Source organism: Streptomyces sp. ISL-100 (genome assembly GCF_018614615.1).
In the GTDB taxonomy this organism is placed as follows: Bacteria; Actinomycetota; Actinomycetes; order Streptomycetales; family Streptomycetaceae; genus Streptomyces.
In genome coordinates, this window is the sequence record NZ_JAGGOK010000103.1 from 1 (window position 1) to 44078 (window position 44078).

Sequence of the window (44078 nt, forward strand, 5' to 3'; positions counted from 1 at the left end):
GTGGGGTGGGGTGGGGTGGGGAAAGGCCCGCCGCAGGCGGCCTGCCGTTGCCGCGAGCGCGCGGCCGCCTCAGCTGACGACGGCCATCTCGCGTGCCGTCGTGTTGAGGCGGCGCCCGCCGTCCCCCGTGACGGTCACGATGTCCTCGATGCGTACCCCGAAGCGCCCGGGGAGGTAAATGCCGGGCTCGATGGAGAAGCACATGCCGGGTACCAGCGGCTGCTCCTCGCCCTCGATCATGTACGGCGGTTCGTGCGTGGTCACCCCGATGCCGTGCCCGGTGCGGTGGATGAACCGATCGCCGTACCCCGCCTCGGTGATGACCGCGCGCGCCACCCGGTCCACCTCCTGGCAGGCGATCCCCGGCCGCACCGCCTCGAACGCCGCCTGCTGCGCCTCCCGTACGACGTCGTGGACGCGCTGCTCCTCGGTGCTCGGGGCGCCGACGTGGACCGTACGGGAGGTGTCGGAGCCGTAACCGTGCTTGAGGCCGCCGAAGTCGAGCACGACCATGTCGCCCTCCTCGATGACGCGCTCACCGGCCTCGTGGTGCGGGTTGGCGCCGTTCGGGCCGCTGCCGACGACCGTGAAGTCCACCTGCTCGTGTCCGAACTGCGCGAGCAGATGGGCGAGTTCGGCGGCCACCTCGTTCTCGCGGAGACCGGAGAACCGGAGCTTGACAATCTCCTCGTACGTCGCGTCCGCGGCCGCCCCCGCCGCCTCCAGCCGCGCCAGCTCGGCGGCGTCCTTGACGGCCCGCAGCATGGGCAGGGCGGCCGTCAGCGATACGTACGAAGTGGCCGGCAGCGCCTGCTGGAGGCCGAGAAGGTGCATCGCCCAGGTGTTGTCGCTGACCGCGAAGCGGCCGTCAAAGTCGAGGAGCGGGGCGGTGACGGCGTACGGGTCCTTGCCGTCCGTCCAGTCGCGCAGGGTGAGTGCGGCGGCGCCGGGGGCCTGTTCGGCGTCCGGCGCCTCCAGGGTCGGCACGACGAGGACCGGGTCCTGTTCGACGGACAGGACGAGCAGCGTGAGCCGTTCGGTGGTGGCGGGCCGATAGCCGGTGAGGTGGACCAGGTCGGGTCCGGGCGCGACGAGTACGCCGTCCAGGCCGGCGTCGGCGGCCGACTGCGCGGCGCGGGCCATGCGGGCGCGGTAGTCGTCGGCGGTGAAGGGCGCGGGGGCGGGGGCGGATGCGGCGGACGCGGGCGCGGAGGACATGGCCTCATCCTGCCCGGCGCGCGGTGTCCTCGCCAGGCGATGGAGGGGTTGCGCCGTGGGCGAAAGTGACGACGAGGTCGGCGCGGTGCCGGCACCCCGCGACCAGCCGGGCGTTGGCCTCGTCCGACGCGTGGACGAAGCGCTCGGCGGCCGGGCGGGACTTGCCGAACCTCTCGTGCCGGTCGACGAGGCGGCGTACCCGCTCCTCCTGTTCGGCCTCCAGGAACCACGCCTCGTCGAGCAGGTCCCGAACCCGCGCCCAGGGGCCCGCGTCGAGGAGCAGGTAGTTCCCCTCGGTGACGACGAGCGGTACGTCCTGGGGGCCGGGTACGGCGATGCTGCCCGCCACGGGTTCCTCGATCATCCGGTCGAAGGCGGGCGCGTAGACGACGGTGTCCGGCGTCTCGGGGGAGCGCAGGCGCGCGAGGAGGGCGGCGTATCCGGCGGCGTCGAAGGTGTCCGGGGCGCCCTTCCTGCCCGTACGCCCGAGGCGCTCCAGCTCGGCTCCGGCGAGGTGGAAGCCGTCCATGGGGACGAGTACGGCGAGTCCGTCGAGGCGGTCGACGAGGTGCGCGGCAAGGGTGGACTTTCCGGCCCCGGGCGCGCCGGCGATACCGAGGATGCGGCGGCGGCCGGGGGCGATCAGGCGGCGGGCGCGGTCGACGAGGTGGCGCGGTTCCATGGGGCCATGGTGCCGCTCGGCGCGCGAATTCATCCCGTTCGGGAAGGGGCGGGGTGGGGAAGGAAGAAACCCATGCCGCACATCGCCCTCGTCACCCTCGTCGTCCGCGACTACGACGACGCCATCGCCTTCTACACCGGCGTCCTCGGCTTCGAGCCGGCCGAGGACACCGACCGGGGCGACGGCTCCCGCTGGGTCGTGGTCCGCCCGCCCGGGTCCACGGACGAAGGTGCGGGCCTGCTGCTGGCCCGCGCGAAGGACGACGCGCAGCTCGCGCGCGTGGGCGGGCAGACGGGCGGGCGTGTCGGCTTCTTCCTGCACACCGAGGATTTCGCGCGCGACCACGCCCGGATGACGGCGGCGGGCGTCCGCTTCCTGGAGGAGCCGCGCCATGAGCCGTACGGTTCGGTCGCCGTCTTCGAGGACCTGTACGGCAACCGCTGGGACCTGCTCCAGCCGGCCTGAGGGCACAGAGGGAGTACGCCGCCGTGCCGTCCCGCCTTGCCCCACACCATCGGAGTCACTCATGCATGACGACCGAAGCATCGTGGAACACCGCCTGCGCCGCGTCCTCACCGAGCGCATCAAGCCCGCCGTCCGCTCCCGGCCGCTGCCGATGACCATCGAGAAGTGGGAGGTCCCGGGCGAGCCGGTCCCGGTCGCAGAGGGCTTGTCCGCCGTGTACGAGCCGGCTGCGGCGGGGCAGGCATGGGGCCCGGCGTGGGGCACCACGTGGTTCAGGGTCACGGGGCGGGTGCCGGCCGAGTGGCGGGGCCGTACCGTCGAGGCCGTCCTCGACCTCGGCTTCGACCGGCAGATGCCGGGCTTCCAGTGCGAGGGCCTGGTCTACCGCCCCGACGGGGAGGCCGTGAAGGCCCTCAACCCGTTCAACGACTGGGTGCGGATCGGTGACCCGGCCGAGGGCGGCGAGGAGGTGCTGCTGTACGTCGAGGCCGCTTCCAATCCGGTGCTGGCGGGCCATACGCCGACGTACGAGGGCGACAGGCTGACCTCCTGCGCCGATCCGCTGTACCGCGTCCAGCGGATGGATTTGATGGTCTTCGAGGCCGAAGTGTGGGGGCTGGTCCAGGATCTGGAGGTGCTGGGCTCGCTGATGACCGAGCTGGCTGAGAGCGACGCGCGGCGTTGGGAGATCCTGCGGGCGGTCGAGCGTGCGCTGGACGCCGTCGACCTGGCCGACATCGCCAGTACGGCCGCCCGCGCCCGCGCGGAGCTGGCCGGGGCCCTCGCTTCCCCCGCGAACGCGTCCGCGCACCGCGTCAGCGCGGTCGGGCACGCGCACATCGACTCGGCGTGGTTGTGGCCGCTGCGCGAGACGGTGCGGAAGGTGGCTCGTACCTGCTCCAACGTGGTGGCACTGATGGACACCTGCCCCGACTTCGTCTTCGCGATGTCGCAGGCGCAACAGCTCGCCTGGATCAAGGAGCACCGGCCGGAGGTCTTCGCGAGGGTGAAGGAGAAGATCGCGAACGGGCAGTTCGTGCCGGTCGGCGGGATGTGGGTGGAGTCGGACACGAACATGGTGGGCGGGGAGGCGATGGCGCGTCAGTTCTTGTACGGGAAGAAGTTCTTCCTGGACGAATTCGGCATCGAAACGCATGAGGTCTGGCTGCCGGACTCCTTCGGCTACACGGCGGCGATGCCGCAGCTCGTCAAGCTGTCGGGCTCGAAGTGGTTCCTGACGCAGAAGATCTCGTGGAGCCAGTCCAACAAGTTCCCGCACCACACCTTCTGGTGGGAGGGCATCGACGGCACGCGCGTCTTCACCCACTTCCCGCCGGTCGACACGTACAACTCCGACCTCGGCGGCGCCCAGCTGGCGCACGCCGCCCGCAACTACCGGGAGAAGGGGCGGGCTTCGCGCTCCCTTGCCCCCTTCGGGTGGGGCGACGGCGGTGGAGGCCCCACGCGGGAGATGCTGGCGCGGGCTGAGCGCCTGCGGGATCTGGAGGGCTCTCCAACGGTGACGGTCGAAAAGCCGTCCGCCTTCTTCGCGAAGGCGGAGGCGGAGTATCCGGACGCGCCGGTGTGGGCGGGCGAGCTGTATCTGGAGCTGCACCGCGGTACGTACACCTCGCAGGCGAAGACCAAGCAGGGCAACCGGCACAGCGAGTCGCTGCTGCGGGAGGCGGAGCTCTGGGCGGCGACGGCGGCGGTGCGCGTGGCCGGCTACTCCTACCCGTACGAGGACCTGGAGCGGATCTGGAAGACGGTCCTGCTGCACCAGTTCCACGACATCCTGCCGGGCTCGTCGATCGCGTGGGTCCACCGGGAGGCGCGGGAGACGTACGCGCGGGTGCGGGCGGAGCTGGAGGCAATCACGGCGGCGGCGCAGGGGGCGCTGGCGGGCGAGGGTTCGGCGGAGGTGACTTTCAACGCGGCGCCGCACGCCCGCCGTTCGGTCCCGGCGGGCGGAGCGGCGGCGGCTCCGGCTTCTGCCGCCGGCCCCGTCACCGCCGTAACCGTCGGCACCGCCGTAACCGCCGTGAGCCACGAGTCCGGCGGCTACGAACTCGCCAACGGCCTGCTGCGGATCGTCGTCGACGGGCGCGGCCTGGTGATCTCGGCGTACGACGTTGGGGCGCGGCGGGAGGCGGTGGCGCCGGGCGGGGCCGCCAATCTCCTCCAGATCCATCCGGATTTCCCGAACATGTGGGACGCGTGGGACGTCGACGAGTTCTACCGCCACAACGTGACGGACCTGGTGGGCGTGGACAGCATCGCCCTGACCGAGTCGACGCGGGACCGGGCGGTGGTGACGGTCTCGCGCTCCTTCGGCGACGGCTCAACAGCCGTACAACGCCTCACCCTCCTCTCCGGTGCGAAGGTCCTGAACATCGAGACGGAGGTGGACTGGCACGAGACGGAGAAGTTTCTGAAGGTGGCCTTCCCGCTCGATGTGAAGGCGGACAGGTCGGCCGCCGAGACGCAGTTCGGTCATGTCTTCCGCGCCACGCACACCAACACATCGTGGGAGGCGGCGAAGTTCGAGATCTGCGCGCACCGCTGGATCCAGGTGGAGGAGCCGGGATGGGGTGCGGCGATCGTGAACGACTCGACGTACGGCCACGATGTGACACGCGCCGTACGGGAGGACGGCGGCCAGACCACCACCGTCCGCCTCTCCCTTCTCCGCGCCCCGCGCTACCCGGACCCCGCCACCGACCAGGGCACGCACCGCCTGCGTTTCGCGCTGGCGCCGGGCGCGACGGTCGTGGACGCGGTGCGCGAGGGGCACTGGATCAACCTTCCGGAGCGTACGGTCAGGGGCTCCGGCACCGCTGTCGAACCACTGCTCACGTCGGACGACGCCCGCGTCGTGGTGGAGGCGGTGAAGCTGGCGGAGGACCGCAGCGGCGATGTGATCGTGCGGCTGTACGAGGCGGCGGGCGGCCGAGCGTCGGCGACGCTCAGGACCGGCTTCCCGGTCACCTCGGCGATGGAGACGGACCTCCTGGAACGCCCCCTGGCCGACTCGCCGACGTACGAACTGACCCAGCAGGGCTCCTTGGACCTGGCCATGCGCCCCTTCCAGATTCTGACGCTTCGTCTGGCGCGGAGCTGAGAGCGTCGGCCGATGGAGTTCTGATCCCCGGATTGAGAGCCTGAAAAAAGGCCAGGTCCCGGACCACGCTCCGGCGTAGCATCCGGCCGCATGTCCTCTCCCGAACTGCACCACGACGCCGTCGTGGCCGACACCCACAACGACCTCCTCCTGGCGGTCACCGCCCGCCCGCCGCGCCGCTGGGCGGGCTTCTTCCTCGAGCAGTGGCTTCCGCAGCTGCGCGAGGGCGGGGTGAACCTCCAGGTACTGCCGGTCTTCATTGAGGACAACTTCCGCCCGGAAGGCGCCCTCCGCGAGACCCTGCGCATGATCGAGTGCGCGCACACGCTGGCCGAGGGCAACGCGGACGAGGTACGGCTGTGCCTGGACGGCGCCGACATCGACGCGGCGCTGGGGGCGGGGCAGGTCGCCCTGGTACTGGCCCTGGAGAGCGCCCCCGGCATAGACGCCAACGTAGAACTCCTGCCCACCCTCCACCGCCTGGGCGTACGTATCGCCTCCATAGCCCACTGGGGCCGTACGCCGCTGGCCGACGGCAGCGGCGAGGACGCCACCGGAAGCCGCCTCACCGCAGCCGGTGTCGAGGCCCTGGCCGAGATGGAACGTCTGGGCATCCTCTTCGACGTATCGCACCTGAGTGCCTCCGGCGTTGCCCACGTCCTTGAGCTGGCCACCCGCCCCGTCCTCGCCACCCACTCCTCGGCCCGCGCCCTGCGCGACCACCACCGCAACCTCACCGACGCCCAGATCCGGGGCATCGCCGCGACCGGCGGCACGGTGTGCGTGAACTTCCTCCCGGAGTTCCTGGCCGACGACCCGGCCGAGTGCACCCTGGACCGGCTGACCGACCACATCCTGCACATCACCGACGTCGCCGGCGCCGACCACGTGGGCCTGGGCCCGGACTTCATCCAGGAGGTGATCGGCGACATCACCCCACCCTGCTGCGAGCCCGACTACGGCTTCCCCTGGTCCCTCCCGGGCATCGAGGGACCCCGCGGCCTGCCCTTGCTCACGGAGGCACTGCTGTCCCGAGGTCTGCCGGAGGAAACCATCCGCAAGATCCTCGGCGACAACGTTCTCGCCCTCTTCCGCAAGGAACTGGGCCGCCCGCGGAACTTTCGTCCGTAACAGGACCACTGAAGGATCGTCGCCGGATCCGGTTGTGCCAGCTTGACGAACGCATCCCGTGCACGCCCCGGGTTCAGAAGGGTGGCTCCACGAGCAACCGGAGCCCTACTAGCGCTGAGCCTCGTCCAGTGCGCCCGTCAAGCGGCCCAGGAGTCCTTGAAGGCCGAGGATCTCCTCGATCGAAAGGCCTGTCGCGGCAAGAATCCTGCGCGGCACCGGCAGCGCCCGCTCACGCATCTCCGCCCCCGCTTCTGTCAGCTCGACCGTTACGGAGCGTTCGTCGGCGGCGCTGCGCTCGCGTCGCACCAGGCCGGCCGTCTCCAGCCGCTTGAGCAGCGGAGACAGCGTGCCGGAGTCGAGGCGCAGCTGCTCGCCGATCGCCTTGACGGGCTGCGGGCCGTGCTCCCAGAGGACGAGCATCGCCAGGTACTGGGGGTACGTGAGGCCGAGGTCCTTGAGCGCGTCGCGGTAGACGCCGCCGAAGGCGCGCGAGGCCGCGTGCAGCAAGAAGCAGACCTGGTGATCGAGGCGGAGCAGCTCCGCATCGGAGACTGCGGGGAGGACCGGGTCGGTGGTGGGGGCGGGCGTCATGGATCCAGGGTAACCCGTCGCACATCATTAGGTTGTGCGCAATTTAATGATGTGCAATCCTTGAGCCTCCCGCAGACGAACGAGGAGACCCCCATGAACGCGCTGTACACCGCTGTCGCCACCGCCAATGGCCGCGAGGGCCGCACCGTGAGCTCCGACGGTCAGATCGACCTCGCCCTCGCCATGCCCCCGGCCCTCGGCGGCAACGGTCAGGGCACCAACCCCGAGCAGCTCTTCGCCGCCGGGTACGCCGCTTGCTTCGCCAGCGCGATGGGCCAGGTCGCTCGCCAGATGAAGGTCGACACCAAGGACGTGTCAGTGACCGCAGAGGTCTCCATCGGCAAGGACAGCACGGGCTTCGGGCTCGCGGTCGTGATGCGCGTGGAGCTCCCGGACGCCTTGGCGGGCGAGACGGGCCGGAAGCTGGTCGAGGCGACCCACGCCTACTGCCCGTACTCGAAGGCCACCAGCGGCAACATCGAGGTCGAACTCGTCATCGAGTAGCACGGGGCACTGCCCAAAACCCGTGAAGGGCGCCCCCTCAGGGGCGCCCTTCACGATTCACACCGCCACGACATGCACATCTGGTGGCTCCAGCACTGCGAGGTACGACTTCAGGTCGTCCGGATCGCTGGTGAAGATCACCGCACTGCCGTGCCGGACCGCGGCCATCGCAACCCAGGCGTCCACCGCGCCAGGCCTCTTCTTCGGCGATAGTTTCGCCTCGCCGAGTGCCGCGCCGACGCGACGCCAGTCCACAACATCGAGACCCGTCGCGCAGGCGATGCACTCGGGACGGCCGGCGCTCGTTTCGCGCATCGAAGGCTCCGAGCTGCGGGCCTGCGGCACCGTGCAGTCCTTCAGCACGCCGGCCAGTGCGTGTACCAGTGCCGGACGGGGCCGCCAGACCTGGGCGAGGACCGGTCCGAGTACCAGTGCACGGTGCGGGCTCGCCTTCATTCCCTCATGCAGGCGAACCGCCTTGGCTTTGCGGTCAGCGAGCGCGATGAGCATCCCGGTGTCGTAAACAGGCACCCGTGCACTCACGCGACTCGCCCCGGGCGCGCACCGGAGCGGTCCGCGCCGTGGACCAGACCGAGAGCCTCTTCGACCTCGAGACGTTCCTGCTCCGTCAACTCTCCAGGTGCCACATCCGGTTCCGGGGACAGCCCAGCGGCTTCGGCCTCAGCCGCCGCGATCATCGCGTCCACCCCGGCAAACTGGTCCTCTATGGCGTCGGTCTCCGCCATCTGCCGCGTCGCGGCATGCACCAGGTACGCCGAGACGTCCATTCCGGCTCGCTCTGCGTGCTCCCTGATGCGCTCGGCCTGCTCCTGTCCAAGGCTGATACTGATCCTGGTTTTCGCCACACGGAAAGTGTATGACGCGTATTACGCCCTGCCTGGCTGAGCCCTCTTGTGGAATGGTCCGGCAGGCGTCCGGCGAACGGACACCCCCCGCCCGTGGAACGACGTGAGACCCTGAACACTCGGGCAGAGCCGTTGAGTTGTGTGCCGGAGGGGGTCGTTTTTCATGTTCGGGGCAGAGCTCTTGGCGCAGACCACCGCCGCCGCCGCGGGGACGATGGTGGCGCTGATGACCACGGACGCGTGGGCCTCCGCGCGCCGTCAGCTCGGGCGGGTCTTCGGGCGGCGGGGTGCTGAGGTCGAGGAGGAGCTGGAGCGTACGCGTCAGTTGATCGAGGCGACGCCCGCCGAGCGGCAAGCCGTTGTCTTACGTGAGCAGCAGGAGCAGTGGCACGCCCACCTGCGCGCGCTCCTCACCGAAGATCCCGCGCTGACCGCCCGGCTCGGTGCCTTCGTGGAGGAGTTCTCGGGGGTGTTACCGGCGCGGGCGGGACTGACCGTCGTGCACCAGACCTTCCATGCCACCGGACCAGGCGCCCATTTCGAGCTCGGGTCACCGTCCGGTGCGCCACGCTCGTCCTCCGGCACTCCGCCGCCCGGCGCCCTCACCATCGCCCCGCCCCTCGGGCGGCTCGACCGGCGGGTGCGTGGCCGTGAGCGGCTGCTCGACACGCTCAAGCAGCTGGTAGGCAAGCCCACTTCGGGCGTCCAGGTGCTGCACGGCATGGGCGGCAGCGGAAAGACCACCGTGGCGCTGGAAATCGCCGCGTATTCAGGGGCGCTCGGCGTCGACACGTGGTGGGTGACCGCGGCGGATCAGGCCTCGCTGAGCGCCGGCATGCGCGAGGTGGTCGCCGCCCTCGGTACGCCCGCGGACCTCATCGACCGCGCCTGGTCGGGGCGGTCCAGCGCCACCGACCTGTTGTGGCGACGGCTGTGCGACACGACGTACCCCTGGCTGCTGGTCGTCGACAACGCGGACGAGCCCGAATACCTCGCCCCGCACGGCCGCCTGTCCGAGGGCACCGGCTGGATCCGTCCGGCCGCCGAGCTGCCCGGCCTGGTCCTGCTCACCAGCCGCGACAGCAGCCCGGCGACCTGGGGCCCGTGGGCGACCCTGCACGCTGTGGACGCCCTGGACGAGACCGACGCCACCCACGTCCTGCGGGATCTCGCCGGCGACCGGGCGGGCCCGCGCGCGGACGCGCTGCTGCTGGCCCGCAGACTCGGCGGCCTGCCGCTGGCGCTGCGCATCGCGGGCGCGCACCTCGCCGCCGCCTCCGCCTTCCCGGCGTGGCCGGGGACGAGCGCCATCCGTACGTACGCCGAGTACCGGGCGGCGCTCGACGAGCGTTTCACCGAACTCCTCGACGAGGAACCTCCCGGCGGCCACGCCCCGCCCGCCGGAGCCGTGCCGGTGAGCCGCACCTGGGAGCTCTCCCTCGACCTGCTGGAGCGCCGCGGCATCACGCAGGCCCGCCCCTTGATGCGGCTGCTGTGCTGCCTGGGCGAGGCGCCCGTACCCCTCGTCGGCCTGCTCAACCCGGACCGGCTGGCGGCCTGCGGCCTCCTCCCCGGTGTCACGCCCCATCAGCTGTTCACCGCGCTGACCTCCCTTGCCGACTTCGGCCTGATCGCACTGCACACCCCGCGCACCGCCGCCGACGGCGAGGCCGCCTGCACCCTGCTCCTGCACCCGCTCGTACGCGACGCCGGTCGCCGCCAGCAGGGTCTGGCCGATCACCAGGAGGAGTACGCGCTGGCCGTCGCCGATCTGGTCGCCGCGGCCGCCGCCGACCTGAGCGTGGACGACCCCCGGGACTGGCCGCGCTGGCGGCTGCTGCTGCCGCACTGCGACGCCCCGCTGGCCCTGATCGGCGATCCGTACGCTGCCGATCCCGGGCTCGTCTCGACGGCGCTGCGCGCCGCGACGGCCGGGGCGCGCCACCTGATCAAGGTGGGCTGGCTCGACCGCGCAGAGGCGGTGCTCGACGCCTGCGAGCGCGTCGCCGTCGCCTGCGACGCCCTCGATCCGGACGCCCTGGACGTACGCTCAGCCGCGGCCCACCTGCTCCAGCTGCGCGGTCGTCTCGCGCCCGCCGAGGCTCTTCTGCGTACGATCCTCGACGACACCCGCGCCCTCTACGGCGACGGTGCCGGCGAGACCGCCGACGCCCGCCACGCGCTCGCCGTGCTCCTGGACGACCGCGGCCGCACCGCGGAGGCCGAGACGGAGTACCGCACGGTGTACGCCACGCGCCGCACCCTGCTGGGCGAAGGCGACCCGCAGACGCTCGCCGCCCGCAAGGGCGTGGCCCGCATGTCGCAGCAGCGCGGGCTGCTGGCGCAGGCGGAGGAGGAGTACCGACTGGTGCTCGCCGCGTACCGGGAGGCCCTCGGCGACCGTCACCCCGACACGCTGACGACCCGCCACGACGTGGCCAAGGTGCTGCATGAGCGCGGCATGTTCGGGCAGGCCGAGCAGGAGCTGAGGGAGACCCTGGAGCTGTGCCTGGAAGTGCTGGGTGCCGGGCATCCCAGCACGCTGGGGGTTCGCCACGACCTCGCGGACGTACTGCGTGACCGTGGCCTGCTCACAGAAGCGGAAGGAGAGTTCCGGGCGGTTCTGGGGGTGCTCCGCGAGCTGCACGGCGAGGACCACCCGGACACGGTGGCAGCTCGGTACGGACTGGCGACGGTATTACGCGATCGTGGCTGGCCCGGCGACGCGGAGCAGGAGTTCCTCGAGGTGTTCGAGGTCCGCCGCAGGCTGCTGGGCGACATGCACCCGCACACCCTGGTCGTACGCCACAACCTCGCCGACCTGCTCAAGGAGCGCGGCCGGCTGGAGGACGCGGAGGCGGAGTTCCGGGAGGTGTACGCCGCCCGCCGGACCCTCCTCGGCGAACAGCACCTGCTCACCCTGTCCGTACGTCATGGAGCCGCCCACGTCCTGCACCTGCGCGGCCGCACCGGACAAGCGGAAGACGAATACCGCGCCGTCCTCACCGACTGCACCAACACCCTCGGCGCCCGCCACCCCGGCACCCTCGCCGTCCGCCACAACCTCGCGCACCTCCTCAAGGAACAAGGCCGGCTCCTCCAGGCGGAGGCGGAGTTCCGGGAGGTGTACGAGGCACGGCGTACCGTTCTCGGCGAACAGCACCTGCTCACCCTGTCCGTACGCCACGGGGCCGCCCACGTCCTGCACCTGCGCGGCCGCACCGGACAAGCGGAAGACGAATACCGCGCCGTCCTCACCGACTCCACCAACACCCTCGGCGCCCGCCACCCCGGGACCCTCGATGTCCGCCACAACCTCGCCGGCCTCCTCAAGGACCAAGGCCGGCTCGCGGAGGCGCAGGAGGAGTTCGGGGCTGTCCACGAGACGTGTCAGGAGGTCTTCGGGGAACTCCATCCCCGCACGCGCGCGGCAGCGGACGCGCTGCTCGTAGTGGCCCGGTTGCGGGCAGGGGAAGACCCCTCAGGCTCCTGAGCGGACCGCTCCGGCGGGCTCGTACGGGAACTCCGACGGGATCTGCCGCAGGTCCCACAACGCCAGCGTCTTGTCGTCGTAGAAGTCGTCGGAATCCTCGTCGCTCAGCACCCGCAGCGGCTCCGGCAGGCCGAACGGGGCGAGCCGCAGATTGATGGGCCGCCACCAGCCGGTGAGTATGTCGGTGTTGGTGCGGGTCTGCGCGAAGGTCGTGGTCAGCAGGAATCGCGAACCGCTCTCCCTGAACCGGGTCAGCGCCTCGATCACATGCTGGTACGAGAAGTGCACCAGCGCGTCCCGGCACAGGATGAGATCGACCCGCGGCACCCGCTCGGCGGTGAAGTCGAGCAACTGGAAGCTACGCCCGGGCGCCTCGTGGCGCGCCGCGTTGTCCGCGATCAGTTCCTCGACGATGTCGCCGCCCGTGTAGCCGGCGCCGCCCAGGTCGACGTACTGCATCCAGTTGAAGTCCCCGCACGGCGCGTCGAGCACCGACCGGATCTCCAACTCCCTGACGAGGTCGCCCAGTTGGGTGATGACGCGCTTCATCCGCTGGACCTCGGACCCCGGCCCCGACCGCGTCTCGCCGGAACCCCAGCGGTTCGTGCGGTAGATGGCGGTGAACAGGTCGGGAAGGTCGGTCTCGTCATGCGCCTCCGCGACGTCGACGTGTCTGCGTTCCATCACGTCGTAGACAGGCTCCCCTGGATTACTGAGGTACCGCGGCCGCGGGGTCAATGACGTCCTCTTTTTCCGGGCTCAGGAGCTCAGGCCTCGTCGGGGGTCAGCCGCAGCGAGATCGAGTTGATGCAGTAGCGCTGGTCCGTCGGGGTCGGGTAACCCTCGCCCTCGAAGACGTGGCCCAGGTGCGAGCCGCACTTCGCGCAGCGGACCTCGGTGCGGGTCATGCCGTGCGAGGAGTCCGCGATCAGTTCGACCGCGTCCGTGTCCTTCGGGTCGTAGAACGACGGCCAGCCGCAGTGCGACTCGAACTTCGTGTCGGAGCGGAAGAGTTCCGCCCCGCAGGCACGGCAGGAGTAGACGCCGGTCGTCTTCGTGTCGGTGTACTCGCCGACGAAGGCGGGCTCCGTGCCGGCCTGGCGCAGGACGGCGTACTCGGCGGGGGTCAGCTCCGCGCGCCACTGCTCGTCGGGCTTCTCGACGTCGTACGACATGGTGGGCTCCCTCAGTTCGACAGGCGGGCCAGGATCTGCGGGCCGAGGTCCGTCACGTCGCCCGCGCCCATCGTGAGAACAAGATCGCCCTGCTTCGCCATTCCCGCGATGACGTCCGGGACCGTCGCCTTGTCCGCCACCGCCGTCACGTCGGCGCCGGCCCGGCGGGCCGCGTCGATGATCAGCGAGCTGGTGACGCCGGGGATCGGGTCCTCGCGGGCCGGGTAGATGTCGAGGACCACCGAGGCGTCCGCGAGGGCCAGGGCCTGGCCCATCTCGGTGGCCAGCTCCTGGGTGCGGGAGAAGAGGTGGGGCTGGAAGACGACCAGGAGGCGAGCGTCGGCCGCAGCGCCTCGCATCGCTTCCAGGTCGGCGGTCATCTCGGTGGGGTGGTGGGCGTACGAGTCGATGACCTGGACGCCGTTCACCTCGCCCTTGAGCTGGAGGCGGCGCTTGACGCCGGTGTACTTGCCGAGGGCCGAGGCGAGGTTGTGCGCCGGGATGCCGAGCGCCACGCCCGCCGCCAGGGCGGCTACCGCGTTGTGGGCGTAGTGGCTGCCGGGGACGGAGACCGTGAAGGTGAGGTAGCGGCCGTCGAGGACGACCGTGACCTCGCTGGTGAGGCCGCGCGGGGTGACCTTGTGGACGCGTACGTCCGCCGACGGGGAGTCGCCGTACGTGACGATCTTCAGGGTCGACAGGTCGCGGAGGCGGGACGTCAGTTCTACGGCGCCGGGCTGGTCCGCGGAGATGACGAGCGTGCCGCCGGGGACGACCTTGCCGACGAAGGTCTCGAAGGAGTCGTAGATCTCGTCCATCGAGGCGTAGTTCGCGTGGTGATCCAGCTCGACGTTGAGGACGATCGCGACCTCGGGGTCGTACTTCTGGAAGCTGCGGTCGCTCTCGTCCGCCTCGGCGACGAAGATGTCGCCGGCGCCGTGGCGGGCGTTCGTGCCGGGGCCCTCCAGGTCGCCACCGATGGCGTACGACGGGTCCAGGCCCAGCTCCGTCAGGGCGACGGCCAGCATCGATGTCGTCGTCGTCTTGCCGTGCGTGCCCGCGACGGCGATGGCCCGCAGGCCGCCCATCAGCGAGGCCAGCGCGTCGGAGCGGTGCACGACGGGGATGGCGAGCTCGGCGGCGCGGACCAGCTCCGGGTTGTCGGCGCGGATCGCGCTGGAGACGACGACGCAGGTCGAGTCGTCCGCCAGGTGCTCGGCGGCGTGGCCGATGTGGACCGTGGCGCCCAGCGCGCGCAGGGACTCGGCGGTGGCGGACTCGCGCGAGTCGCTGCCGGCGACCCGTGCGCCGCGCTGGGCGAGGATCTTCGCGATCCCCGACATTCCGGCGCCGCCGATGCCGATGAAGTGCGGTCGGTCCATGGCGGTGGGAAGGCCGGGTGCCATACGTGTGTCTCCCAAGGTGCGACGTGTGTGCGGTGCCCCAGTGTGAGCGGGTGCCCCAGTGTGAGCGGTGCCCCAGCCTATTCGTTGTGGGAGAAGAGCTTGAGCACCGGTACGCCGACCTTGTGACGGGCGCGCGAGGCCCAGTCCCGGTGGAAGAACTCCTCGACGTAGTGCGGCGCGGTCAGAACGATCACCTCGTCGGCGCCCGTCTCGGCGACGACCGCCTTGAGCAGGTCCAGCGGGTGCTCCTCAACGACCTGGCCCACGGCCTCGTTGCCCCGTGCTCGCAACGCCTCCAGGGTCGCCTCCAGGCCGCGCTGCGCGAGGGGCTTCGCCTTCTCGCCCCGGGGCGTCTCGGGCTCCCGGACGGCTTCGTCGACCCGGCCCAGCGCTACGTCGTCGATGGCGCGCAGGAGGACGTCCGCCTGGTCGCCGCGGGGCTGCATCAGGACGATGAAGGAGACCCCTTCGTCGCCGTGAAGGGTGCTGACGAACTCCACGTCGACGGACGACAGGGGCTTCTCGATCATCAATACGCTCGTGAACACGACGGGCGCCCTTCTCTTCTTCTTGGGCCGGCGCTTCCTGGTGGCGCCGCCGGCCCCCTGCGGAAACCATCCTTCCCCGTACCCGCACGGGGTCTGCCTGAGTAAGTGTGCCCAGCGAAAGCTAAGCGGAACGGCAAATTCCGCCGAGAGTCAGATCCGACGGTACTGGGTGAAAAGGAACCCGGCCTCCTCCAGTACGGACGCCAGTGCGAACCGTTCCGGTACCGCCACGCCCGGCCCGTCGGCGATCCGCTGGGCGCGGCCCGCCGTGAGCACGGGCGACACCGTGAGGCACAGCTCGTCCAGCACCCCGGCCGCGATGAACTGCGCCAGCAGCCGCGGCCCGCCCTCCGTCAGCAACCGGGTGAGCCCGCGCTCCGCCAGCGCCCGCACCGCGCGCGGCGGCTCCACCACGGCGCCGTCCCCGACGATCAGCACCTCGGCCCCGGCGTCCCGGGCGGCGCGGATCCCGTCGAGTGGAGCCGTGGCGCCGGTCAGTACGAGGGTCGGGACGAGGGGAGACGTAAAGAGCGGTAGGGAGAAGTCCAGGTTCAGGCCGGCGCTGACGACCGCGATGGCAGGCGCGGGGCCCTGCCCCGCCGCCGCTCTGCGCTCCGCGAATGCCTCGCGGGCGCGGGCCGGACGGTAACCCTCCAGGCGTACCGTTTCCGCACCGACGATCACCACGTCGGCGAGCCCTCGCAGCGTGCCGAAGATCCGCATGTCGGTGTCGGAGGAGATCGGCTGGGACCGGCCTTCGTGCTGGGCGGCCCCGTCGAGCGAGGAGACCATGTTGGCCCGCAGCCAGGCTCCCGACGGCCCGCGCTCCTTCGGATACGCGTAGGCGTCGGCCAGCTCGTCGAGCCCCCACTCGCCCTCGGCGGCGGAGAGTGTTTCATCGGTCACAGGGAACAGGCGTCGCATGCCGAGCAGTCTGGCACGGAGCCCAAGGGGGCGTCCGGCCGCTCTCCGCGGCGTCGCGGGGCTTGGCACGCCCATCTGCCAAACCCCGCTCCTTCTCCCACGGAGAGCGGCCGGACACCCCCTAGACTTGAGCCCCGTGTCGTCCTCCACCGCCGCTCATGGGTCCGCCCCCATAGCCGAAGCGGCCCCCCTGTCCCTGTGCGCACGCGAGCCGCACGTCCCCGCCGACCGCCTGGTCGCCGAGATGGTGCCGCCGCCGCGCTTCGACTCGGTGCGCTTCGATACGTACGTACCGGACCCGAACCAGCCCAGCCAGACCCAGGCGGTCCAGGTCCTGAGCAGCTTCGCGGCCGGTCTCGGCGGCGCCACGGCGATCGGCGGGGGCAAGCGGCGCTGGTTCGACTTCGGAAAGAAGCCCGCCGCGCCCGCCGCGCCCGCCGCGCCGCGCGGCGTCTACCTCGACGGCGGGTACGGCGTCGGCAAGACGCACCTCCTCGCCTCCCTCTGGCACGCCACCCCGGCGGCTCCCGAGCTCAAGGCCTTCGGCACCTTCGTGGAGCTGACCAACCTCGTCGGCGCCCTCGGCTTCCAGCAGACCGTGCGGACGCTGAGCGAGCACCGTCTGCTCTGCATCGACGAGTTCGAGCTCGACGACCCGGGCGACACGGTGCTGGTGTCGTCGCTGCTGCGCAGGCTCGTCGAGGCGGGCGTCGCGCTGGCCGCCACCTCCAACACCCTGCCCGGCAAGCTCGGCGAGGGCCGCTTCGCCGCTGTCGACTTCCTGCGCGAGATACAGGGCCTGTCGGCGCACTTCCGGCCGCTGCGCATCGACGGCGAGGACTACCGCCACCGCGGGCTGCCCGAGGCCCCTCCCCCGTACTCCGACGAGCAGGTCACCAAGGCGGCGTACGCGACCGAGGGCGCCAGCCTGGACGACTTCCCCGGCCTGCTCGACCACCTCGCCAAGGTCCACCCGAGCCGCTACGGAGCGCTCACGGGCGACATACGGGCCGTCTGCCTCACCGACGTGACTCCCGTGCCCGACCAGTCGACGGCGCTGCGGCTCGTCGTACTCGCCGACCGGCTGTACGACCGCGAGGTGCCGGTGCTGGCCTCCGGGCTGCCGTTCGACCGGCTGTTCAGTGAAGAGATGCTGAACGGCGGTTACCGGAAGAAGTACTTCCGGGCGATCTCCCGGCTGACCGCGCTGGCGCGGGACGCGAAGGGCCTGGTCGCCCAGTAAGTTTGGCCTGGATCTGGATCACCATCCGCGAGAAGGGCTTTCGATATGGCTGCAACGCGTCAGGCACACAGCGTCTGGGAAGGCGACCTGTTCAAGGGCACCGGCACCGTCACCCTCGATTCGTCCGGCATCGGCGAGCACCCCGTCTCCTGGCCGGCCCGGACCGAGGAGCCGAACGGCATGACCAGCCCCGAGGAGCTGATCGCCGCCGCCCAGTCCAGCTGCTACAACATGGCGTTCTCGAACGTGCTCGCGAAGGCCGGCACCCCGCCGACCCGCCTCAACACCAAGGCCGAGGTCACCTTCGTACCGGGCGAGGGCATCACCCGCGTCCACCTCACCGTGCAGGGCGAGGTGCCGGGCATGGACGAGGCCGCCTTCGTCAAGGCGGCCGAGGAAGGCAAGGCGAACTGCCCGGTCAGCCAGGCACTCGCGGGTACGACGATCACGCTGAGCGCGTCACTCGTCTGATTCGGGGCAGACGCGTCCGTAGGCGACGCGGTTGAGGCGTTGTGGCCCGCATGGTTCACGTGAGATCGCTTGCGTGCTACACACGTGCGGGTCACACGTTCCTGTCCGCCAGCAGGGAGTTACCTCATGACTGAAACAGGCCCCTCGTACGCATCGCGGCGCGAAGTCCTGGCCCGCGCGGGCGCCGTCGGCGTCGGTATCGCGTTCGCCGGATCGCTGTCGGAGATCTTCGCCGGCACCGCCGCCGCCCAGGGACTGGGCCGAAGCGGTTACGGACCGCTCGTGCCCGACCCGGCCGGCCTCCTGGACCTGCCGGAAGGTTTCCGCTACAAGGTCCTCTCCCGCGAGGGCAGGCCGCTGAGCTCGCGCGAGGGCAAGGTCCCCGGCAACCACGACGGCATGGCCGCCTTCAGAGGCCACCACGGCCGCGTCCACCTCGTCCGTAACCACGAGAACCGCCACAACGCCGAGCTCGGCGTCCCGACGGTCAAGGGCCTGACGTACGACCCGGCCGCCAAGGGCGGCTGTACGGCCATCACCGTGGACGGCCGCAACAACGTCCTCGGCGAGCGCGTCGCCATAGCCGGTACGGCCGTCAACTGCGCCGGCGGCCCCACCCCCTGGAACACCTGGCTCACCTGCGAGGAGAACGAGGACAAGGCCGGCACCAACGGCTACACCAAGGACCACGGCTTCATCTTCGAGGTCGACCCGGTCGACGGGCGCCGCACCGGCGCCGTCCCCCTCACCGCGATGGGCCGCTTCCAGCACGAGGCGATCGCCGTCGACCCCAGGAGCGGCATCGTCTACGAGACGGAGGACGCGTTCCAGCGGCCGTTCGGCCTCTTCTACCGCTTCCTGCCCGACAGGCCGCTGGGCGGCACCGGCTCGCTGCGCGCGGGCGGCGCCCTGGAGGCGATGCGCGTTCCGGGCGTACCCGACCTGTCGGCGGTCCAGGAGACCGGCGCCAGCTTCCGCGGCGTCGAGTGGGTGCCCGTACCGGACCCGCTGGCGAAGGAAACGCCGATCCGACTACAGGACTTCGGCAGCAAGGGCATCACGCATGCCCAGAAGCTGGAGGGCTGCTACTGGGGCGAGAGGGAGGTCTACTTCGTCTCCAGCTTCGCGCGCAGCGGCGAGGGCTCGGCGGCCGACCACTTCGGGCAGGTGTGGAAGTACGAGCCGGACAGGCGGCGCCTCACCCTGGTCGTGGTCTTCGGCCCGAGCACGGACATCCAGCTGCCCGGCGAGTCCCCGGACAACATCTGCCTGGCGCCCAGCGGCGGCCTGATGGTGTGCGAGGACGGCAACGGCGCGCAGCACGTGTACGGGCTGACCAGGCGCGGCGAGCTGTACGAGATGGCACGCAACCGGCAGAACATCGGCACGCCCGAGGAACCGGAGTGGGGCGAGTTCGCGGGCGTCACCTTCTCGCCCGACTTCGGGACGATGTACGTCAACTGCTACAGGCCGGGTACGACATTCGCCGTAACGGGCCCGTTCCACACCTGAGTTGAGCGAAAGCTGAGCACGAGGGGCGGGCCGTCCGGGCCCGCCCCGGTCGCGGTTTCCGGTGAGCCGTCGCAGGATCGAGGGAACTGACGGGACCGGCGAGGGGGGTGCGCAGTGGCCAGGAAGAAGCCCGCGAAGGAGCAGCCGAAGCCCGAGAGCCTCCGTGAGCTGCTGCGCGTCCCCGAGGGCGAGCGGGTTCTCCTTTCCTCGTACGACGCCGAGGGCGTCCCGGGCTTCCCCGAGGGCCCGCCGCCGCTGAAGGCCGCCGGGCTGGCGGCGACCGCCCTTATGGGGGAACGTCTCGCCGGTCTCCAGGAGCGCCTGTACGCGGCGAGTACGGCGGGCGACCGGCGGCGCCTGCTGCTCGTACTCCAGGGGATGGACACCAGCGGCAAGGGCGGCACCGTCAAGCATGTGATCGGCCTCTTCAATCCGTCCGGCTGCCGGATCAAGGCCTTCAAGGCGCCGACGGCCGAAGAACGGAAGCATTCCTTCCTCTGGCGGATCAAGAAGGCGCTGCCGCAGCCGGGCGAGATCGGCATCTTCGACCGGTCGCAGTACGAGGACGTGCTGATCGCGCGGGTGCGGGAGCTGGTGCCGCGCGACGAGATCGGCCGCCGCTACGGCCGGATCAACCGCTTCGAGAAGTCCCTCGCCGACGACGGCGTCACCGTCGTCAAGGTCTTCCTGCACATCAGCTACGAGGAGCAGCGCCGCCGCCTCCTCAGCCGGCTCGACAACCCGGACAAGCACTGGAAGTTCAACCCGGGCGACATCGACGAGCGCGCGCTGTGGCCCGCCTACCAGGAGGCGTACGAGCTGGCGCTGGAGCGCTGCTCGACGCGGGCCGCCCCGTGGTTCGTGGTCCCGGCCGACCGCAAGTGGTACCGGAACTGGGCCGTCAGCAAACTGCTGCTCGAACACCTGGAAGCGCTGGATCCGCAGTACCCGCGGGCGGACTTCGACGTGGAGGAGTGCCGCAGGCGGCTCCTGGGCGGCGACTCCTGACCCTTCGGCATCCGTTCGGCAGCGGTGCCCGCGTAGCAGACGGAAGTTGCGCGAATGATCGGATACTTTCCGTCAGTGATCACTTTTGTACGAAGATTTGCGACGGCGGCGGTTCTTGGCGCGGCTCTCGCGGGATGCGGTACTGGGGGCGACGCCGAGACCCACGGCTCGCTCGCCACCCCGCCACCCGCCTCCGCCGCTCCCTCCGCTTCCGCTTCCGCCTCCGGGCGTCCGGCTCCCGCCCCGTCGCAGCCCCGGACAGCGCGGCCCGAGCAGTCCGCGCCACCGACCCTCGCGGCGGGCCCCGGCGGCCTCACCCCCGTCTTCGAACGCGCCCCCGACACCCGTACCAAGGCCGTCGCGCTGACCTTCGACGCCGACATGACGGCGGACCAGGGCGCGCGGGCGGCACGCGGCGAGCACTTCGACAACCCCGCCCTGATCGCGTCCCTGCGCAGCCTGAAGGTCCCGGCGACGGTCTTCATGACGGGCCGCTGGGCCGAGGAGTACCCGGACCAGGCCCGCTCGATCGGGCGGGACCCGCTCTTCGAGATCGCCAACCACTCGTACAGCCACCACGCCTTCAAGTCCCCCTGCTACGGCCTGCCGACGGTCTCCGGCGAGCAGATGCGCACCGACGTGGAGCGCGCCTTCACCGCCTTCCGCAAGGCGGGGGCGCGGAACGTCGTCCCGTACTTCCGCTTTCCCGGCGGCTGTTACGACGACGAGGCCCTGCGCGCCCTGGCCCCGGCGAAGGTGACGGCGGTCCAGTGGGACGTGGTCAGCGGCGATGCCTTCGCGAACGACGGAAACGCCGTGGCCGAGCAGGTGCTGGCCGAAGTGCGGCCGGGCTCCCTGGTCGTCATGCACTGCACGCGCAGCGCGGCGCCCGTGACCGAGCAGGCGATCCGGCGGATCGTGCCGGAGCTGCGCGAGCGCGGCTACCGCTTCGTGAAGGTGTCGGACCTCATGAAGCGCTGAGGAAGCGGGTGGCCGGTACTTCGTACAGCGCCTCCATCCCGTCCCCCTCGTCCCACAGTTCGCCGGCCTCCGTGAAGCCGAAGCCGGCGATGGTGGCCAGGGACGCCACGTTGTCGGGCCGGATCGACGCCCGCACCGTGCTCACGCCCGGCGCGGCGGCGGCCCGGCGCAGGAGCTCGGTGAGGGTGGCCCTGGCGTATCCCCGGCGGCGGAAGGCCGGGTCGACGGCGTAACCGACCTCGACCATGCCCCGGTCGTCGGGCGGCCCGTGGAACCCGCCGTGCCCGACGACGGCGCCGCCGGGACCGCACACCGCGAGCCGGCCGCACCAGCTCGCCCGCGCGGGGTCGCCGGCCATCTGCCCGAGGCGGTAGCGCCACAGCCACAGCGCGCTGTCGGTCAGGAAGAAGTCGGTCAGGGGGACCCCGGCCCGGGCACCGGCGCGGGCCAGGTCCCGGTCCAGCAGGGCGGTCATGACCGCGCCGTCCAGCTCCACGAAGTTCAGTTCTGTCACGCTGCGGATGATCGTCCGGCGCGCGGGAGGCTGTCCACCGGGTTTCAGCCGGAGCAAGCCATGCGCTGCGCCTCCTGCCACTCGCAGACGGGGCAGTACACGATGCCCTTGACCGACTCCGGGTGCTCGGTCGGCTTGCGGCACAGCACACACTCGGCGTACAGCGGGCTCTTCTCATCCATGCGTACGACCCTACTCAGGCCCGGCCGGGCCTGAGTAGGGTCGCCTCGGGCATCCGGGTCAGCTGCTCGCCGGCTTCTCGGGCTTGAGCTCGCTCGGCCGGACGATGACGAAGCCGTCGCCCTGGAGCATCAGCTGGACCGCCTCGCCCGAGCCGCCGCGGATCATGGAGCCGACCGACTGGGAGCGGTGCAGCGAGGTGTTGAGCTGAGCGCTCCAGCCCACCACCGCGTCGGTGTCGACGTACACCGGCTGCTGCTGCGTCACGGGGATCACGATCGGGTTGCCCTCGCAGATCACGGCGAGCTTGCCGTAGCCCGTGAAGAGGCTGTTGAAGAGGCCGCCGCCGGTCATGCCGGCGCCCTTCACCGTCTTGATCTCGTACGAGAGGGTCGCGTCGAAGCACAGCACGTTGCGGCCGTTGACGGTGAGCGCGTCGCCCTGGTCTATGTCGACGATGAAGCAGTTCTGCGCCTCGTGGGCGAACCACGCCTCGCCCTGGCCGCGCACGGCCATCAGCGCCAGGCCCTCGCCGGTCACGGCGCGCTTGAGCATGCCGCCGATGCCCTGGCCCTTGCGTTCGAACTGGAGGTTGCCGCGGAAGGCGATCATCGAGCCCTGCCGCGCGTGCATCTCGCCATTGACGGCGTACTTCACCGACTTGGCGTTCTGGAGGGTCATCCCCGGGACAGTGGCCTGCTGCGCCATGTTCTCTGTGGCAAAAAGATCGCTCTTCATGCGGATCATCCTTACCCGGAGGCATACGCTCCGCCAAGATGCCAGGGGCTGAGATACCGGAGAACCTCGGCTGGCAGACTGGGCCGGGTGAGCACCGACGACATTCCAGGCACCCCCGACGGCCCCCCGGACAGTCCCCCCGACAGTCCCTTCCGGCACGAGCGGACGGCGCGCGACGAGGCCCCGCAGTTCGTGCTGCCCCTCGTCGTCCACATCGAGAAGGACGACCCGCCGGCCCGTACGGACGCCCTGGAGACCGCGGCCCGCGCGGTGCTGGTGATGCTCAGCGACGAGCGGTCGCTGGGCGACGGCGAGTGGGCCGAGACGATGCGGCTCTGGCAGGACGCGCGGATCCGCAAGGTGGTGCGGCGGGCGCGCGGCGCGGAGTGGCGCAAGGCATCGGCGCTGCCGGGGATCACCGTCACCGGTGATGCGGCCGAGGTGCGGGTCTTCCCGCCCGTACCCCTGGACGGCTGGCCCAAGGAGCTGGCGAAGCTCCAGGTCTCGGGTACGGACCTGGACGATCCGCGGCCGCCGGCCCCGGCCGTTCCCGAGGGCGCGGTGCTCTGGCTGAGTCCGGACCTCGACATGTCGGCGGGCAAGGCGATGGCGCAGGCGGGTCACGGGGCCCAACTGGCCTGGTGGGAGCTGTCGGAGGTGCAGCGGAAGGCGTGGCAGGCCGCCGGCTTCCCGCTTTTGGTACGTACGCCCGAGGCCGGTCGGTGGCGCGAACTCACCGCGAGCGGCCTGCCGATAGTGCGGGACGCGGGCTTCACCGAGATCGCGCCGGGCTCGTGCACCGTGGTCGCGGACCACCCGGCGCTGCGCTCCTGAACGTGATTTCTCCCGTGCGCCGTTGAACGCGTCGGCCGCACCGCACGTACCTATGAATACTTGCAAGTAGGTTCGACGGTGTAACGCATCGGCCCGGGAGACACTTTGTTGCGACGCATCAACGGAACAGCGCTCATCATCGCGGCACTTGTCGCCACCATCGGCGCGCTCGCCTTCCCCGTGTGGTCCTACGCGGACCGCTCGGGCACCGGCCAGGCCAACCTCAACGCGTCCACGGTCGCGACCCAGTGGGGCCCGTTGTCCGCCACCGACCGGGATCTGCTGGTGAAGGTGCGGCTGGCGGGCCTGTGGGAGCTGCCCGCCGGACAGCAGGCGATCGAACGCGCCCCCAGCGAGGCGATCAAGGAGGCCGGTGACCACCTGGTCGTCGGCCACGCGGACCTCGACAAGCGGGCCCGTACGGTGGCCGCACAGCTCAACGTACCGCTGCCGAATCAGCCCAACGAGCAGCAGCAGGGCTGGCTCAGGGAACTGTCGGCGGCGACCGGTCCCGAGTACGACCGCAAGTTCGCCAATCTGCTGCGCAACGCGCACGGCAAGGTCTTCGCCCTGATAGCCCAGGTGCGGCACACCACCCGCAACGCACTGATCCGGCAGTTGGCGAGCGACGCGAACCAGACCGTGCTCGACCACATCACCATGCTGGAGGCCACCGGGCTGGTCGACTTCGACGCCATCGCGAACGAGGCGGCGGGCGTGGCCACGGCGAGCCCCAGCGGGCCCCCTGCGCCCGACAACTCGGTCACGGTCCCGTCGCCGCCGCCCGCCGTACCTACCGGCGACCAGACCTTCACCTCGCGGCCGTCCGCGCAGCCGGAGGGCGAGATCGGCAGCCCGGCGGTCAACACGAATCGCCCGGAACCGTCGCCGTAACCTCAAATCAACCTCTGAACGTCCCCTCCTCTGGATTCGGCGCCGCCCGCCGGGGCCATTACCCCTGCACGAAGCAGAGGAGGGGGACTCATGGAGCGTCTTGGACGTCTCGGTACGGGGATCGGCTGGCGGCCGGAGACGGCCGACGCGGTGGAGGGGCTGCCCGGGATCCGAGCTGGTGGACCGTACCGGCGTCCGCCTCCTGATAGACGTGGCCAACCTCCACACCAACCACGTGAACCGGGGCGAGGACCCTTCGGCAGCCCTCGACGAGCTCCCGGTGGAGGCGATCGCGTACGTCCATGTGGCGGGCGGCGTCGAGAAGAACGGCGTGTGGCACGACACGCACGCCCACCCCGTGACCCGGCCCATACTCGACATCCTGACGGACCTCCGCTCCCGCACGGACCCCCCGGGCGTCCTGCTGGAACGCGACGACAACTTCCCCTCCACGGAAGCCCTGGCGGCCGAGCTCACCAAGATCCGCAAAGCCCTGACACCCCCGCCACCGCCTCGTCCCATCCCCACACCCGTCACACCCCCCGCCACTCCCCTGCACGGCGAAGCCCGCGCCGGGGCAAGGGCGAAACTCCCCGCCCACGGCGAAGCCCTCGCCACCGCGAGGCCGGATGCCCCCGCCGCTTCCCTGCGCGGCGAAGCTCGCGAGGGCGGGGGGCTGGGCCTCCGGGAAGGGGCGGGGTGGGGGGACAACTCGCCCGCCGAAGCCCCGGCGCGGCGCGAGCCGGGGCTCGCTGCCGGCCGCACTCGTGTCGCGCTCGCGCAGGCCTCGTTGCTTTCCGCGCTCGTCGCCGGGACCCCCATCCCCGCCGGCTTCGACTCCGCGCGTCTGCGCGTCCAGAGCCGTGCGCTCGCCGGGAAGCGGGCCGACGTCGTGGCCAAGGTCGCCCCGGAGCTCCGGGAGATCCTCGGGCCCTCCTACCGCGCCGCTTTCCTCGCGTACGCCAAGTCCCGCCCCATGGCCACGGGTTACCGCCGCGACGCGCTCGACTTCGCCGAGCATGTGCTGGCCACCGGCCGGCCCGAGGACGAGGCCGTCCGTAAGCAGCTGACCCACTGGTGGCAGGACCGCGCGGCCCCGCGTCCTCCCAGCCGTTCGACCCGATTCGTCCGTGCGGCGCGTGCCGCACTCGTCCGGAAGTGACGCGCCGATGACCATAACCGTCCTCGCACTGCTGATCACGCTCGCCGTGGTCGTGGCATCCATCGTCCTGACCCGGGGCGTCTCCGCCCTCCGCCGCGGCTCCGGCAGCGGCTCCTCCCAGGCCCACGACCTCATGGAGATCGCGTTCCTGAACGGCGGCCCCTCCAGGGCCGTGGACACCGCGCTCGCGACGATGTACTCCGACGGCCGCCTCGCGATCGGCGGACCCGGCGTCGTCTCGGCGCAGAGCACCGTCGCCCACGACCCGGTGGAGCGCAGCGTGTACGCCGAACTCGCCACCGCCCCCAACGGCGCGCTGCACACCCTGCGGCACGCCGTGATGCGCGGCGCGGCGGTTCAGGAGATCGGTGACCACCTCGCGTTCCGCGGCCTGATGGTGCCGCCGCAGGCCGGCCGCAAGTTGCGCACCGGCAGCACCGTCCTCCTGTTGGTCTGCGTCCTCGGGCTGCCCGCTTCCATCGCGGCGTCGGTGGCGGTGACCTTCGCGGGGCACTCCGCCGTCCCGTTCATCAGCATGGTGCTGCCCGCCATGATCCTCGGGATCGTGTGCGGCGCGGTCAACGCGAGCAGGGCGGCAGCCCGGGTCACCCCGGCGGGCCGGGCGGCAGCCGCGGCGTACGCCTTCTCGAACGCACACCATCCCGGCCCGGGCCATCTCGTCGCGGTGCACGGCCTGCGGGCGCTGCCCGACCCCGTACTCCAGGACCAGCTGCGCACGGCGGCGCGGCTGACACCGGGCCGCAATCTCACGACCTCCCGTACACCTTCGCCGGACAGCGGCAACAGCACCTCCACCTACGCGGCCGCCGCGATGGTCTGGTGCGCCGGCTCCGCCTCCGGCCATTCGAGCTGCGGCAGCAGCTCGGGCGACGCGGGCTCCGGGTCGGGCGGTTCGAGCTGCTCCGGCGGCTCCGGCGGCTCCGGCGGCTCCGGCGGGTCCGGCGGGTCGAGCTGCGGCGGCAGCAGCGGCGGTGGTGGTGGTGGTGGTGGTTCCAGTTGCAGTTCGAGCTCCGGCTCCAGTTGCAGCTCGGGCTCCAGCTGCGGCAGCAGCTCCTGACCGGTGCGCCCCCCGCACACCCCCGCACACCCCCGCCGAACGCCCCAACGTACCGAATCAAAACCGCAGTTGAGGTCCGAGCGACCTACTTCTCCCAACACCCGACAGGATCACGGAGAAGCGCACTAACGTGCGGTGCCGCACCAGGAGGGGCACCATGCGTTCCGTCACCGCCGGCACCGGCCTGGTCGTCGTCGCCCTGACGGCGACCCTCGCCGCGCTCATCCATCCGATCTGGTCGTACGCCGACCGCTCCGGCACTGGCCCGGACCAGCTGAACGCCGGTTCGGTCGCCACCCGGTGGGGCCCGCTCTCGGCCGCCGACCGCGATCTCGTCGTACGTGTAAGACTGGCCGGCCTCTGGGAGCTCCCCGCAGGCCGGCAGGCCCTGGAGCGGGCGCCCAGCCGCGCCGTCGAGGAGGCCGGCGCTCATCTCGTGGAGGGCCACACCTTCCTCGACGCGCGCGTACGCGAGGTCGCGGCCAAGCTGAACATGGAGCTGCCCAACCAGCCCACCGCCCAGCAGCGCGGCCGGCTCGACGAACTCACCGAGGCGAGCGGAACAGCGTACGAGACCAAATTCGCGAACATCCTGCGCGCCGCCCACGGCAAGGTCTTCGCCCGCATCGCCGAGGTGCGCCACACCACCCGCAACGCCCTCGTCCGAGGTCTCGCCGACGACGCCAATACGACGGTGCTCGACCACATCCGGATCCTGGAGGCGACCGGCCGCGTCGACTTCGACGCCCTCGCCGCCGACGCCGCGAGCACCGCGACCGCCAGCCCCACCGGGCCGCCGCCACCCGCGCCCCCGGACCGTACGACCCCGCCCCCGGCCTCCCCCGTGCTCCCGCCGGCGACCTTCCCGCTCCCGCCGCCGACCACCCGTCCCAAGGACGGGGGCACGGCCACTCATCGGGGTCATTGACCCCGACACGCCCACCGGTGCTTTACTTCGCCAACTCCCCCACCAAGTATCCCTTTTGTCATGCATCAGTACGAAGGGAACGCGATGAGAGCACTGGCGATGTACGGGACCCTGGCATCCCTCGGCTCCCTGGTCCTGACCGCCCTCGTCGCCGCCCCCGCGGGCAGCGCCGAACCCGCCGCATCCCCGGAGGCCCGCGGCACCGCGCTCGCCGCCCACCGCGCGGCCGCCGCCGGCATCACCTTCACCGTCTGCCCCAAGTCCGAGGGCCTGCCCGGACACGTCAAGTGCGGCACCGTCAAGGTCCCCCTCGACTACGCCGACCCCGGCGGCCGCCAGATCTCACTGACCGTCAGCCGCGGCCGGGCGACCGGAAAGCCCGCCGCACGGCAGGGCGCTCTCGTCTACAACCCCGGCGGCCCCGGCGCCTCCAGCATGTTCTTCCCGATGGCGGGCGTACTGCCCGAGTGGAAGCGGCTCGGCGCGGCGTACGACCTCGTCGGCTACGCCCCGCGCGGCGTCGGCCGCTCGGCCCGGCTGTCCTGCCAGAAGCCGGAGGAGTACGTCAAGGCGCCCAGCGAGGCCCCGACGCACCCTTCCTACGCGTACAAGCAGGAGCGGATCGCCCAGGCCCGGGCGTACGCCGACGGCTGTGCCCGGAAGGCGGGCAGCGCGCTGCGCCACTACACGTCGCTCAACAACGCCCGCGACCTGGACGTGCTGCGGGCGGCGCTCGGCGAGAAGAAGCTGACCTTCATGGGCGCCTCGTACGGCACCTACTTCGGCGCGCTGTACGCGACGCTCTTCCCCTCCCACGTACGCCGCATGGTCTTCGACTCGGCGGTCAATCCCGACCCCGAGCAGATCTGGTACCGCAACAACCTCGACCAGTCGCTCGCCTTCGAGGGGCGCTGGAGGGACTTCCGTACCTGGGTCGCCAAGCACGACAAGACGTACCACCTGGGCACCACGCCCGACGAGGTCCTCGCCAGCTACGAGAAGGTACGCGCCGGGCTCTCACGGAAGCCGGCGGGCGGCAAGGTGGGCCCCGGCCAGCTCCAGTCGGCGCTGCTCAGCGCCGGCTACTACGACGACTACTGGGCGATGCGCGCGACAGCGCTCTCGGAGTACCTGAAGGGCAACCCGAAGCCGCTCATCGACCAGGCCGCGCCGAAGCCCGAGGCGATGCGCGACGACGAGAACGGCAAGGCCGTCTACACCGCTATCGAGTGCAACGACGCGCCGTGGCCGACCGAGTGGTGGGTGTGGGACCGCGACAACAGCCTGCTCGCGGCGCGCGCGCCCTTCGAGACGTGGGACAACGCGTGGATGAACCTGCCGTGCGCGTACTGGAGCGCACCGCGCCAGCAGCCCCTGGACGTCGGTACGGAGCCGGGTGAGCTGCCCCCGACGCTGATCCTGGCCGCCGAGCGGGACGCGGCGACGCCGTACCCGGGCGCGCTGGAGCTGCAGCGGCGGCTGGCCGGCTCCGTGCTGGTGACGGAGCGGGACGCGGGGACGCACGGTATCGGCGGCGGCGGGAACAAATGCGTCAACGGCCACCTGGAGACGTATCTCCTGACCGGCCGGACGCCGGTGCGGCGCGCACAGTGCGCGCCGCACCGGGAGCCGAACCCGGTGTCGCTGGACAAGCGGGCAGTGGCAAAGGAGCCGGCGCCCGCCGTCTGATCTTCCGGGTCGGGGGTGGTGGGCCGCCGCTCAGGCGAGGCCCGCCACCAGGTCTGCGACCGACTTGCGCCGACCAGTGTAGAAAGGCACCTCTTCGCGTACGTACATGCGTGCCTCGGAGGCGCGCAGGTGACGCATCAGGTCGACGATGCGGTACAGCTCGTCGGCCTCGAAGGCCAGCAGCCACTCGTAGTCGCCGAGGGAGAACGACGCGACCGTGTTGGCGCGCACGTCCGGGTAGCCGCGCGCCATCTTGCCGTGGTCGGCGAGCATGCGGCGACGGTCCTCGTCGGGCAGCAGGTACCAGTCGTACGACCGTACGAAGGGGTACACCGAGACGTAGTCGCGCGGCGTCTCGTCGGCCAGGAAGGCCGGGATGTGCGACTTGTTGAACTCGGCGGGGCGGTGCAGCGCCATGTTCGACCAGACCGGCTCCAGGGCGCGGCCCAGCTTGGTGCGGCGGAAGAGGTTGTACGCCTCCTGGAGCTGGTCCGCGGTCTCCGCGTGCCACCAGATCATGACGTCGGCGTCGGCGCGCAGCCCCGACACGTCGTACGTGCCGCGCACGGTGACGTCCTTGGCGGCGAGCTGGTCGAACAGCTCCTGCACCTCGTCCGCGAAGCCGGCGCGGTCCTCGGGGAGCACATCGCGCAGCTTGAAGACAGACCACAGGGTGTAGCGGATGACGTCGTTGAGGTCCTTGGCCTTCTTGCCGGCGTTGGGGCCTCGGGGGGATGTCACAGTCTCCGGAGCATCAGTCATGTCCCTATTCTCCCGCGCCGTGATCCGTGCCCCGCGCCGGGTCCGGGGTGAGCATGATCTCGTCGGCGGCGCGCTGTCCGCTCGCGACGCACGCGGGGATGCCGACACCGTCGTACGCCGCCCCGCAGACCCGCAGTCCGGGCAGCTTGGCGACCTCGCCGCGCACGCGCGCGACCCGGTCGGGGTGGCCGACGGGGTACTGCGGCAGGCCGCCGATCCAGCGGGTGACCTCGGTGGCCACGGGCCGGGCGGTGAGGCCGGTGGCCGCACCGAGATCCCGCAGGGACACCTCCACCAGCTCGTCGTCCTCGCGGTGCAGGTGCTCTTCTTCGCCGTAACGCCCGATGGAGGTACGCAGCAGGAAAAGATCCGGAGCGGCGGCGTCCACCCACCCCCACTTGCGCGTCGAGAAGGTCGACGCCTTGATGGTGCGCCCGTCCACCGGCGGCACGAGGAACCCCGACCCCTCCGGCAGCCCCTCCGCGTCCCGGCGCCGGAAGGCCATGGTGACCAGCGCCATCGACGCGTACTCGACGGCGCCCAGCTCGGCGGCCGCGGCGGGCGACTCGGCGGCGAGCAGCGCCGAGGCGGCCCAGGCGGGGGCCGCGAGGACGACGGACTCGGCCTCGATCACCCGCTCGTCGGTACGCACCCGCCAGCCGTCGGCGCCGCGCGTCAGGCCGAGCACCGGGGTGCGGAGCAGGACCTCACCGCCCTGGGCGCGCACGGCGTCGGCGACGGCGTCGGGCAGGGTGCCGATGCCCCCCTCGATCCCCATGAAGACAGGCCCGGTCTGCTGCTTCTCGGCCGCCCGCCGCTGAATCTCCCGTACGCCGTCGAGGAGCGAGTCGTACGTCCGAGCCGCCTCGAAGAGCTGCGGTACGGCGGCCCGCATCGACGTCCGGTACACATCACCGGCGTACACGCCGCCCAGCAGCGGTTCCACCAGCCGGTCGACGACCTCGCGGCCGAGACGGGCCGCGACGTACTCGCCGATCGCGATGTCGTCACCGACCTCGGTGCGCGCCAGCTCGTGGTCCTGCCGCATGCGCGCGAGGCCGTCGGCGGAGAGGACGCCGCCGAGCACCGCCGGGTCGCTGGGTACGCCCATCACGTGGCCCTTGGGCATCGGCGTGAGCGCGCCCCGGTTCCACAGCGACGCGGTGGCGGTGGCGGGCGGCTGGAGCCGGTCGCCGAGCCCCACCTCGCGCGCCAGGGCGACCGCCTCGGGCCGCCGGGCGAGCATCGATTCGGCGCCCAGATCGACGGGCGCGCCCGCGATCTCGCCCGCCAGGAGCTTGCCGCCGAGCCGGTCGGTCGCTTCCAGCAGGGTGACGCGCGCGCCGGCGCCGACGAGCCGGTGCGCGGCGGCGAGTCCGGAGATGCCGCCGCCGATGACAACGACATGACCCGTACGAGATTCCACGTTCATGGGGTCCACTCTCTCAAACCCGGAACGAGTCCTGACCGTGACCGCTTCGGGACCGGAAAACGGCAACCCTCTCCCCCGCCCCGCACGTCGAACCGGCAACACCCACCACGACGTTCGGGGGAGCCGACATGCGTGCAGCACGTAAGTCCGGGCACCGTTCCACCAAGGCCCTCGCGGCCGCTCTGCTCACCGCGTCGCTCGCGATCGGCGGATGCGGCGCGAACGACACCGGGGCCACCAGCGACAGCGCCCAGGGCGCGGCGGCCGACTCCAAGGGCGGAGCGCAGGAGAAGAGGGCGCCCGGCAGCGTCGCCGACGCGGATTCGGGGAGCGGGGCACAGAAACCCGCCGATTCGGCCGGGGCGAAGAAGCCACCGGTCAGCAAGACCCACGTCATCCGTACCGCGACGCTCAGCGTCGAGGTCGACAACGCCACGAAGGCGCTCGCCACGGCCCGTACGGTGGCCGAGAACGCCGGGGGCATCGTCGGGAACGAGACCACCGAGCTGATCGACGACAGCCACGTCTACTCCCGCATCGTGCTGCGCGTCCCGCAGGAGGAGTACGACGCCGTGCTGAAGGAGCTCGCCGGCACCGGCAAGCTCCTCAACCGCAAGGCCGACGCCAAGGACGTCACCGACCAGGTGGTGGACGTCGACAGCCGCATCAAGTCGCAGCGGACCAGCGTCGCGCGGGTCCGGGACATGATGGACCGGGCCACCGAGATCAGCGATGTGGTCATGCTGGAAGGCGAGCTGAGCACCCGTCAGACCGAGCTGGAGGCGCTCCTCGCGCAGCAGGCGTCGCTGAAGGACCGTACGACCATGGCGACCATCACCCTCGAACTCTCCGAGCCCGAGGCGAAGGAGAGCGCCAAGGAGGACGACGATCCCGGTTTCCTGGACGCGCTCGGGGGCGGCTGGGACGCGTTCGTCACCACGCTGAAGTGGGTCGCGATGGCGCTCGGCGCGGTGGCCCCGTTCGCCGCCGCGATCGCGCTGCTGTACGTGCTGTGGCGGCTGCTGCGCGGCCGTCTGCCGCAGCGCCCGGCACCGGCGCTCGCGGCGCCGGTCGTCCCGCATCCCGCGGAGCGGCCGGAGGAAGCGAAGTAACCCTGCCTCCTTCCCGACCGTCGCGGACGTAGCGTGTCTTCCGGTTGTACGGATGTGCGGATGTACGGGCTGAGAGGACACGCCATGGCAGCGGCGGAACGACTGGTGGTCATCGGCGGCGATGCGGCGGGCATGTCCGCCGCATCGCAGGCCCGCAGGCTGAAGGGCCCGGACGAGCTGGAGATCGTCGCCTTCGAGCGCAGTCACTTCACGTCGTACTCGGCCTGCGGCATCCCGTACTGGGTCGGCGGAGCCGTCCCCCAGCGGGACGAACTCATCGCCCGTACGCCCGAGGAGCACCTCGCGCGCGACATCGGCCTGCGGATCCGCACCGAGGTCACCGAGATCGACGTGGCGGGCGGCCGGGTCCGCGCCCGCGACCTCGAATCGGGCGCCGAGTCGTGGACCGGCTTCGACAAACTGGTCGTGGCGACCGGCGCCCGGCCGGTACGCCCGGCGCTGCCGGGGATGGACGCGCCGGGGGTGCACGGCGTACAGACCCTCGACGACGGCCAGGCGCTCATCGACACGCTGGAGCGGACGAAGAGGCGGCGGGCGGTCGTCGTCGGGGCGGGTTACATCGGCGTGGAGATGGCGGAGGCGCTGGTCGGTCGCGGGTACGAGGTGACCGTCCTGAACCGGGGCGAGCAGCCGATGGCGACCCTCGACCCGGACATGGGGCGCCTGGTCCACGAGGCGATGAACGGCATGGGCATCAGGACCGTCTCCGGGGCCGAGGTGACCAAGATCCTCACGGGCGAGGACGGCCGCGTGACGGCGGTGGCCACGGACGAGGACACCTATCCGGCGGACGTGGTCGTCCTCGGCATCGGCGTCGAACCGGAGACGACTCTCGCGCGGGACGCGGGCCTGCCGGTCGGGTCGTACGGCGGCCTGGTCACCGACCTGTCGATGCGGGTGGCGGGCCACGACAACATCTGGGCCGGCGGCGACTGCGTCGAGGTGCTCGACCTCGTGTCGGGCCGCCGGCGCCACATCGCGCTGGGCACGCACGCGAACAAGCACGGGCAGGTGATCGGTTCGAACGTCGGGGGCGGTTACGCGACGTTCCCGGGTGTCGTCGGTACGGCGGTCAGCAAGGTCTGCGACCTGGAGATCGCGCGGACGGGTCTGCGGGAGAAGGACGCGCGGGCGGAGGGCCTGCAGTTCGTGACGGCGACGATCGAGTCGACGAGCCGTGCGGGGTATTACCCCGGGGCGTCGCCGATGACGGTGAAGATGACGGCGGAGCGTCGTACGGGCCGGCTGCTCGGCGTCCAGATCGTGGGCCGGGAGGGGGCGGGTAAGCGGGTGGACATCGCGGCGGTGGCTCTCCACGCCCGCATGACGGTGGAACAGATGACGGCCCTGGACCTGGGCTACGCGCCGCCGTTCTCCCCGGTGTGGGATCCGGTGCTGGTGGCGGCGCGCAAGGCGGTGGCGGCCGTGCGGGCGGGGGGTGCGTAGGGAGCGGTCGCCTGCGGCGGGCTTTTCCCCTATCCGCCCCTTCCCGAACTGGGGAAAGTCCCAGACTCCGGACGGCCTGGATATGCTCCCGCACCCGTCCAGCCCCTCCGGCGTTCGAGGAGCTTCGAGGAGCGGGGCCTGGGGCGGAGCCCCAGCTACCCCCGGCCCGCCGCAGGGCGCCAACGGCTAGCGCGCCGCCGTGCGCGTGTGGACATACTCCGTCAGGCGGGTCAGCGCGTCGGGGTCGGTCGTCGGCAGGACACCATGACCCAGGTTGAAGATGTGGCCCTCAAGACCCGCCGCCGCATCCAGCACTTCATCCGTCTTCGCCATCACCGCGTCCGGCGTCGAGAAGAGCACCGCTGGGTCGAGGTTGCCCTGAAGCGCCTTGCCGGGACCGACCCGCCGCGCCGCCTCGTCCATCGGCACGCGCCAGTCGACGCCGACGACATCCGCGCCGGCCTCGCCCATCAGCCCGAGCAGCTCGCCCGTACCCACACCGAAGTGGATGCGCGGTACGCCGTACGACGACACCGCGTCGAAGACCTTCGCGGAGGCGGGCATCACCGAGCGCGTGTAGTCAACGGGGGCGATCGCGCCGACCCAGGAGTCGAAGAGCTGCACGGCGGACGCGCCGGCCTCGATCTGCACCTTCAGGAAGGCTCCGGTGATCTCCGCGAGCCGGTCCAGGAGATCCGCCCACAGCTGCGGGTCGCCGTACATCAGCGCCTTGGTGTGCTCGTGATTGCGCGAAGGACCGCCCTCTACGAGGTAACTCGCGAGAGTGAAAGGCGCGCCCGCAAATCCGATCAGCGGAGTGGCCCCGAGCTCACCCGTGAGCATCCCGATCGCCTCGGTGACGTACGTGACGTCGTCCGGCGTGAGGTCCCGCAGCCGGGCCAGGTCGGCCCGCGTACGGATCGGCTCCGCGATGACCGGACCGACCCCGGGCTTGATGTCCAGGTCGATACCGATCGCCTTCAGCGGCACCACGATGTCACTGAAGAAGATCGCCGCGTCGACGCCGTGACGGCGTACAGGCTGCAGCGTGATCTCGGTGACCAGCTCGGGCCGCATGCACGACTCAAGCATCGGAATGCCCTCGCGCACCTTCAGGTACTCCGGCAGCGAGCGCCCCGCCTGTCGCATGAACCAGACCGGCGTGTGCGGCACCGGCTCGCGCCTGCACGCCTTGAGGAAGACCGAATCGTACGTCTGGCTCTGCGGGCTGCCCTCGGGGCGGCGGTCATTGGCACTCACGCCCCAAATCTTCGCACGCGGGCCGAAGCGGTTGTCGCGGGGCGGGTGTCCTTCCCTGCGCGAGGCTCACGTTCCGCCTACTCTTCCCCGCATGGCTCCGGCGCAGGGACGACTTTCGGATGATGCTGACGACAGGAGCGGCGCGGAGAACAACTCCGCCCCGCCCGCCTTCCGCCAGGCGGTCGAGGCCCTGTGCTCGGCGCGCCTGCGCCCCGAGGTGGAGGTGGACCCGACCCGCCCGCCCCAGCGACTCGCGCCGTACGCGTACGCGCTGGAGGCAGCGGTCGTGCAGGGCGACGAGGATCTGGCGGACGGGCGGCTGGTACTGCTGCACGACCCGGCGGGCCACGACGCCTGGCACGGCACCTTCCGGCTGGTGACGCTCGTACGGGCGGAACTGGAGCCGGAGATGGCGGCCGACCCGCTGCTTCCCGAGGTGAGCTGGTCGTGGCTGACGGGCGCGCTGGAGGCGCGCGGTCTGTCGTACGCCGAGGCGAGCGGCACGGTGACCCGGGCCGGTTCGCACTACTTCGGCGGCCTGGCCGACCGCAGGCCTGCCACGCAGATCGAGATCAGGGCGTCGTGGACGCCCCGCGAGGGGCGCGGCGGGGTGCCGGACACGGCGGCGCATCTGGCGGCCTGGTGCGATCTGCTGGCGCAGATCGCCGGGCTGCCTCCGGAACCCGGCCACGGGCCGGGTTCCGTGGACGCCGGCGCCGGCGCAGGTGCCGGTGTGGTGTCGCTGCCGCAGCGGCGGGGCCCGCAGGCGCCTTAGCAGGCAACGCAGGGGGCGCGCCGAGGAGGCGCGCCCTCTTTCGTGTGCACGGCCCGGCAATTCTTCACATGATCGATCACGTGTCCGAATTGCCCGAATTGTTACTCACCAAATCGTGATCTTTCCCTAAAGGAGAGCGGCGCTGCTGCCGAAGAGGTCAATGACCCTTCAGCACGGTTCCCCGGCTACTTCCCCGAGCCGGCGGATTCCGCCACTCCCCCAGGAGGCCTGGTGTCCGTTCTCCTCGAGCAGCCCGCAAGCCTGGTCGCCTACCGCCCAAACAAGCCGACGGCCATGGTCGTCGTGGCCGACCCACGCGTCCGCTCCACCGTCACCCGCCATCTGTGGGCCCTTGGAGTACGTGACGTCATCGAGGCGTCGTCCATCGCGGAGGCACGCCCCCGCGTCGGCAGCCCGCGCGACATCTGCGTTGCCGACGTCCACCTGCCCGACGGTTCCGGGCTGACCCTGCTGTCCGAAACCCGCGCCGCGGGCTGGCCCAACGGGCTCGCCCTCTCCGCCGCCGACGACATCGGCGCCGTACGCAATGCCCTCGCGGGCGGCGTCAAGGGCTACGTCGTCACCGGTACGCGCAACAACATCGGGCACCCCGCCCGCCCCGGCGCCGCCCCCATCGGCGCCGCGGCCGCACGAATGCACCGCCGCCCCCCGGGCGCCCCGAGCCACCCGGGCGGTTACCGAGAGCTCTCCGGCCGTGAGGTCGAGGTGCTCAGGCTGGTCGCGGAAGGCCAGTCGAACAAGGCGATCGGCGTCTCGATGGGGCTCTCCGCCCTGACGGTCAAGAGCCACCTCGCCCGCATCGCGCGCAAGCTCGGCACGGGCGACCGTGCCGGAATGGTCGCGGTGGCCCTGCGCACCGGAATCATCCACTGACCGGTGTACACCCCTCTTGCGCCCGTCGACGGAACGTTCCGTCGACGGGCGCTGTCCATTCACGCGCAGGCTCGGTGTCAGGCTCCGGGTTCACTGCCCTCGAAGCTCGGCTCGGGTCGCGCGGCGCCGCCCCACGTCGGCGGGGCGAGGCAGGCGCCGACCTCCAGAAGCCCGTCGACCAGGAACTCCGGTGGATGCTCGCGCCTGATCTGATCCACGGTCTGCTCATCACCCGAGATCCTCGCGTTGAGCAGGAGCAAGGCTGCGTAGACGTGGTCTTCCCGGCGGCTCAGACCAGTGGGATGCATGCGCTTCATGACGATCATCCTCGTTGGCGGATACAGCTCCATTGTGGAACCGGGCGCCAGGAACGGCACATTCGGGGCACCCCTCGGCCGAGCCCGCCGAGGCTGGTTTCAGCAGGTCACCCGCAGTTTCGAGCACGAGTGCAGGTCAGGCGTTCGCTCGTACAGATACCCTTTATCCGTCCTGAGTGGGATCCGCACGGCTCCGACCTGCGAAGCAGTCATCCCGCCTTTCTCTCCGGGCACATCGGGGGCACATCTCCCAGGGCCGCCTCCACGGCCGCCCGGGTCGTGTCCTCGTCGTCCAGCCACATGTGGCAGTAGGTGTCGAGCGTGATGCTCGGCTTGGAGTGGCCCAGTCGCTTCTGCACGGTCTTCACCGACTCCCGGTGCTTGATCAGCAGACTGGCGTAGTAGTGGCGAAGGTCATGCAGGGTCGTCCCAGCAGGCACCCGCACGCCGCTCCCGGCAGCCTCCAGGGCGGCGTTCGCCTCCCCAACGATGGCTGACCATGTCCGGGCCCAGGGTGAGCGCTGGAAGGGGCGCCCAGCGGCATTCGGGAAGAGCAACCGCGCCTTGCGCTGCACCGGTCTGCGCGAGTCCCTACGGTCCCAGACCTCAACTTCCACCGCTGGACAGTGAGCGAGGTACATCGCCACCGCCTCAACAGCCGCTTTGGCCAGGGGCACCGTGCGCGTCGCCTCGTGCGTCTTGGGCGGGCCAAGGTAGACACCCTCAGCCCCCTTGCCGGTTACACACACGAGCTGCTGCTGAACCCGCACCTCACGGCGAAGAAAGTCGATGTGACCCACTTCCAGGCCGAACAGCTCCCCCTGCCTCATGCCGGAAGCCGCTGCCAGCAGAACCAGAGCCCGTTCCCTCATGGTCGGCGCAGCCTCAATGAGCGCCCGCACCGCCACATCACTGGGCGGCACAACCTCGGCACGGCGACGGGAGGGAAGTTTCACGCCGTCACACGGCGACGACCGGATGACCCCGTCCAGCACTGCCGAACGCATGACGGTCACGATGATCGCGTAGGTGTTGCGCAAGCTCACTGGAGCAAGCACGGACGACCGGCCCTTAATCCAAGCCTGCATCTCGGACGGGCGGATCTGAGCGATCGGGCGGTCCCCGATCGACGGATACACGTGCGTCTCCAGCCGCTGCCGGACACTGGCCGCCGTCGACGGGCGGTGCACGGCAGAGGCTCGCCAGCGCTCGGCGGCGGCGCGGAACGTCTCCTGGCCGGCTTTGCGATCAACGAACTCGCCCCGGTTCAGATCCGTCTCAACCGCAGCGGCACGGGCATCGGCGTCCGGCTTCCGAGCGAAGTTCTCCTTCTTCTGCTGCCCCTTCACGTCGCGGTACCGGACCTGCCACCGCGTCCCCTTGCCATGGTCGGCACTGGGCACCAGCGTCCGGGCCTTGCTGTTGTGCTCGGCGCAGGGCGTCGCATCCCTCTTGGGCCGCGCCAGATGCCACCGGTCAACCACTGCTGCCATCGTCCTCATCTCCAACAATCTCAGTAGTTGTGGCCGGTTGACTGAAGACGATCCGGTCGATCATTTCCTTAATCATTTCCTTTGTCATGTACGGATGATTAGCAGCCAACCACTGGAAATGCCCGGCCCCTTCGATTCCGTCAACGACGAGTGGGTCGTCGCCGTGCATCCAGCGCCAGGCACCCCCCCATCCATAGGCCCTGAGTCGCGGGGTCAGCATCACCGAGCCGCCGGGGTCAGCGGCGGGCAGCATCAACGTGACAGGCGACACATCTAGCGCTGCGGCAAGTGCGACCAGCTCGTCAACGGTGACCCGTCGTCCCTGCTTCTCAATCTTCGTGATCGTCGATGCCGACATAGGCACCCCCAACCTCTTAACGTCAGCGGCCAATTGCGCTGTCGTCTTTCGTCGCATAGCCCGCAGGTCGGCCAGATTTCGCGCCACCTGCATGCCGATCGGCCCCGACTCGCTGTACCGCTTCGGTTCTGCCACAGAAGCAGAATACTGGACGGTCTTGGCAAACAGCAAGCTTTAGTGGCAACCTCATTCAAAGCGGACTAACGAGGAGGATCTGGATGGCGGCACCGCGAAGCCTGGCCACGCCCGACGAGGTGGCCATGTTCCTTGGACTTCCGACTCAGACGCTCGCCCAGTGGCGCTATCTGGCGAAGGGGCCCCGTTCGATCAAGGTCGGGCGCCACGTCCGTTATCGCTGGACCGATGTGGAGCGGTGGCTCGACCGGAACGCGCGCGGTGACGCCGCCGCATGAGAGCCGCGTGGAGATCCACATAAGTGATCGCAAGGATGTTCAGCATGACGAACAAAGGCGATCTTGACCGGATGAAGCCCCCGGAACCCGCGACGGAGGCGCGCCCAGAGACGGAGACGACACCACCGCATGGACGACAACAACGAGCGCCCCCGCCGCCGACACGACGGTGAGGCCAAGTACAGCCCTTCCCCCGTCGTCATTTCGGCGGTGGGGGCGGCTCGCGTGACCACTGAGCTGGACCACTTGGACATCGCCTGGATTTTCCTCTGCCCGTTCTGTGCGTGTTGGGTGGTGACCAGCTTGTTCGGCACGGGCACGCTCCTTCCCTGCCCGCGCTGCTGGCGGCTCTTCCGGACGGCCCGGGTCGACTACAAGACGGCCAGCACGGCCCTGTGGGGGTCTGTGCCGCCCCCCGGACCGAGGGCGGCGACGTGACGACGACCTTCAGCCAGCCCGCACCGTCGGGGGAGGTCGTACCCGAGAACGTCCTCTATCACCTCGCGGCCTATGCGGTGACCCTGGACAACGCCGGACTCCGACAGGTGCGGGACAGCCTCCCGGGCGGTGAGCGTGGCAGGTACGACGAGATCCTCGCCGCCACGACGCGTGTGGGCGCTGCCGGGGAAGCCGAGTTGGAGCGGCGGCTCATGAAGCAAGGGCGGATGCAGCGTCGGGTCAATCGGAGCCTCGACGCCGAAGACGCCGCCGCCAACGGCCGAGCCGGGTCCTGGAACCAGATCGGTCACGACGAAGCCCTTGCAGCGGCGGAGCAGCCCGCCATGACCACGGTGGGGCGCCTCGTTGGTGACCTGCCGCTGTGCCTGTTCTACGCCGGCAAGATCAACGGCGTCCACGCCGAGTCGGAGGCTGGCAAAAGCTGGCTCACACTCCTGTGTGCCGCCCAAGAGGTCTCGGCCGGACAACACGTGCTGTACCTGGACTTCGAGGACGACGCGGGATCGGTGTACCGGCGGCTGAAGCTGCTCGGTGCCGCCGAGGACGCCGTTCGGCAGTTCTTCCACTACGTGTCGCCCACCGGACCGCTCACCGATGCGGAGCGGGAGACGTTCGGTGCGCTGGTCGGCCTGCGAGGCACGCTGGCCGTGGTGGACGGCGTCACCGAGGCCATGGCGCTGGAAGGACTTACAGGGCGAGACGAAGCCGATGTGGCCGCATGGCATGCCCGCGTGACCAAGCAGCTCGCCGCCGCCGGGTGGGCGGTCATCACCATCGACCACATCCCGCACGGCGAGAAGCGGGCCATCGGAAGCCAGCACAAGCGGTCGGCCATCACCGGCGCGTCCTACCTGCTGGAGGCCGTCCAGCCCATCGCACCCGGGTTGCGTGGCGTGAGTCGGCTCCGTGTCGACAAGGACCGGGGCGGCTGGGTACGCGGTCACGCCGCGCCCGGGAAGCGTCCCCAGTGGTTCGCGGACATCGTCCTCGACTTCAGCGCGGGGAGCGTCCCCAACGCAGCCCTCTTCGCGGCGAAGCCGAAGGAGCAGGCGGAGGAGGAGGCGTTCACCTCTGCGCCGCCCAAGGCGCTCTGCGAGGCGGTCCTCGCCTTCGTCGAGGCCAACCCGGGCTGCGGGACCACGTCCATCCGGTCGGGCGTCAAGGGAGCCAACGACGCCATCGCGTGGGCCGTGGAATGGCTCATCTCCCGCAACCACCTGACCAAGGAGCGGGAGGGGCAGAAGGTCGCCCACGGCCTCGGGACTGTTCCTTTCGACCAGGAGACGGTGACCCTGTCCGCTTGTCCGAACCCTGTCCGCAGCTCGTCCCCGGACAGCGTCGGATGACCCGCTGAACCCTGTCCGCCTGTCCCCGTTCTATGGGACAGGACAGGGGACAGGGTCTCGGCAACCGAAAGCCATCACCGAAAGGGGAAGTTGTCGATCACTGGGCGGGCACGACCCGAGCTGCGCAATAACCGTGCGGCCGAAAGTGAAGATCAAAACACATGCACTAAGGAGAGAGTCGTGACCAACGAATTCAATCTTCCGGAAGATGAGTTTCCGGTACCGGTGGAAATCCTCCAGATGGCCGAAGAGACGATTGATGACCCCTCTGACCGGAGGCGGTTTCGTGCGGCCTACGAGGAGCGCGTGAGCCTGGTTGACGACGCCCGAATCTTTGCGGAGCGGGGCGTGCGTCGCGCTGCTTACGTGGAAAAGCCGTGGGCCGAACAGTTTCTCTGTGAGGGTAGGCGCCTCATGAAGCAGCAGGACCCGACGGGTGAGGCGTGGTGGTTTATCGCCCAGTACCGGATGAAGGAACGCGGAGATGATATTGTTACGGAATGCGGACATTAGTTCGGGCCCATTTCGGGTACAATTCGAATATCTCCGTATCGGAGGGAGTCGCCGCGAACGCTCATGGTGCGGAAGCGGCGACTCTCCTTCGGAGGGGATGAACCGGCTCAACGGGCCTGGTCGGCTTTCCGGCCCGTTAAACCGCGCAGTCGTGGCTGCGGAAAACCGGCGGATTAGGTCGTGGTCCGTCCCCGGAGCAAAAGCCTTCATCGTTAATGCTCCGAAAAGGATCACGATCATGGACGTATACTTCCCGGCCTTGGAAGCAGCCAAGGCTGAGCTGAAGCGCATCATCGACGAAGCTGGACCCGATGGCGATCTCCGTCGGGTCAAGTGCATCGACGGCACCATCGCCGACAAGCTGGCCCGCATCCGTGCGCTCAACTCCCAGGTCGATTCCCTGAAGGCCACCGAGGCCGCCGCGTCGGGCGTGTACGGGTACGAGTCCGGCGACGGCGCACGCCTGGTCAGCGGCACCCTGTACAGGGATCAGGGCGCTGGCCTCCAGGGCGCGCTCACCCTCACCAAGGGCCAATCCGTCAGCCGCTGGATGAAGAGCAACGGGCACAGCGACCCGGACACCGAGAACCTCAGCTTCGACCGGTACGTGAAGGGGCTCGTGACCGGCAATTGGAAGGGGGCCGACGCCGAGCGGAAGGCGATGAACGAGGGCACCCTGACGGCGGGCGGACACGTGGTGCCGACGCCGCTCGCGGGGTCGATCATCGACATGGCCCGCAGTCAGATGCGGGTGGCGCAGGCAGGGGCGACCTTCGTCCCCATGACCTCGTCGACGTTGAAGGTGCCCCGGCTGACCGCCGAGGGAACCCCGGCATGGCGGAACGAAAACGCCGCGATCACGGACACCGACCTTGCGTTCGACGCCGTCACCTTCCAGGCCCGCTCCATGGCGCGGATGGTCAAGCTCTCCCGGGAGCTGTTCGAGGACTCCGACCCCTCCGCCGAAGGCATCATCGCCCACAGCTTCGCTCAGCAGATCGCCCTGGAACTTGACCGCGTCGCTCTGCGCGGCTCTGGCACCGCACCCGAGCCCAGGGGCGTGCTCAACGCGCCGGGTATCACCATCACGACGCACGGCGCGAACGGTGCGGCGATCGCCAATTACGACTGGTGGCTGGACGCGGTGGGCACGATTCGCAACAACAACTTCGAGCCCAACGCGCAGATCCAGGCACCGCGTTCCGAGACGTCGCTGTCGAAGCTGAAGGATGCTCAGAACGCGTACCTGGCCCCTCCGGCAGCGCTGGCCAATATCCCGAGGCTGAACACGAAGCAGGTGCCGACGAGTCTCGCGGTCGGTACGAGCACGGACTGCTCCGAGATCTACACCGCCGACTGGCGGATGCTCGGCATCGGTTTCCGTACCGGCTTCCAGTTGGAGTTTCTGCGAGAGCGGTACGCGGACAACCTCCAAGTAGCGTTCCTGGCTCACCTGCGGGCAGACGTGCAGCTCTTCCAGCCGACCGCGTTCGTGGTTGACACCGGGGTGCGTGCGTGATGGGCAGCTTCGAGGTGCTGGTCGACATCGCCCACTACAACGCCGAGGCCGGCGAATCGGCGTGGCACGAACTGGCCGAGGGGGAGCGCCGCGAAGGCATCCCGGTCAACATGTGGCGGGCGCTGCCGGACAGCGACGCTGACGGCGACTGAAAGGACCACCGATCACCCCAACGATGGGCCGCCTCCCGGCCCCCGGGGGTGTTCGGTGAAAAGAAGCCCCTGACTGTCGTGGATCTGGGTCTTCTGAGGAAAAGGGTCTGACGGTCCCATGGCTCGCCGTCAGACCCTTTTCTGTTGCCTTCACACCCTGACACGGAAGTAGTTGCAAGATCTTTTGTACCACCAGTAGCGACTACGCTTCAGGCTGAACGCAAGCAAAGATCAACAGTCGACATTGCAGTGAATGCGCTCACCTTGAACTATTCCTTATTGATCTTGATTGGTTCGTTGTTGATGTTGCCTTACCACTGCCCTCACCCAGCCCACATCCACCACCCCACGCCCCACCACTGACAACACCCACCACCCACCCATGCCGACTGTCCGCTGTCCAGTGTCCAAGCCCATGCCCATGTGTGCCCCATGCCCATGCCCATGCCC

The 44078-nt window shown here is 70.4% G+C and carries 44 protein-coding genes and 1 pseudogene; 26 read left to right on the forward strand and 19 right to left on the reverse strand.

The window, feature by feature from the left end; translation table 11 throughout:
* Positions 1 to 69 precede the first annotated feature (69 nt).
* Both J7E89_RS36135 and J7E89_RS36140 read right to left on the reverse strand, forming a co-directional pair.
* Positions 70 to 1218 carry an aminopeptidase P family protein gene (locus J7E89_RS36135; protein WP_214980141.1) on the reverse strand — a complete coding sequence of 383 codons (1149 nt, stop codon included), beginning with the start codon at positions 1216 to 1218 and terminating at the stop codon, positions 70 to 72.
* A 4-nt stretch (positions 1219 to 1222) separates the two neighbouring features.
* Positions 1223 to 1933: a nucleoside/nucleotide kinase family protein gene (locus J7E89_RS36140; protein WP_285439332.1), complete on the reverse strand. Its 711-nt coding sequence runs from the start codon at positions 1931 to 1933 to the stop codon at positions 1223 to 1225.
* Positions 1934 to 1972: 39 nt separating this feature from the next.
* On the opposite strand from J7E89_RS36140, the gene J7E89_RS36145 reads away from it, so the two are divergent.
* The 3 genes from J7E89_RS36145 to J7E89_RS36155 all read left to right on the forward strand — a co-directional run bounded on the left by J7E89_RS36145 (position 1973) and on the right by J7E89_RS36155 (position 6617).
* Positions 1973 to 2365 carry a VOC family protein gene (locus tag J7E89_RS36145; RefSeq protein ID WP_214980144.1) on the forward strand — a complete coding sequence of 131 codons (393 nt, stop codon included), beginning with the start codon at positions 1973 to 1975 and terminating at the stop codon, positions 2363 to 2365.
* Between the two features lie 61 nt (positions 2366 to 2426).
* Positions 2427 to 5486: a glycoside hydrolase family 38 C-terminal domain-containing protein gene (locus tag J7E89_RS36150; RefSeq protein ID WP_214980146.1), complete on the forward strand. Its 3060-nt coding sequence runs from the start codon at positions 2427 to 2429 to the stop codon at positions 5484 to 5486.
* A gap of 90 nt (positions 5487 to 5576) precedes the next feature.
* Positions 5577 to 6617, forward strand: a complete 1041-nt coding sequence (locus tag J7E89_RS36155) for a dipeptidase (RefSeq protein ID WP_214980148.1) — start codon at positions 5577 to 5579, stop codon at positions 6615 to 6617.
* A gap of 108 nt (positions 6618 to 6725) precedes the next feature.
* Here the strand turns inward: J7E89_RS36155 and J7E89_RS36160 are convergent, their stop codons facing one another.
* Positions 6726 to 7208, reverse strand: coding sequence for a MarR family winged helix-turn-helix transcriptional regulator (locus J7E89_RS36160; protein ID WP_214980150.1), 483 nt, complete (start codon positions 7206 to 7208; stop codon positions 6726 to 6728).
* Positions 7209 to 7301: 93 nt separating this feature from the next.
* Here J7E89_RS36160 and J7E89_RS36165 point away from each other — a divergent pair, with 93 nt between their 5' ends.
* Positions 7302 to 7712: an organic hydroperoxide resistance protein gene (locus J7E89_RS36165; protein WP_214980152.1), complete on the forward strand. Its 411-nt coding sequence runs from the start codon at positions 7302 to 7304 to the stop codon at positions 7710 to 7712.
* Between the two features lie 57 nt (positions 7713 to 7769).
* On the opposite strand, the gene J7E89_RS36170 is transcribed toward J7E89_RS36165, so the two are convergent.
* Positions 7770 to 8222, reverse strand: a complete 453-nt coding sequence (locus J7E89_RS36170) for a hypothetical protein (RefSeq protein WP_251061562.1) — start codon at positions 8220 to 8222, stop codon at positions 7770 to 7772.
* Positions 8223 to 8251: 29 nt separating this feature from the next.
* Positions 8252 to 8578 (reverse strand): ribbon-helix-helix protein, CopG family, encoded by a 327-nt coding sequence (locus tag J7E89_RS36175; RefSeq protein ID WP_214980156.1) that lies wholly within the window; start codon positions 8576 to 8578, stop codon positions 8252 to 8254.
* 163 nt (positions 8579 to 8741) lie between these two features.
* Between J7E89_RS36175 and J7E89_RS36180 the strand changes: the two genes are divergently transcribed.
* Positions 8742 to 12071, forward strand: coding sequence for a tetratricopeptide repeat protein (locus J7E89_RS36180; RefSeq protein ID WP_214980157.1), 3330 nt, complete (start codon positions 8742 to 8744; stop codon positions 12069 to 12071).
* Here the strand turns inward: J7E89_RS36180 and J7E89_RS36185 are convergent.
* The 5 genes from J7E89_RS36185 to J7E89_RS36205 all read right to left on the reverse strand — a co-directional run bounded on the left by J7E89_RS36185 (position 12060) and on the right by J7E89_RS36205 (position 16124).
* Complete coding sequence (locus J7E89_RS36185) at positions 12060 to 12755, reverse strand: class I SAM-dependent methyltransferase (protein WP_214980246.1); 696 nt, start codon at positions 12753 to 12755, stop codon at positions 12060 to 12062. The genes J7E89_RS36180 and J7E89_RS36185 overlap by 12 nt on opposite strands.
* A gap of 83 nt (positions 12756 to 12838) precedes the next feature.
* A complete protein-coding gene (gene msrB, locus J7E89_RS36190; protein ID WP_214980159.1) occupies positions 12839 to 13246 on the reverse strand; it encodes a peptide-methionine (R)-S-oxide reductase MsrB in 408 nt (135 codons plus the stop codon).
* Between the two features lie 11 nt (positions 13247 to 13257).
* A complete protein-coding gene (murC, locus tag J7E89_RS36195) occupies positions 13258 to 14652 on the reverse strand; it encodes a UDP-N-acetylmuramate--L-alanine ligase (protein ID WP_214980168.1) in 1395 nt (464 codons plus the stop codon).
* 77 nt (positions 14653 to 14729) lie between these two features.
* Positions 14730 to 15200, reverse strand: a complete 471-nt coding sequence (locus J7E89_RS36200; protein ID WP_214980171.1) for an indole-3-glycerol phosphate synthase — start codon at positions 15198 to 15200, stop codon at positions 14730 to 14732.
* A gap of 150 nt (positions 15201 to 15350) precedes the next feature.
* Positions 15351 to 16124, reverse strand: coding sequence for a pyrimidine reductase family protein (locus tag J7E89_RS36205; protein ID WP_214980173.1), 774 nt, complete (start codon positions 16122 to 16124; stop codon positions 15351 to 15353).
* A gap of 136 nt (positions 16125 to 16260) precedes the next feature.
* Between J7E89_RS36205 and zapE the strand changes: the two genes are divergently transcribed.
* The 5 genes from zapE (at position 16261) to J7E89_RS36230 (ending at position 21339) form a co-directional block, all read left to right on the forward strand.
* Positions 16261 to 17367 carry a cell division protein ZapE gene (gene zapE / locus J7E89_RS36210; protein WP_214980175.1) on the forward strand — a complete coding sequence of 369 codons (1107 nt, stop codon included), beginning with the start codon at positions 16261 to 16263 and terminating at the stop codon, positions 17365 to 17367.
* Positions 17368 to 17412: 45 nt separating this feature from the next.
* A complete protein-coding gene (locus J7E89_RS36215) occupies positions 17413 to 17838 on the forward strand; it encodes an OsmC family protein (RefSeq protein ID WP_214980177.1) in 426 nt (141 codons plus the stop codon).
* A 126-nt stretch (positions 17839 to 17964) separates the two neighbouring features.
* Positions 17965 to 19350, forward strand: a complete 1386-nt coding sequence (locus J7E89_RS36220) for an alkaline phosphatase PhoX (protein ID WP_214980179.1) — start codon at positions 17965 to 17967, stop codon at positions 19348 to 19350.
* Positions 19351 to 19464: 114 nt separating this feature from the next.
* On the forward strand, positions 19465 to 20358 hold the full coding sequence (locus tag J7E89_RS36225) for a PPK2 family polyphosphate kinase (RefSeq protein WP_214980186.1): 894 nt from the start codon (positions 19465 to 19467) through the stop codon (positions 20356 to 20358).
* Between the two features lie 75 nt (positions 20359 to 20433).
* Positions 20434 to 21339: a polysaccharide deacetylase family protein gene (locus tag J7E89_RS36230; RefSeq protein ID WP_308315715.1), complete on the forward strand. Its 906-nt coding sequence runs from the start codon at positions 20434 to 20436 to the stop codon at positions 21337 to 21339.
* Here J7E89_RS36230 and J7E89_RS36235 read toward each other — a convergent pair.
* Genes J7E89_RS36235 through J7E89_RS36245 form a run of 3 tightly spaced genes read right to left on the reverse strand, consistent with a single transcriptional unit; the run spans position 21326 to position 22771 of the window.
* A complete protein-coding gene (locus J7E89_RS36235) occupies positions 21326 to 21853 on the reverse strand; it encodes a GNAT family N-acetyltransferase (RefSeq protein WP_308315716.1) in 528 nt (175 codons plus the stop codon). The genes J7E89_RS36230 and J7E89_RS36235 overlap by 14 nt on opposite strands.
* A gap of 44 nt (positions 21854 to 21897) precedes the next feature.
* Entirely contained in the window at positions 21898 to 22035 is a 138-nt protein-coding gene (locus J7E89_RS36240; RefSeq protein ID WP_214980197.1) for a hypothetical protein, read from the reverse strand.
* Positions 22036 to 22093: 58 nt separating this feature from the next.
* Complete coding sequence (locus J7E89_RS36245) at positions 22094 to 22771, reverse strand: AIM24 family protein (RefSeq protein ID WP_214980199.1); 678 nt, start codon at positions 22769 to 22771, stop codon at positions 22094 to 22096.
* 87 nt (positions 22772 to 22858) lie between these two features.
* On the opposite strand from J7E89_RS36245, the gene J7E89_RS36250 reads away from it, so the two are divergent.
* From J7E89_RS36250 to J7E89_RS36275, 6 genes and pseudogenes are all read left to right on the forward strand, one after another.
* Positions 22859 to 23605 carry a peptidyl-tRNA hydrolase gene (locus J7E89_RS36250; RefSeq protein WP_214980201.1) on the forward strand — a complete coding sequence of 249 codons (747 nt, stop codon included), beginning with the start codon at positions 22859 to 22861 and terminating at the stop codon, positions 23603 to 23605.
* 108 nt (positions 23606 to 23713) lie between these two features.
* Entirely contained in the window at positions 23714 to 24499 is a 786-nt protein-coding gene (locus tag J7E89_RS36255) for a DUF4142 domain-containing protein (RefSeq protein ID WP_214980204.1), read from the forward strand.
* Between the two features lie 169 nt (positions 24500 to 24668).
* Positions 24669 to 25661: pseudogene (locus J7E89_RS36260) on the forward strand (DUF692 family multinuclear iron-containing protein); the annotation flags it as partial.
* 7 nt (positions 25662 to 25668) lie between these two features.
* Positions 25669 to 26739: a TIGR04222 domain-containing membrane protein gene (locus J7E89_RS36265; protein WP_214980206.1), complete on the forward strand. Its 1071-nt coding sequence runs from the start codon at positions 25669 to 25671 to the stop codon at positions 26737 to 26739.
* A gap of 157 nt (positions 26740 to 26896) precedes the next feature.
* The gene (locus J7E89_RS36270; RefSeq protein WP_214980208.1) at positions 26897 to 27667 is read left to right on the forward strand and encodes a DUF4142 domain-containing protein; all 771 of its coding nucleotides are present in this window, start codon (positions 26897 to 26899) and stop codon (positions 27665 to 27667) included.
* Between the two features lie 84 nt (positions 27668 to 27751).
* On the forward strand, positions 27752 to 29356 hold the full coding sequence (locus J7E89_RS36275) for an alpha/beta hydrolase (protein WP_214980252.1): 1605 nt from the start codon (positions 27752 to 27754) through the stop codon (positions 29354 to 29356).
* Between the two features lie 30 nt (positions 29357 to 29386).
* On the opposite strand, the gene hemQ is transcribed toward J7E89_RS36275, so the two are convergent.
* The gene (gene hemQ, locus J7E89_RS36280; protein ID WP_214980210.1) at positions 29387 to 30118 is read right to left on the reverse strand and encodes a hydrogen peroxide-dependent heme synthase; all 732 of its coding nucleotides are present in this window, start codon (positions 30116 to 30118) and stop codon (positions 29387 to 29389) included.
* A gap of 4 nt (positions 30119 to 30122) precedes the next feature.
* Positions 30123 to 31652: a protoporphyrinogen oxidase gene (gene hemG, locus J7E89_RS36285; protein ID WP_374196971.1), complete on the reverse strand. Its 1530-nt coding sequence runs from the start codon at positions 31650 to 31652 to the stop codon at positions 30123 to 30125.
* 26 nt (positions 31653 to 31678) lie between these two features.
* Between hemG and J7E89_RS36290 the strand changes: the two genes are divergently transcribed.
* Positions 31679 to 32662: a DUF4349 domain-containing protein gene (locus J7E89_RS36290; protein ID WP_214980222.1), complete on the forward strand. Its 984-nt coding sequence runs from the start codon at positions 31679 to 31681 to the stop codon at positions 32660 to 32662.
* A gap of 84 nt (positions 32663 to 32746) precedes the next feature.
* Positions 32747 to 34129, forward strand: coding sequence for an FAD-dependent oxidoreductase (locus tag J7E89_RS36295; protein ID WP_214980223.1), 1383 nt, complete (start codon positions 32747 to 32749; stop codon positions 34127 to 34129).
* Positions 34130 to 34315: 186 nt separating this feature from the next.
* Here J7E89_RS36295 and hemE read toward each other — a convergent pair whose 3' ends face one another.
* Complete coding sequence (gene hemE / locus J7E89_RS36300) at positions 34316 to 35389, reverse strand: uroporphyrinogen decarboxylase (RefSeq protein ID WP_214980225.1); 1074 nt, start codon at positions 35387 to 35389, stop codon at positions 34316 to 34318.
* Between the two features lie 91 nt (positions 35390 to 35480).
* On the opposite strand from hemE, the gene J7E89_RS36305 reads away from it, so the two are divergent.
* Both J7E89_RS36305 and J7E89_RS36310 read left to right on the forward strand, forming a co-directional pair.
* The gene (locus J7E89_RS36305; RefSeq protein WP_214980227.1) at positions 35481 to 36164 is read left to right on the forward strand and encodes a DUF3000 domain-containing protein; all 684 of its coding nucleotides are present in this window, start codon (positions 35481 to 35483) and stop codon (positions 36162 to 36164) included.
* Between the two features lie 231 nt (positions 36165 to 36395).
* Entirely contained in the window at positions 36396 to 37058 is a 663-nt protein-coding gene (locus J7E89_RS36310; RefSeq protein ID WP_214980229.1) for a response regulator transcription factor, read from the forward strand.
* A 77-nt stretch (positions 37059 to 37135) separates the two neighbouring features.
* Here J7E89_RS36310 and J7E89_RS36315 read toward each other — a convergent pair whose 3' ends face one another.
* The 3 genes from J7E89_RS36315 to J7E89_RS36325 all read right to left on the reverse strand — a co-directional run bounded on the left by J7E89_RS36315 (position 37136) and on the right by J7E89_RS36325 (position 39397).
* Positions 37136 to 37375, reverse strand: a complete 240-nt coding sequence (locus J7E89_RS36315) for a hypothetical protein (protein WP_214980231.1) — start codon at positions 37373 to 37375, stop codon at positions 37136 to 37138.
* Positions 37376 to 37584: 209 nt separating this feature from the next.
* Positions 37585 to 38868 carry a site-specific integrase gene (locus J7E89_RS36320; protein ID WP_214980233.1) on the reverse strand — a complete coding sequence of 428 codons (1284 nt, stop codon included), beginning with the start codon at positions 38866 to 38868 and terminating at the stop codon, positions 37585 to 37587.
* Positions 38852 to 39397, reverse strand: coding sequence for a helix-turn-helix domain-containing protein (locus J7E89_RS36325; protein ID WP_251061565.1), 546 nt, complete (start codon positions 39395 to 39397; stop codon positions 38852 to 38854). The genes J7E89_RS36320 and J7E89_RS36325 overlap by 17 nt, the downstream gene beginning before the upstream one ends.
* A gap of 47 nt (positions 39398 to 39444) precedes the next feature.
* On the opposite strand from J7E89_RS36325, the gene J7E89_RS36330 reads away from it, so the two are divergent.
* The 6 genes from J7E89_RS36330 to J7E89_RS36355 all read left to right on the forward strand — a co-directional run bounded on the left by J7E89_RS36330 (position 39445) and on the right by J7E89_RS36355 (position 43628).
* On the forward strand, positions 39445 to 39639 hold the full coding sequence (locus J7E89_RS36330) for an AlpA family transcriptional regulator (RefSeq protein ID WP_214980235.1): 195 nt from the start codon (positions 39445 to 39447) through the stop codon (positions 39637 to 39639).
* 129 nt (positions 39640 to 39768) lie between these two features.
* Positions 39769 to 40077 carry a hypothetical protein gene (locus tag J7E89_RS36335; protein WP_214980237.1) on the forward strand — a complete coding sequence of 103 codons (309 nt, stop codon included), beginning with the start codon at positions 39769 to 39771 and terminating at the stop codon, positions 40075 to 40077.
* Entirely contained in the window at positions 40074 to 41444 is a 1371-nt protein-coding gene (locus J7E89_RS36340) for an AAA family ATPase (protein ID WP_214980239.1), read from the forward strand. The genes J7E89_RS36335 and J7E89_RS36340 overlap by 4 nt, the downstream gene beginning before the upstream one ends.
* A gap of 180 nt (positions 41445 to 41624) precedes the next feature.
* The gene (locus J7E89_RS36345) at positions 41625 to 41957 is read left to right on the forward strand and encodes a hypothetical protein (protein WP_214980241.1); all 333 of its coding nucleotides are present in this window, start codon (positions 41625 to 41627) and stop codon (positions 41955 to 41957) included.
* A gap of 151 nt (positions 41958 to 42108) precedes the next feature.
* The gene (locus J7E89_RS36350) at positions 42109 to 43476 is read left to right on the forward strand and encodes a phage major capsid protein (RefSeq protein WP_214980242.1); all 1368 of its coding nucleotides are present in this window, start codon (positions 42109 to 42111) and stop codon (positions 43474 to 43476) included.
* Positions 43476 to 43628, forward strand: a complete 153-nt coding sequence (locus J7E89_RS36355) for a hypothetical protein (protein ID WP_214980244.1) — start codon at positions 43476 to 43478, stop codon at positions 43626 to 43628. Before J7E89_RS36350 ends, J7E89_RS36355 begins: the two co-directional genes overlap by 1 nt.
* Positions 43629 to 44078 lie beyond the last annotated feature (450 nt).

Bases quoted from the DNA above. Each gene is read 5' to 3' on its own strand.
- J7E89_RS36185 (WP_214980246.1), bottom strand. From the start codon at position 12,755: ATGGAACGCAGACACGTCGACGTCGCGGAGGCGCATGACGAGACCGAC.
- J7E89_RS36335 (WP_214980237.1), top strand. From the start codon at position 39,769: ATGGACGACAACAACGAGCGCCCCCGCCGCCGACACGACGGTGAGGCC.
- J7E89_RS36290 (WP_214980222.1), top strand. From the start codon at position 31,679: ATGCGTGCAGCACGTAAGTCCGGGCACCGTTCCACCAAGGCCCTCGCG.
- J7E89_RS36150 (WP_214980146.1), top strand. From the start codon at position 2,427: ATGCATGACGACCGAAGCATCGTGGAACACCGCCTGCGCCGCGTCCTC.
- J7E89_RS36245 (WP_214980199.1), bottom strand. From the start codon at position 22,771: ATGAAGAGCGATCTTTTTGCCACAGAGAACATGGCGCAGCAGGCCACT.
- J7E89_RS36265 (WP_214980206.1), top strand. From the start codon at position 25,669: ATGACCATAACCGTCCTCGCACTGCTGATCACGCTCGCCGTGGTCGTG.
- J7E89_RS36355 (WP_214980244.1), top strand. From the start codon at position 43,476: ATGGGCAGCTTCGAGGTGCTGGTCGACATCGCCCACTACAACGCCGAG.
- J7E89_RS36165 (WP_214980152.1), top strand. From the start codon at position 7,302: ATGAACGCGCTGTACACCGCTGTCGCCACCGCCAATGGCCGCGAGGGC.
- J7E89_RS36295 (WP_214980223.1), top strand. From the start codon at position 32,747: ATGGCAGCGGCGGAACGACTGGTGGTCATCGGCGGCGATGCGGCGGGC.
- J7E89_RS36160 (WP_214980150.1), bottom strand. From the start codon at position 7,208: ATGACGCCCGCCCCCACCACCGACCCGGTCCTCCCCGCAGTCTCCGAT.
- murC (WP_214980168.1), bottom strand. From the start codon at position 14,652: ATGGCACCCGGCCTTCCCACCGCCATGGACCGACCGCACTTCATCGGC.
- J7E89_RS36145 (WP_214980144.1), top strand. From the start codon at position 1,973: ATGCCGCACATCGCCCTCGTCACCCTCGTCGTCCGCGACTACGACGAC.
- J7E89_RS36330 (WP_214980235.1), top strand. From the start codon at position 39,445: ATGGCGGCACCGCGAAGCCTGGCCACGCCCGACGAGGTGGCCATGTTC.
- J7E89_RS36155 (WP_214980148.1), top strand. From the start codon at position 5,577: ATGTCCTCTCCCGAACTGCACCACGACGCCGTCGTGGCCGACACCCAC.
- J7E89_RS36275 (WP_214980252.1), top strand. From the start codon at position 27,752: ATGAGAGCACTGGCGATGTACGGGACCCTGGCATCCCTCGGCTCCCTG.
- J7E89_RS36140 (WP_285439332.1), bottom strand. From the start codon at position 1,933: ATGAATTCGCGCGCCGAGCGGCACCATGGCCCCATGGAACCGCGCCAC.
- J7E89_RS36315 (WP_214980231.1), bottom strand. From the start codon at position 37,375: ATGAAGCGCATGCATCCCACTGGTCTGAGCCGCCGGGAAGACCACGTC.
- J7E89_RS36135 (WP_214980141.1), bottom strand. From the start codon at position 1,218: ATGTCCTCCGCGCCCGCGTCCGCCGCATCCGCCCCCGCCCCCGCGCCC.
- J7E89_RS36170 (WP_251061562.1), bottom strand. From the start codon at position 8,222: ATGCTCATCGCGCTCGCTGACCGCAAAGCCAAGGCGGTTCGCCTGCAT.
- J7E89_RS36240 (WP_214980197.1), bottom strand. From the start codon at position 22,035: ATGGATGAGAAGAGCCCGCTGTACGCCGAGTGTGTGCTGTGCCGCAAG.
- J7E89_RS36220 (WP_214980179.1), top strand. From the start codon at position 17,965: ATGACTGAAACAGGCCCCTCGTACGCATCGCGGCGCGAAGTCCTGGCC.
- J7E89_RS36270 (WP_214980208.1), top strand. From the start codon at position 26,897: ATGCGTTCCGTCACCGCCGGCACCGGCCTGGTCGTCGTCGCCCTGACG.
- J7E89_RS36305 (WP_214980227.1), top strand. From the start codon at position 35,481: ATGGCTCCGGCGCAGGGACGACTTTCGGATGATGCTGACGACAGGAGC.
- J7E89_RS36215 (WP_214980177.1), top strand. From the start codon at position 17,413: ATGGCTGCAACGCGTCAGGCACACAGCGTCTGGGAAGGCGACCTGTTC.
- J7E89_RS36205 (WP_214980173.1), bottom strand. From the start codon at position 16,124: ATGCGACGCCTGTTCCCTGTGACCGATGAAACACTCTCCGCCGCCGAG.
- J7E89_RS36180 (WP_214980157.1), top strand. From the start codon at position 8,742: ATGTTCGGGGCAGAGCTCTTGGCGCAGACCACCGCCGCCGCCGCGGGG.
- hemQ (WP_214980210.1), bottom strand. From the start codon at position 30,118: ATGACTGATGCTCCGGAGACTGTGACATCCCCCCGAGGCCCCAACGCC.
- msrB (WP_214980159.1), bottom strand. From the start codon at position 13,246: ATGTCGTACGACGTCGAGAAGCCCGACGAGCAGTGGCGCGCGGAGCTG.
- J7E89_RS36320 (WP_214980233.1), bottom strand. From the start codon at position 38,868: ATGGCAGCAGTGGTTGACCGGTGGCATCTGGCGCGGCCCAAGAGGGAT.